Origin of the sequence: Flavobacterium ranwuense (genome assembly GCF_004349315.1) — a bacterium.
GTDB classification, from domain to species: Bacteria; Bacteroidota; Bacteroidia; order Flavobacteriales; family Flavobacteriaceae; genus Flavobacterium; species Flavobacterium ranwuense.
Genome location: NZ_SMLH01000002.1, coordinates 1 through 57,671 on the forward strand (window position 1 = coordinate 1; position 57,671 = coordinate 57,671).

53 protein-coding genes and 3 tRNA genes (1 of these 56 running past the window's edge) are annotated in these 57,671 nt (G+C 34.4%); 31 read left to right on the forward strand and 25 right to left on the reverse strand.

What is annotated here, in order from left to right:
• Positions 1–128 precede the first annotated feature (128 nt).
• The 6 genes from E0I61_RS04530 to E0I61_RS04555 all read right to left on the reverse strand — a co-directional run bounded on the left by E0I61_RS04530 (position 129) and on the right by E0I61_RS04555 (position 7,146).
• On the reverse strand, positions 129–575 hold the full coding sequence (locus E0I61_RS04530) for a hypothetical protein (protein ID WP_132069717.1): 447 nt from the start codon (positions 573–575) through the stop codon (positions 129–131).
• A 463-nt stretch (positions 576–1,038) separates the two neighbouring features.
• Positions 1,039–4,380, reverse strand: a complete 3,342-nt coding sequence (gene secA, locus E0I61_RS04535) for a preprotein translocase subunit SecA (RefSeq protein WP_132069719.1) — start codon at positions 4,378–4,380, stop codon at positions 1,039–1,041.
• A gap of 84 nt (positions 4,381–4,464) precedes the next feature.
• Positions 4,465–4,686, reverse strand: coding sequence for a DUF2795 domain-containing protein (locus tag E0I61_RS04540; protein WP_007138072.1), 222 nt, complete (start codon positions 4,684–4,686; stop codon positions 4,465–4,467).
• A 162-nt stretch (positions 4,687–4,848) separates the two neighbouring features.
• Complete coding sequence (locus tag E0I61_RS04545; protein WP_132069721.1) at positions 4,849–5,418, reverse strand: cob(I)yrinic acid a,c-diamide adenosyltransferase; 570 nt, start codon at positions 5,416–5,418, stop codon at positions 4,849–4,851.
• Positions 5,419–5,448: 30 nt separating this feature from the next.
• Positions 5,449–6,306, reverse strand: a complete 858-nt coding sequence (locus E0I61_RS04550) for an ATP-grasp domain-containing protein (protein ID WP_132069724.1) — start codon at positions 6,304–6,306, stop codon at positions 5,449–5,451.
• A gap of 153 nt (positions 6,307–6,459) precedes the next feature.
• A complete protein-coding gene (locus E0I61_RS04555) occupies positions 6,460–7,146 on the reverse strand; it encodes an ABC transporter ATP-binding protein (RefSeq protein WP_131916248.1) in 687 nt (228 codons plus the stop codon).
• Positions 7,147–7,529: 383 nt separating this feature from the next.
• On the opposite strand from E0I61_RS04555, the gene E0I61_RS04560 reads away from it, so the two are divergent.
• Positions 7,530–8,207, forward strand: a complete 678-nt coding sequence (locus tag E0I61_RS04560; RefSeq protein ID WP_132069726.1) for a hypothetical protein — start codon at positions 7,530–7,532, stop codon at positions 8,205–8,207.
• Positions 8,208–8,265: 58 nt separating this feature from the next.
• On the opposite strand, the gene E0I61_RS04565 is transcribed toward E0I61_RS04560, so the two are convergent.
• Entirely contained in the window at positions 8,266–9,045 is a 780-nt protein-coding gene (locus tag E0I61_RS04565) for an O-methyltransferase (protein WP_132069728.1), read from the reverse strand.
• Between the two features lie 185 nt (positions 9,046–9,230).
• Here E0I61_RS04565 and E0I61_RS04570 point away from each other — a divergent pair, with 185 nt between their 5' ends.
• Entirely contained in the window at positions 9,231–10,781 is a 1,551-nt protein-coding gene (locus E0I61_RS04570) for an SDR family NAD(P)-dependent oxidoreductase (protein ID WP_132069730.1), read from the forward strand.
• A gap of 111 nt (positions 10,782–10,892) precedes the next feature.
• On the opposite strand, the gene E0I61_RS04575 is transcribed toward E0I61_RS04570, so the two are convergent.
• The 3 genes from E0I61_RS04575 to E0I61_RS04585 all read right to left on the reverse strand — a co-directional run bounded on the left by E0I61_RS04575 (position 10,893) and on the right by E0I61_RS04585 (position 14,336).
• Positions 10,893–11,177: a hypothetical protein gene (locus tag E0I61_RS04575; protein WP_205728694.1), complete on the reverse strand. Its 285-nt coding sequence runs from the start codon at positions 11,175–11,177 to the stop codon at positions 10,893–10,895.
• 463 nt (positions 11,178–11,640) lie between these two features.
• Positions 11,641–12,216 carry an outer membrane beta-barrel protein gene (locus E0I61_RS04580; RefSeq protein WP_132069732.1) on the reverse strand — a complete coding sequence of 192 codons (576 nt, stop codon included), beginning with the start codon at positions 12,214–12,216 and terminating at the stop codon, positions 11,641–11,643.
• Between the two features lie 257 nt (positions 12,217–12,473).
• A complete protein-coding gene (locus tag E0I61_RS04585) occupies positions 12,474–14,336 on the reverse strand; it encodes an ABC-F family ATP-binding cassette domain-containing protein (protein WP_132069734.1) in 1,863 nt (620 codons plus the stop codon).
• Positions 14,337–14,654: 318 nt separating this feature from the next.
• Here E0I61_RS04585 and E0I61_RS04590 point away from each other — a divergent pair, with 318 nt between their 5' ends.
• From E0I61_RS04590 to ftsY, 13 genes are all read left to right on the forward strand, one after another.
• Positions 14,655–14,894 (forward strand): hypothetical protein, encoded by a 240-nt coding sequence (locus E0I61_RS04590; RefSeq protein WP_131996198.1) that lies wholly within the window; start codon positions 14,655–14,657, stop codon positions 14,892–14,894.
• Entirely contained in the window at positions 14,894–15,202 is a 309-nt protein-coding gene (locus E0I61_RS04595; protein WP_132069736.1) for a type II toxin-antitoxin system RelE/ParE family toxin, read from the forward strand. The genes E0I61_RS04590 and E0I61_RS04595 overlap by 1 nt, the downstream gene beginning before the upstream one ends.
• A 21-nt stretch (positions 15,203–15,223) precedes the next feature.
• A complete protein-coding gene (locus tag E0I61_RS04600) occupies positions 15,224–16,399 on the forward strand; it encodes a glycosyltransferase family 2 protein (protein ID WP_132069738.1) in 1,176 nt (391 codons plus the stop codon).
• Between the two features lie 84 nt (positions 16,400–16,483).
• On the forward strand, positions 16,484–17,785 hold the full coding sequence (locus E0I61_RS04605) for a dihydrolipoamide acetyltransferase family protein (RefSeq protein WP_132069740.1): 1,302 nt from the start codon (positions 16,484–16,486) through the stop codon (positions 17,783–17,785).
• Between the two features lie 145 nt (positions 17,786–17,930).
• Entirely contained in the window at positions 17,931–18,701 is a 771-nt protein-coding gene (locus E0I61_RS04610; protein WP_131996210.1) for a 3'-5' exonuclease, read from the forward strand.
• 67 nt (positions 18,702–18,768) lie between these two features.
• Positions 18,769–19,380, forward strand: coding sequence for a fumarylacetoacetate hydrolase family protein (locus E0I61_RS04615; protein WP_132069742.1), 612 nt, complete (start codon positions 18,769–18,771; stop codon positions 19,378–19,380).
• Positions 19,380–19,724, forward strand: a complete 345-nt coding sequence (locus tag E0I61_RS04620; protein WP_131916262.1) for an Hpt domain-containing protein — start codon at positions 19,380–19,382, stop codon at positions 19,722–19,724. Before E0I61_RS04615 ends, E0I61_RS04620 begins: the two co-directional genes overlap by 1 nt.
• A 175-nt stretch (positions 19,725–19,899) precedes the next feature.
• A complete protein-coding gene (locus E0I61_RS04625) occupies positions 19,900–20,610 on the forward strand; it encodes a hypothetical protein (RefSeq protein WP_132069744.1) in 711 nt (236 codons plus the stop codon).
• A gap of 59 nt (positions 20,611–20,669) precedes the next feature.
• The gene (locus E0I61_RS04630; protein WP_132069746.1) at positions 20,670–21,920 is read left to right on the forward strand and encodes a CinA family nicotinamide mononucleotide deamidase-related protein; all 1,251 of its coding nucleotides are present in this window, start codon (positions 20,670–20,672) and stop codon (positions 21,918–21,920) included.
• A gap of 75 nt (positions 21,921–21,995) precedes the next feature.
• A complete protein-coding gene (rpmB, locus tag E0I61_RS04635; RefSeq protein WP_024980263.1) occupies positions 21,996–22,232 on the forward strand; it encodes a 50S ribosomal protein L28 in 237 nt (78 codons plus the stop codon).
• A gap of 27 nt (positions 22,233–22,259) precedes the next feature.
• The gene (rpmG, locus tag E0I61_RS04640) at positions 22,260–22,442 is read left to right on the forward strand and encodes a 50S ribosomal protein L33 (RefSeq protein ID WP_017495179.1); all 183 of its coding nucleotides are present in this window, start codon (positions 22,260–22,262) and stop codon (positions 22,440–22,442) included.
• A gap of 76 nt (positions 22,443–22,518) precedes the next feature.
• Positions 22,519–22,671: a DUF4295 domain-containing protein gene (locus tag E0I61_RS04645; protein WP_073370281.1), complete on the forward strand. Its 153-nt coding sequence runs from the start codon at positions 22,519–22,521 to the stop codon at positions 22,669–22,671.
• A 128-nt stretch (positions 22,672–22,799) separates the two neighbouring features.
• Complete coding sequence (gene ftsY, locus E0I61_RS04650; RefSeq protein WP_131996225.1) at positions 22,800–23,780, forward strand: signal recognition particle-docking protein FtsY; 981 nt, start codon at positions 22,800–22,802, stop codon at positions 23,778–23,780.
• A 187-nt stretch (positions 23,781–23,967) separates the two neighbouring features.
• Here ftsY and E0I61_RS04655 read toward each other — a convergent pair whose 3' ends face one another.
• Entirely contained in the window at positions 23,968–25,044 is a 1,077-nt protein-coding gene (locus E0I61_RS04655; RefSeq protein WP_132069748.1) for a serine hydrolase domain-containing protein, read from the reverse strand.
• A gap of 224 nt (positions 25,045–25,268) precedes the next feature.
• Here E0I61_RS04655 and E0I61_RS04660 point away from each other — a divergent pair, with 224 nt between their 5' ends.
• Both E0I61_RS04660 and E0I61_RS04665 read left to right on the forward strand, forming a co-directional pair.
• Positions 25,269–25,709 carry a lipocalin family protein gene (locus E0I61_RS04660; protein WP_132069750.1) on the forward strand — a complete coding sequence of 147 codons (441 nt, stop codon included), beginning with the start codon at positions 25,269–25,271 and terminating at the stop codon, positions 25,707–25,709.
• Positions 25,690–25,986, forward strand: a complete 297-nt coding sequence (locus tag E0I61_RS04665) for a DUF721 domain-containing protein (protein WP_099715934.1) — start codon at positions 25,690–25,692, stop codon at positions 25,984–25,986. Before E0I61_RS04660 ends, E0I61_RS04665 begins: the two co-directional genes overlap by 20 nt.
• 139 nt (positions 25,987–26,125) lie before the next feature.
• Here the strand turns inward: E0I61_RS04665 and E0I61_RS04670 are convergent, their stop codons facing one another.
• The 3 genes from E0I61_RS04670 to E0I61_RS04680 all read right to left on the reverse strand — a co-directional run bounded on the left by E0I61_RS04670 (position 26,126) and on the right by E0I61_RS04680 (position 31,684).
• The gene (locus E0I61_RS04670; protein WP_132069752.1) at positions 26,126–26,545 is read right to left on the reverse strand and encodes a nucleoside-diphosphate kinase; all 420 of its coding nucleotides are present in this window, start codon (positions 26,543–26,545) and stop codon (positions 26,126–26,128) included.
• Positions 26,546–26,634: 89 nt separating this feature from the next.
• A complete protein-coding gene (bshC, locus tag E0I61_RS04675; RefSeq protein ID WP_132069754.1) occupies positions 26,635–28,224 on the reverse strand; it encodes a bacillithiol biosynthesis cysteine-adding enzyme BshC in 1,590 nt (529 codons plus the stop codon).
• A gap of 85 nt (positions 28,225–28,309) precedes the next feature.
• A complete protein-coding gene (locus E0I61_RS04680; RefSeq protein ID WP_132069756.1) occupies positions 28,310–31,684 on the reverse strand; it encodes a T9SS type B sorting domain-containing protein in 3,375 nt (1,124 codons plus the stop codon).
• 145 nt (positions 31,685–31,829) lie between these two features.
• Between E0I61_RS04680 and E0I61_RS04685 the strand changes: the two genes are divergently transcribed.
• The 4 genes from E0I61_RS04685 to E0I61_RS04700 all read left to right on the forward strand — a co-directional run bounded on the left by E0I61_RS04685 (position 31,830) and on the right by E0I61_RS04700 (position 37,914).
• On the forward strand, positions 31,830–34,028 hold the full coding sequence (locus E0I61_RS04685) for a B12-binding domain-containing radical SAM protein (protein WP_132069758.1): 2,199 nt from the start codon (positions 31,830–31,832) through the stop codon (positions 34,026–34,028).
• A 99-nt stretch (positions 34,029–34,127) separates the two neighbouring features.
• Positions 34,128–34,613: an acetyl-CoA carboxylase biotin carboxyl carrier protein subunit gene (locus E0I61_RS04690; protein WP_132069760.1), complete on the forward strand. Its 486-nt coding sequence runs from the start codon at positions 34,128–34,130 to the stop codon at positions 34,611–34,613.
• 200 nt (positions 34,614–34,813) lie between these two features.
• Positions 34,814–36,253 carry an acetyl-CoA carboxylase biotin carboxylase subunit gene (gene accC / locus E0I61_RS04695; RefSeq protein ID WP_132069762.1) on the forward strand — a complete coding sequence of 480 codons (1,440 nt, stop codon included), beginning with the start codon at positions 34,814–34,816 and terminating at the stop codon, positions 36,251–36,253.
• A gap of 119 nt (positions 36,254–36,372) precedes the next feature.
• Positions 36,373–37,914, forward strand: coding sequence for an acyl-CoA carboxylase subunit beta (locus E0I61_RS04700; RefSeq protein ID WP_132069764.1), 1,542 nt, complete (start codon positions 36,373–36,375; stop codon positions 37,912–37,914).
• Between the two features lie 63 nt (positions 37,915–37,977).
• Here E0I61_RS04700 and E0I61_RS04705 read toward each other — a convergent pair whose 3' ends face one another.
• Positions 37,978–38,667, reverse strand: coding sequence for a response regulator transcription factor (locus E0I61_RS04705; RefSeq protein WP_132069766.1), 690 nt, complete (start codon positions 38,665–38,667; stop codon positions 37,978–37,980).
• The gene (locus tag E0I61_RS04710) at positions 38,664–39,926 is read right to left on the reverse strand and encodes a sensor histidine kinase (RefSeq protein WP_131996254.1); all 1,263 of its coding nucleotides are present in this window, start codon (positions 39,924–39,926) and stop codon (positions 38,664–38,666) included. Before E0I61_RS04710 ends, E0I61_RS04705 begins: the two co-directional genes overlap by 4 nt.
• 265 nt (positions 39,927–40,191) lie before the next feature.
• Between E0I61_RS04710 and E0I61_RS04715 the strand changes: the two genes are divergently transcribed.
• The 4 genes from E0I61_RS04715 (at position 40,192) to E0I61_RS04730 (ending at position 45,665) form a co-directional block, all read left to right on the forward strand.
• Positions 40,192–40,599 (forward strand): DUF1573 domain-containing protein, encoded by a 408-nt coding sequence (locus tag E0I61_RS04715; protein WP_131996257.1) that lies wholly within the window; start codon positions 40,192–40,194, stop codon positions 40,597–40,599.
• 158 nt (positions 40,600–40,757) lie between these two features.
• Positions 40,758–41,714: an aldo/keto reductase gene (locus E0I61_RS04720; protein ID WP_131996260.1), complete on the forward strand. Its 957-nt coding sequence runs from the start codon at positions 40,758–40,760 to the stop codon at positions 41,712–41,714.
• Between the two features lie 244 nt (positions 41,715–41,958).
• Positions 41,959–44,082 (forward strand): ATP-binding protein, encoded by a 2,124-nt coding sequence (locus E0I61_RS04725; protein ID WP_165930178.1) that lies wholly within the window; start codon positions 41,959–41,961, stop codon positions 44,080–44,082.
• Between the two features lie 230 nt (positions 44,083–44,312).
• Positions 44,313–45,665: an NAD-dependent succinate-semialdehyde dehydrogenase gene (locus tag E0I61_RS04730; protein ID WP_132069768.1), complete on the forward strand. Its 1,353-nt coding sequence runs from the start codon at positions 44,313–44,315 to the stop codon at positions 45,663–45,665.
• Between the two features lie 142 nt (positions 45,666–45,807).
• Here E0I61_RS04730 and E0I61_RS04735 read toward each other — a convergent pair whose 3' ends face one another.
• Complete coding sequence (locus tag E0I61_RS04735) at positions 45,808–46,287, reverse strand: hypothetical protein (protein ID WP_132069770.1); 480 nt, start codon at positions 46,285–46,287, stop codon at positions 45,808–45,810.
• A gap of 82 nt (positions 46,288–46,369) precedes the next feature.
• A complete protein-coding gene (locus E0I61_RS04740; RefSeq protein WP_132069772.1) occupies positions 46,370–46,675 on the reverse strand; it encodes a hypothetical protein in 306 nt (101 codons plus the stop codon).
• 622 nt (positions 46,676–47,297) lie between these two features.
• On the opposite strand from E0I61_RS04740, the gene E0I61_RS04745 reads away from it, so the two are divergent.
• Positions 47,298–48,347, forward strand: a complete 1,050-nt coding sequence (locus tag E0I61_RS04745) for an outer membrane beta-barrel protein (protein ID WP_132069774.1) — start codon at positions 47,298–47,300, stop codon at positions 48,345–48,347.
• A gap of 173 nt (positions 48,348–48,520) precedes the next feature.
• Here the strand turns inward: E0I61_RS04745 and E0I61_RS04750 are convergent, their stop codons facing one another.
• The 5 genes from E0I61_RS04750 to E0I61_RS04770 all read right to left on the reverse strand — a co-directional run bounded on the left by E0I61_RS04750 (position 48,521) and on the right by E0I61_RS04770 (position 54,136).
• Entirely contained in the window at positions 48,521–49,423 is a 903-nt protein-coding gene (locus E0I61_RS04750) for an N-acetylmuramoyl-L-alanine amidase (RefSeq protein WP_132069776.1), read from the reverse strand.
• A 34-nt stretch (positions 49,424–49,457) separates the two neighbouring features.
• Positions 49,458–49,931, reverse strand: coding sequence for a hypothetical protein (locus tag E0I61_RS04755; protein ID WP_131996280.1), 474 nt, complete (start codon positions 49,929–49,931; stop codon positions 49,458–49,460).
• 39 nt (positions 49,932–49,970) lie between these two features.
• Complete coding sequence (rimO, locus tag E0I61_RS04760) at positions 49,971–51,284, reverse strand: 30S ribosomal protein S12 methylthiotransferase RimO (RefSeq protein WP_132069778.1); 1,314 nt, start codon at positions 51,282–51,284, stop codon at positions 49,971–49,973.
• A gap of 205 nt (positions 51,285–51,489) precedes the next feature.
• Positions 51,490–53,070, reverse strand: coding sequence for an OmpP1/FadL family transporter (locus tag E0I61_RS04765; RefSeq protein ID WP_132069780.1), 1,581 nt, complete (start codon positions 53,068–53,070; stop codon positions 51,490–51,492).
• A 55-nt stretch (positions 53,071–53,125) separates the two neighbouring features.
• Entirely contained in the window at positions 53,126–54,136 is a 1,011-nt protein-coding gene (locus E0I61_RS04770; RefSeq protein ID WP_132069782.1) for a hypothetical protein, read from the reverse strand.
• Between the two features lie 101 nt (positions 54,137–54,237).
• On the opposite strand from E0I61_RS04770, the gene proS reads away from it, so the two are divergent.
• The 5 genes from proS to rpsT all read left to right on the forward strand — a co-directional run bounded on the left by proS (position 54,238) and on the right by rpsT (position 56,382).
• On the forward strand, positions 54,238–55,716 hold the full coding sequence (gene proS / locus E0I61_RS04775) for a proline--tRNA ligase (protein ID WP_131996292.1): 1,479 nt from the start codon (positions 54,238–54,240) through the stop codon (positions 55,714–55,716).
• A 78-nt stretch (positions 55,717–55,794) separates the two neighbouring features.
• A tRNA-Glu gene (locus E0I61_RS04780) sits at positions 55,795–55,866 on the forward strand.
• A gap of 47 nt (positions 55,867–55,913) precedes the next feature.
• Positions 55,914–55,985, forward strand: a tRNA-Glu gene (locus E0I61_RS04785).
• A 41-nt stretch (positions 55,986–56,026) separates the two neighbouring features.
• Positions 56,027–56,098, forward strand: a tRNA-Glu gene (locus tag E0I61_RS04790).
• Positions 56,099–56,130: 32 nt separating this feature from the next.
• On the forward strand, positions 56,131–56,382 hold the full coding sequence (gene rpsT, locus E0I61_RS04795) for a 30S ribosomal protein S20 (RefSeq protein WP_035673520.1): 252 nt from the start codon (positions 56,131–56,133) through the stop codon (positions 56,380–56,382).
• A gap of 70 nt (positions 56,383–56,452) precedes the next feature.
• On the opposite strand, the gene E0I61_RS04800 is transcribed toward rpsT, so the two are convergent.
• Both E0I61_RS04800 and E0I61_RS04805 read right to left on the reverse strand, forming a co-directional pair.
• Positions 56,453–56,857, reverse strand: coding sequence for a response regulator (locus E0I61_RS04800; RefSeq protein WP_131996295.1), 405 nt, complete (start codon positions 56,855–56,857; stop codon positions 56,453–56,455).
• Positions 56,857–57,671, reverse strand: partial view of a PAS domain-containing sensor histidine kinase gene (locus tag E0I61_RS04805; protein ID WP_132069784.1) — the 3' end only. Its footprint extends 904 nt past the window's final position; the window shows 815 of its 1,719 coding nt (coding positions 905–1,719); the start codon falls outside the window, past its right edge; its stop codon occupies positions 56,857–56,859. The genes E0I61_RS04800 and E0I61_RS04805 overlap by 1 nt, the downstream gene beginning before the upstream one ends.

The window sequence follows — 57,671 nt, forward strand, 5'->3', positions numbered from 1 at the left end:
GGTACTACAGCGGGTTTGGGACTAAATTAAGCCCATTCTTCGGATTTGCAAAATCATCCCAAATACAAGACCATCTTTCCATTAAGCCCAATGCCCAAATCCGTTTTAGTGGCTGTTAGTAGCTGGCTCTATTTTATCGAAATTATTATTTTGGAATGTAATTCTTTTAATTTTTTATGCGCTTGTGGTATTTCTAAAAAGACACCTAGAGCTTTACTTTCTTGTTCATTATGTGTTTTTCTAGTCATTTGAGCTCGGTCATCTATTATTATACGTCCTAATCTGTCTTTACTACTTTCTTCAACAGTAACGAAAGAGTGGCAAATTGTATCTCTTAAATTTCTCAAATTAACTCCATTTATAAATTCCTCTGACAAATCAAGCTTTGGCATTTGTGAAGGCATTCCTGAGTCAAGTTGGTCGTTAGTTGTATACGGAATTAATAAGTAAAGTGCAATTATTTCACGTACACCTGGAATTAAAAGAAATCTATCATTTCCGTCTAAAATATTTTGGGCAATTTCTGAAAGAAAAATAGAATGTTCTCTAAAATTAGTATCTCTGTCTTTAATCATTTTTATTGTTTGATAAAATTATAGAATAGTTATATGATGTTGAGTTTTTCCTATTTGCTCGGCGCTTGCTACTAACTAGTATATAGGTCTGACGATATCAGACTTATCACACCAAAACGTGGAAAATAGACCTAGTAAACATCAGATTTTATTTATTTTCAAATATATAAATAAATCGCTGAAAAATCTTATAAATTGGAATTAGTAATTAATTCATCACAAAATCCCTAGCCCCGACAGTAGTGGAAAGCCTATGCAGGTTGAAAACCACTTTTTTCTGGTGGTAGCAGAGCGACCTAAGGAAGCTCCTGACAGCGGCTAGAAAAAGGGTTTGAAACCAAATAGCTTGTAGCGTAGGGCGGGAATGGCTCCTGGAAAAGATCCTGAAATAAATTCAGGATAAAAAAAATTCCCCAACTACTTTCGTAATTGGGGAATTTAATTTTAAGGATTGAAACGGTTATTAGTTAACAATAACCCATTGTCCTGAAGCGATTAAGCTTTCGGCTTTTTTGTATTTCATCTCTTGAATTTGTCCGTTAGCCACGTTTTGAATCGTTACGTTATCATTGCGATTGATTTTTGGCATATCTCTCACGATAGTTTCGGTTACTTGTCGTTGTTGCGTTTCTCCCGCTTCACGATTAGCACTTTCACTATTTGGAATTTCGTCTTTGCTTAATTTATAATCTTCTTGTTGACGAACTTCTTTCGCTTCTTGAATTTGTTGATTCTCTTGAGCCGGTAAATCACCTTTGAACAAGAATGAAATCACTTCCTTATTTACATTGTCAATCATTGCTCTAAACAAATTGAAAGCTTCCAGTTTGTAAATAAGTAATGGATCTTTTTGTTCGTGAACTGCAAGTTGAACCGATTGTTTCAACTCATCCATTTTACGTAAGTGTTTCTTCCAAGCTTCATCTACAATAGACAAAGTGATGTTTTTTTCGAAATCAGCAACAAGTTGAGCTCCCTCAGTTTCGTAGGCGCGTTTCAAATCAGTAACCACATTCAAAGATTTTATTCCATCCGTAAAAGGAACTACAATGCGTTCAAATTGGTTGTGTTTGTCTTCGTAAACACTTTTTATGATTGGGAATGCTTCTCTGGCACTTCTCTCGGTTTTCTCTGTATAATATTCCAGCGTAGCTTTGTATATTTTACCGGTTAATTCCATTTCACTCAATTTACTGAATTCACTTTCAGTAACTGGCGATGTAATTGAGAAATAACGAATCAATTCGAATTCAAAATTTTTGAAATTATTTGTTGCTTTGTTTTCATCAACAATCAATTCACAAGTATCGTAAAGCATGTTCGCAATGTCTAATTTCAAACGCTCTCCAAACAAAGCATGACGACGACGTTTGTATACTACTTCACGCTGTGCATTCATTACGTCATCATATTCCAATAAACGTTTACGAACACCAAAGTTGTTTTCTTCTACTTTTTTCTGAGCACGTTCGATAGATTTAGTCATCATAGAATGCTGAATTACTTCACCTTCCTGTAATCCCATTCTGTCCATCACTTTAGCCACTCTTTCAGAACCAAACAAACGCATCAGGTTGTCTTCAAGGGAAACGTAAAACTGTGAGCTTCCCGGATCTCCTTGACGTCCTGCACGACCACGTAACTGACGGTCAACACGACGTGAATCATGACGTTCTGTTCCTACAATTGCTAATCCACCAGCGGCTTTTACTTCGGCAGATAATTTAATATCGGTACCACGACCAGCCATGTTCGTTGCAATAGTTACCACACCAGGTTTTCCGGCTTCTTCAACAATTTGCGCTTCTTGTTTGTGCATTTTTGCATTCAAGACATTGTGTGCAACGCCTCTCATTTTCAACATTCGGCTTAATAATTCTGAAATCTCTACCGAAGTTGTACCAATAAGAACCGGTCTTCCTGCTTTAGATAATTCAGTTACGTCTTCGATAACGGCATTGAATTTTTCACGAGTCGTTTTATAAATAAAATCCTCTTTGTCTTTTCTGGCCATTCCTCTGTTCGTAGGAATTTCTACAACGTCAAGTTTATATATTTGCCATAACTCTCCTGCTTCAGTCGAGGCTGTTCCAGTCATTCCTCCCAGTTTGTTGTACATCCTGAAATAATTCTGTAACGTAACTGTTGCAAATGTTTGAGTTGCAGCTTCGATTTTTACATTTTCTTTTGCTTCAATCGCTTGGTGCAATCCATCAGAATAGCGACGACCATCCATGATACGACCTGTTTGCTCATCAACAATCATGATTTTGTTATCCATGATTACATATTCTACATCTTTTTCGAATAAAGCGTAGGCTTTTAAAAGTTGTGTCAAAGTATGAATACGTTCGCTTTTTATTCCAAAATCTTGGAACAATTTTTCTTTTTCCTCTGCTTCAGTGTCTTTATCTAATTTTTTCTTTTCGATAGCGGCAATTTCAGTTCCAATGTCCGGAAGTACAAAAAAGTCAGAGTCCGTATCTCCAGAAAGGTATTTAATTCCGTTGTCAGACAATTCTACCTGATTGTTTTTTTCTTCAATAACAAAATACAATGCCTCATCAATCTTGTGCATTTCTCTTTTGTTATCCTGCATGTATTGATTTTCGGTTTTTTGAAGCAATTGTTTGATTCCTTCTTCGCTCAAAAATTTAATCAATGCTTTGTTTTTTGGTAACGCTCTGTAAGCTCTTAATAATTGGAATCCACCTTCTTTAGTATTTCCTTCTTTAATTAATTTTTTTGCTTCAGATAAAAAACCGTTAGCCAATTGTCTTTGTAAACTAACTAAGTTTTCAATTTTTGGTTTCATTTCCATGAATTCATGACGATCTCCTTGCGGAACCGGACCTGAAATAATCAGTGGTGTTCTGGCATCATCAATCAAAACAGAATCGACCTCATCGACAATGGCGTAATTGTGTTTTCGTTGCACTAAATCTTCTGGCGAATGCGCCATATTATCTCTTAAGTAGTCAAAACCAAATTCATTATTGGTTCCGTAAGTGATATCAGCATCGTAGGCTTTTTTTCTTCCTTCTGAACTTGGTTGGTAATTGTCAATACATTCAACAGTCATACCATGAAATTCGAATAATGGCGCTTTCCAAGTACTATCTCTTTTTGCCAAATAATCATTCACAGTTACTAAGTGCACACCGTTTCCAGTCAATGCATTTAAATAAAGCGGTAAGGTTGCCACCAATGTTTTTCCTTCACCTGTTTGCATTTCGGCAATTTTACCTTCATGCAAAACCATTCCACCAATTAATTGTACGTCATAGTGAATCATGTCCCAAGTAATTTCTTTACCTGCAGCATTCCAAGAATTTGCCCAAATTGAATTGTCACCATCTAAGGTAATGTAGCTTTTAGTAGCTGAAAGTTCACGGTCTTTTGCAGTTGCGGTTACAACTACTGCTGTGTTGTCTTTAAAACGTCTTGCAGTCTCTTTAACAACGGCAAAGGCTTCCGGAAGAATTTCCATCAACGTTTTCTCCGAAATATCGTAAGCTTCTTTTTCTAATGCGTCAATAGCGATATAAATATCTTCTCTTTTATCAATGTCTTCAATGCTTTCCACTTCTAGTTTCAGCGCAGCAATTTTAGCATCTTTTTCAGCGCGTGCCTGTTTGATTCTATCCTTAAAAAAAGCAGTGCGTCCTCTAAGATCGTCATTAGATAATGCCATCAGAGGAGTTTCAAAAGTTTTAATTTTGTTAAGATACGGCTGTAAAGCTTTCACATCTTTTTGGGATTTATCCCCAACAAAGACTTTAATAATACTATTTATAAAACTCATAATATGTTTTTATTTCTGGTTGTGTAATTCTGTAAATTTAAACAAAAAAAAAGCCTCTTTTGAGACTTTTTCTTGGTTTACTTTTTAATATTCATCCTCATTCCAAAGATAATCTTCGTCCGTAGGATAATCTGGCCAAATTTCTTCCATTGATTCATATATCTCGCCTTCATCCTCTATAGATTGAAGGTTTTCTACTACTTCTAATGGAGCTCCTGCTCTAATAGCGTAGTCAATAAGTTCGTCTTTGTTAGCAGGCCACGGTGCATCGCTTAAATAAGATGCTAATTCTAATGTCCAATACATGTGTTGTCGATTTAGTTTTGTGCAAAAATAAATTTTTTACTGAAAAAGACAAGTAAAAAATCATTTATTTTTAGTTAAAGTTAAGAACGTTTTATTTAGTGTTCAGTGTTCGGTATTTAGTGTTCAGCTTTTCACTGCAAACTTACAACTGTAAACTGCCAACTATTTCCTTGGAATCCATTGAACTTCGGCAGCGTTCAAATCATGAGACAACTTCCGTGCCAACACAAAAAGGTAGTCAGAAAGTCGGTTTAAGTACTTGATTGCGATTTCAACAACGGGTTCATTGTGGCTTAAATGGACGGCTAAGCGCTCTGCTCTGCGACAAACACAACGTGCAATATGACAATATGACACAGTGGTATGTCCGCCAGGAAGCACAAAATGAGTCATTGGCGGCAATGCTTCTTCCATGGCATCAATTTCATTTTCCAATAATTCAATATCAGATTCGATAATTCCCAGATTTTTCAAACGAAGTTCTCCGTTTTTCATCACTTCTTTTTCAGGTGGCGTTGCTAATATAGCGCCAACAGTAAATAGGCGATCTTGAATTTCTATAAGGATTTCTTTGTAATGTGCATTCATTTCCTGATCCCGAATCAGACCAATATAAGAGTTCAATTCGTCAACGGTTCCATAGCTTTCTATTCGGGCATGGTCTTTTGGGACTCTGGTTCCGCCAAAAAGTGCTGTTGTTCCTTTATCTCCAGTCTTTGTATATACTTTCATCTACCGTTTATTTGATTAAAAAAAACAAATTTAGCGTATTAATTCCACTATTGCTGCAACAAATCGTTCCAGCGAATTTTCACTGAGATTGAAATATAAATCAGGTTCAATGCATTCAATTTCCATTAAATAGAGTTCGTTCTCAATAAGGATTCCGTCTACTCGCGCATACAGTAAATTCTCTGGAAATGTATTGACAATTTTTTGCGCTTTTTCAATTAGTTCCTGACTGGGTTGAACCAAATTGTATTTTCCTCCAAAAAGGGATTGTACTCTAAAATCGCCATCCACGGGTTTTTTATTTACCGCATGTGAGAATTTTTTATTGAAAAAGATAAAAGAGGTTTCGCCCAATGTTTGAATTTCGGGCATGAATTCCTGTAAAAGCAACTCTTTCTCCGCTGCAATACCTTTATATTTTGTGCTTATTTCCTGAATTTCGGATACTTCAAAAACTTCGGTGAGATAGGAACCAGCAGAAAATGCCGGTTTTATAACCGCTTTTTTCCAATGTGTAGGTATCAATTCAGCAAGATTAAGATGATCTGTTTTATCAATGAAAACGGTTGGCAAAATGGTGATTCCTTGCTGTTCCATTTCACGCAAGTAAAACTTATGGATGTTTTGCTTGATTACTTCAATGGGATTTAGTGTTTTGATTCCCAGTTTTTCTATTTGGTCGAGCCAAATTTTAAACTCGGTTTCTTTCTCGAAATAATCCCAAGTATTGCGAAAGATCAGATAATCAAAATCAATCCAATTGATGCTTTTGTCGCTCCAAATAGCGGCGCGGGCTTCTATAGTATGTTTGGCTAATGCCGGAATTATTTTTTGATCTTCGGGATTTAAATCTGGAAGTTTTTCGCAGGTTAGGATGGCGATTTTCATTTTTTGATAGGTATTATTTGGAATTTTAAACGCAATTGTAATTTGGATTTCCTAGCCCGGATAAAAGCGGTATCCTCTTTCTTGTGATTCAGACGAAGGAAGAATGGCAAGAAAGAGATACAAGCGGATAGCCGGAAAAAGCTACTGAAAAAACTATTTGGTAGTGTCGCTTTCGATAAGTCCGTCACGCAAACGAATGATTCGGTGTGCATAAGCGGCGATTTCTTCCTCGTGCGTTACCAGAATTACCGTGTTTCCATTATTATGAATGTCTCCAAAAAGTTTCATGATTTCTAATGACGTTTTACTGTCCAGATTTCCGGTAGGCTCATCGGCAAGAATGATGGACGGTTTGTTGACCAAAGCACGGGCAATTGCCACACGCTGGCGTTGTCCTCCCGAAAGTTGGTTGGGTTGGTGGTCCATTCTGTCGGCAAGATTTACTTGTTCCAATACTTCGGTAGCTCGTGCTTTTCTTTCCGATTTTGAAAACCCGGCATAAATCATGGGTAAAGCCACGTTATCTAATGCCGTTGTTCTGGGTAAAAGGTTGAAAGTCTGGAAAACAAATCCTATTTCTTTATTCCGAATTTCGGCTAATTCATCATCTTTCATCTGGCTGACATCTTTTCCGTTCAGAATGTAACTCCCGGAAGTTGGTGTGTCTAAACACCCCAATAAATTCATTAAAGTTGATTTTCCAGATCCTGAAGGGCCCATTAATGCTACATATTCCCCTTTATTTATTTCTAAATCAATGCCTTTAAGAACATAAACGATTTCATTTCCAAGTACAAAATCTCGTTTGATATTGGTTATTTTGATTAGCGGGTTTGCCATTAGAGTATATGATTTTTGACCTTCGACTGCGCGTAGGGTGCTATTAAATTAGATTTTAAAAGTACAAAAGACTTTTGAATTATTAATAAGTAGTTGTTTTTTAAAATTTGTTACATTTTGAGCTTCAATTTTATATAGGAACTAACTTTTTCAAAATCAAATAATTGCAATTTTCACCTATTTCTTTTAAAATGCAATTTTTAATACATAAAATCACCCCGTAATTATTTATAGTATTTCAGGGTTAATTTATATAATTTACACTTTATTTATTTTTATTTCATAATTACATGTATTATTTATAAAATTTTTGGATTATAATTATGAATTGAATAATGTTTCTTAAATTTACATAAATAATATTTAATCAAAATCAAGAAATTATGGAAAGTAAAAAGTTATTGTTAGGTGTAGCGGTAATCGCTTTGGGATTTACCTCTTGTAAAGATGAAAAAGCGGAACAAGCAGAGAAATCAGTTGATAGCTATGTTATGTACGTAGATTCAGTTGGTAACGTTGCCGCAGAAGACGCTAGAGGGAATTGGCAAGGAATTGAAGCTACTTATGAATTGAAAAGCGGAGAAGCGGAAGCAGCTATTGCAAACATGAAAGATAATGCAGCAGCGCAAGAGCGTCTTGATGCAAGTAGAGCCAAATATGAAGCTTTAAAAGCTAAATATGAAGCTGAAAAAGTAGCTGAGCAACCAACTACTGATGTAACAATAAGCTCAAAACAACAATTAAGAAATGCTTTATTTGGTCAAGGAAAAATTGGGGATGATATGAATTTTAGCTGGGTAAACAAAGACAATATACATAGCGTTTACCAACAATTCATTCATACTGCCGAAAATAATAAAGACAGTTATACACGTGAAGACTGGGATGAAATTAAATTGATGTATGAAGCGCTTGACAGCAGAAAAAACACTGTTGAAAAAGAAGGACTTTCGTCTGAAGATAACAGAAAAATTGCTGCTTTAAAATTCAAATTTGCTCCAATGTTGAAAGTGAATAGAATGGGAGCAAAATCAGGAGAAATGAAAAGAGCTAAAGAATAAGGAATAATTAATTCAAAGTGAGAAATGACAGTCAGCAATGGCTGTCATTTTTTTTGCGTTAAATTCTAATCACAAAATGCTCTTTTGGTTGCTCTTTTCTAAAAAACACCAATCCCCATTGAAACGTATCAATGGTTACGGTCACTTTTGGATGTTTTTTTATGATTTTCCAAGCTTCTTCCATTTCTGGAGACCAATGAATGTCATCGAATATCCAAACGGTTTCGTTAGTAATTGTAGGAAGTAATAATTCAAAATAGTCCACCGTTGCTTTCTTGGAGTGATTCCCGTCGAAGTAAATGAGTCGAAAGTCGAAAGTCGAAAGTCGAAGGTCTTCCAAATAATTACTGAATTCGGTTACGATTGGATTTACATTATTAAAATTGAATAATTGAAATTGACTTTTTGTAATTGCCATTGTGTTAGGACAACCTTCTAAAGTGATTATTTTTGCTTTTAAATTCCCTAAAGAAAGTGCGGAAGTCGCCAATCCTAACGATGTTCCAATTTCTAAAATACTTTCTGGCTGCAAATAATTGGTGATTCTAAATAATAATTCGGCTCGCTTTGAAGTAATTCCCGCTGTTTTGGCAATCTCGGCAATCGCTCTTGTATTCGATTTGAAAACTTTCGAACCTGCACCAAAATCAGTAACTTCAATAGTATTGTTGTTTTCTAAAAGCGAGTTTCTGTATTTTTTTAAAATAGAATATTCCGGTTTTGGTTTTTTGTCATAGAAACATTTCGTAAGTAAATTAAACACAAACGGAGAATGTACAGCATGCTCGTTTTTTGAGTGCCAAAGGAATTGTAGATACGATTTTATTTGAAATAGCATAGAGACATATACAAAGTAGACGCGAAGATACTAAGATAATAGTCGAAAGTCAAAAGTCTTAAAGCCGAAAGGCACAAATTCAAAAGCAAAGACTTTACGACTTTTGACTTTGAAACTTTACGACTTTAAAAAGTATATCTTTGCGCCCTTGGAATTTACACCAAGAATAATACCCATTTTTTACGATGATGATTGAACAAATAGAACATATAAGTGCCATAAGTTCGGAAGAAATTGACCGATGTATCGCTATTTTGGCACAATTAAATACCGATACTGACCAAATATTTGATATCCCAAAAGAACAACGAACAGCTTTAATCAAAGCGGCAGGGATGTTTTCCAGACCCGACCGAGATGAGCTTACCCGTAGAAAAAAAGACGGAAAAGTGGCTGCCAAACGCAAAATGGAAAAACGCGACCGTACCGCCCGAAAGGAAACCGGGATTCGGCATGCCCGTGAAGCGAGTATTTTTGTGGCACCCAAATTATTGGCTTTTAATGATCTTGCCCACAAAGAACAATTAGAACTGGAAACTCCACGAAATTGTTACGTTTGCAAAACGGAATTTACTAAAATGCACCACTTTTATGATACGATGTGTACCGATTGTGGTGATTTTAATTATGCCAAACGTTTTCAAACTGCAGATGTAAAAGGGCAAGTGGCCGTAATTACAGGTTCTCGTCTGAAAATTGGGTATCACATTACGTTAATGCTGTTGCGTGGTGGAGCAACTGTTATTGCAACGACCCGTTTTCCAGTGGATTCGGCTTTGCGTTTTTCTAAGGAAGCCGATTTTATGGATTGGGGACATCGTTTGAAAATTCACGGATTGGATTTGCGACATATTCCGAGTGTGGAGATTTTTTGCAACTTTATTGAGCAAAAATACGAGCGATTGGATATTCTAATCAATAATGCAGCGCAAACCGTGAGACGTCCTGCCGGATTCTATACGCATCTAATGGAAAACGAAGAGCGTTCCATTGCTTCTTTACCACAACAAGCACAGGAATTATTACTGGATCATACCAATTGTCTGGATGAATTAAAAGTATTGACATCAGGAGTTTCTCCAAATCAGAATATGCCGGTGACTTGGCACGGACCAGAACCTGGAATTGGGTTGCGGGCTTCCGCCAAATTATCTCAGATTCCGTATTCGTTTGATAATGCGCTCGTGGCGAATGAAGTTTTTCCGGAAGGAGAACTCGATGCCGATTTGCAGCAAGTGGATTTGCGAAAAACCAACAGCTGGCGTTTGCGATTGGGACAAATAGAAACGACTGAAATGATTGAAGTACAGTTGGTCAATTCGGTGGCGCCTTTTGTATTGTGTAACCGCCTTTCGGAAGTCATGAAGAAAGATAATACCGGAAAAAAGCACATCATCAATGTTTCAGCAATGGAAGGAAAGTTTCATCGCTTTTTCAAGGAAGACCGCCATCCGCATACCAATATGGCCAAAGCAGCTTTGAATATGCTCACGCACACTTCCTCTGGAACTTTGGCAAAGGATGGAATTTTTATGAATGCGGTAGATACCGGTTGGGTAACCGACGAAGATCCGGCGGAATTAGCTAAAAGAAAACAGGAAGAAGAAGATTTTCAGCCGCCATTAGACATTGTGGATGGTGCAGCGCGGGTTATGGATCCGTTGTTTGACGGTATTAATACAGGAAAACATTGGTGCGGGAAATTCTTGAAAGATTACAATCCGATTCCTTGGTAATAGCGTCTGACTTACAAAATAAAAAACCACTACAGAATTTGATTTTGTTGTGGTTTTTAGTTGCTTAATTTTATGGGAACGGTTTACAAATATGCAATCAAAATTTGCTGTTTACGATCCGGCGAACGGTGTCCCGAAAAGGCCGACTGCAAGTTCTATCCAAATGAGGAGAAGCGCTGCCAGAATAGCTGCACAGAGAATGATTCGATGATTGGTATTTTTTACCTTTCTCATTACAAGCTCACAGATAAGACCAGTACCGAGCAATAGGACACCAGCGACCACAAAATCGGCCAAGTTCCAGTTTACTTCTTTTGTAAATTGCATCGCTATTAATGGGATGAGCAGTAAAAAAACTACCGTGAGCACAATGCCAATACCTCTTTTGTTTTCCATAATCATAATTTTCAGTTTTATATATTAATTTGGTCGTACATAATCCGAAAGTGTAGCCTTCAATATTGAATAGATTCACTTTCAGGGTTTTGTTTTACAAATGTACGTAACTTTGAAACACAAAGTACTTTCTATTTGAAAAATATTTTGATCGTATATAATATTTTATTAAAAAAAATGATTGTTAGAAAAATCTGGGGTTGTAATCCTATTTCCTTGGTAATTCTGCTAAGCTTATAAATAAAAAACCACAACAGAATTAAAGTTTGTTGTGGTTTTTTTGTTATTACTTATTGTTATGGGCGCAAAGTCAGAGACATTTGAGCAGCTTAACCTAGAACTATTGTATACTTCGAAGAGCGGGGTGTGCCTAAAAGCTAATTGCTGCTAATTTTATTTTTTTTGATAAAACAACAACCCCAACATTTTCGGCTTTACCGCTAAAAGAGTTGGGGTTGATTTTTTACAGTCGGAAACCTAATCCAATTTTTAACAGATTTACGTTTGTGTTAAATGTAGTATTTGGGGTTTCGTTGTCAACTTTCAGTTTTACATAGTCATACTGAATTTCTGCGAATATTCTATTAGTTATATCATAAGCAATTCCAAAATTAGCATTAATTCCACTATGTGTTGAATCTGAAACATCAAATCCGTTATTTGTCCCTGAAGCGTCAAAAATCATAAAAGTATAGCCAAATCCTACGAATGGATGGAATTTAGAAATTGATTCTATTTTAAGTTCAGCAAAAACTTTTGGTTGAATAAGATACGATGTAACTTTAAAGTCTTGAATTCCGTTATTTTTGTTTGTGTTATTTACTAAAATCCCACCATTGATTGATGTTCCGATATTAAAATTAGTTATTTCAGCAAATCTGTATTTAGCTCCAACATCAATAATTCCATTGTAACTTTTTCCGATGAAATTTTGGTCAATAGGTATTGGAAAATTCATTTCAATACTAAGTTTTGAATCTTGTGATAAAGATTTTATTGAGAAAATCAATAATAATGCTAATAATAGTTTTTGTTTCATATTTCAATTTTTTAATTACTCATAACTCGTTTACAGGTCTGACGAACGTCTGGCTTTTCTTTTCTTTTCAAAAATATATAAAAAAGTGGCAAACCATCAAAGGGACTTTTGTTTCTTATAATTTTTCGTACTAATTTAAAATTAGTTTTTTACTAAAAAAACAAACCCACAACAAAATCAAAATTCTGTTGTGGGTGTAGCCGAAATAATAATAATGTTCGGTATTGCAAACTGCTACTGAACACTGAATACTAATTTTATCCTTCTATCTTCGCAGAAAGCTCAAACCATCTTTCCTCTTTATCTTCAATTTTATTATTGATGTTTTCTAATTCTTTTGCTTTGGTCAAAACATTGTTTTCTTCCACTTTTCCATCCGAAAACAATTGTTCGATAGCTACTTTTTGAATCTCTAAATCCTTGATTTCTCGCTCGATTTTCTGAAATTCTTTTTGCTCATTGAAAGTCAAATTTCCGGTTGGATTGTTTTGTTTCCAGTCTTTCTTTTCGGCTTTGTTTTCTTCTTTTTGCGCCACGTCAGTGCTGTCTTCGTAAGCTCTAAAATCAGAATAGTTTCCAGGAAAATCTTCGACCACACCATCACCTCTAAAAATGAACAAGTGATCCACAATTTTATCCATGAAATACCTGTCGTGAGAAACCACTAAAAGACAACCCGGATAATCCAAAAGAAAGCTTTCCAAAACATTTAATGTTACGATATCCAGATCATTGGTAGGCTCATCCAGAATCAAGAAGTTTGGATTCTGAATTAAAACCGTACACAAGTACAAACGTTTCAATTCTCCACCGCTCAATCGATCCACGAAATCGTATTGTTTTTTAGCATCAAACAAGAAACGCTCTAACAATTGCGAAGCCGAAATCAATTTTCCTTTCATCAACGGAATGAATTCTCCGTATTCCTTAATCACATCAATCACACGCTGACCCGGTTTTGGGTTGATTCCACTTTGCGTATAATACCCTATTTTTATAGTATCGCCAACAATCACTTTTCCTCCATCAAGAGGAATCGATCCTGTCAATAAATTCAGGAAAGTCGATTTTCCGGTTCCATTTTTTCCAATAATTCCAATGCGTTCGCCACGCTGAAAATCAAAACTGAAATTATCCATGATGACGTGATCCTTGAATTTTTTGGAGATTTTGTGAAGCTCAATAATCTTGCTTCCCATACGTTCCATGTTAATTTCAAGCTCTACTTTATTTTCACGACGGCGACTTTGTGCTTTTTCCTTAATTTCATAAAAATCATCCTGACGCGATTTCGATTTTGTCGTTCTCGCTTTGGGCTGACGGCGCATCCATTCCAGTTCTTTCACAAAAAGATTCTGTGCTTTATCCACACTCGAATTTTCGGATGCGATGCGTTCCTCTTTTTTCTCTAAATAATAGGAGTAATTTCCTTTGTATTGGTATAATTTTCCGTTGTCTAATTCGATGATTTCATTACAAACGCGCTCCAAAAAGAAACGGTCGTGCGTCACCATAAACAACGTAATATTTTCTTTGGCAAAATAACTTTCCAGCCATTCGATCATCTCTAAATCCAAGTGATTCGTAGGCTCATCCAGAATCAATAAATCAGGACGATTAATTAAAATGATAGCCAATGACAAACGTTTTTTCTGTCCACCTGAAAGATTTTTTACTTTCAATTTGAAGTTTTCCAACTTCAGTTTGAACAAAATTTGCTTGTACTGCGTTTCAAAATCCCACGCATTGTGCTGATCCATTCCGTCAAAAGCTTTTTGGTAGGCTTCTTCATCTTCCGGATTTTCTAATGCTTTTTCATACGCTTCAATCACTTTCAAAGTCTCGTTATCCGATGCGAAAATACTTTCCTCAATCGTCAATTCGTCCTGCAAATTATTGTTTTGCGAAAGAAACGTCATTTTTATGCCTTTTCTCAATACGACTTGTCCGGTATCAGATTCTTCAAGACCATTAATGATACTCATAATAGTCGTTTTTCCAGAACCGTTTTTGGCTATGAAAGCAATTTTTTGATCTTTGTTAATTCCGAACGAGATGTCTTTAAACAGCGTACGTTCACCAAAAGATTTCGAGATATTTTCAACAGAAAGGTAATTCACTTTGTAAGATATGAGTTATAAATTGAAAGCTATGCATGCGTTGCGAAACATAACTTTTTTGCAAAAGTAATTCATTTACATCAAGTTTCAAGTTTTTGTGGTTTAAGTAATGTTAAAACTAAAAACGGCAGCCTATTTTTTAGGAGCGAAAGATTTGGTTTTATTTGCAGGTAACGTTCCCGCTTTCCGTTGCAATCTTTTTCTTTTTAAAGAAAAAAGAAAAAGGATTTTCACTTCAATCGGGGCTAAGGAGAAATATGTTTTGGTGTTTTTAATCTTCTAAAAAAAGCGTATATTTGATATTCAAAAATAAGTGTAATGGATTCTAATTCAAAAAAATATAAAACAAACGAAAAACCCCAATCAGTGGAGGAAGAAGCTGTTTTATATCAATCAAAATCGGATTTAGAAATTGAAAATCAGGATGACTTTTGGGATGAACTTCCAGAACATGTAAAGCAACTAATTGAAATTGGATTAAAACAAAGCGAGCAAGGACTTGGCAAGCCACATTCTCAAATAATGGCTGAAGTTAAAAAGAAATATAATCTCACTTAATGAAGTATTATATTCATTGGTTAACTTTAGCGGAATTAACCTTTTTAGATGAAATTGATTTTATTTTAAGAAAATGGAATACTAATGGAGTTGAGAAATTTACAATATTAGTTTACAGTTTTATTGATGCTTTGAGTCAAAATCCAACCATTGGAAAATATAGTCCAAAACGTAAAATTTATTCTTTAGTTATTTCAAAACAAACAACGTTATACTACAATGTTTTAAAGGACAAAAAACAAATTAATTTGGTGTTATTTTGGAACAACAAACAAAATCCAAGTCTTCTCAATAAATTATTAAGATAATTTTCTAATTATATTTGCTCAATGCAACTATCCGTCATCATTCTCAATTACAACGTTTGTTATTTTCTCGAGCAATGTGTTTTAAGCGTTCAAAGTGCTTTAGAAACCATTGACGGCGAAATTATTGTAATCGATAATAATTCCCCAGATGACAGTTGTGCAATGATGCAAAAGCGTTTTCCAAACGTAAAACTCATTCAAAATAATGAAAATGTAGGTTTTCCAAAAGGCAATAACATAGGAGTTGCTCAAGCTCAAGGCGAATACATTTGTATTTTGAATCCAGATACAGTGGTTGCCGAAGATACGTTTACCAAAGTATTGGCTTTTGTCCAAAAACGATCTGATTTAGGAATATTGGGTTGCAAACTTATCGATGGAGCCGGGAAATTTCTGCCGGAAAGCAAACGTGGCGTTCCAATACCTTGTGTCGCTTTTACCAAAATCACGGGTTTGTACAAATTATTTTCCAAGTCGGGAACATTCGGGAAGTATTACGCACTACATTTAAACGAAAACCAAACTGGAAAAGTGGATATTCTTGTGGGTGCTTTTATGGTTATGAAAAGAAGTTTATACCTTGAAGTGGGCGGTTTTGATGAAGATTGTTTCATGTATTCGGATGATATTGATTTGTCTTATAGGATTTTGCAAAAAGGAAAGTCGAACTATTATTTTCATGATACCACCGTAATCCATTATAAAGGAGAAAGTACCATTAAGGACGAAATCTATATGAAGCGCTTTCAGGAAGCCATGCATTTCTTTTATAAAAAGCATTTTAACGTTTCTTTATTCTTCTCGGTTTTTATGGGACTGGGTATTGTCTTTTTTTCTTTTGTAAAAATGATTCAAGGAAAACCTTCCAGAAATTTAGGGATAAAAATGACTCCAAAATCATATCTGCTGTATTCATCAAATGAAAAATTAGTGGAAAAATTGACTTTGGTTTTGCAAAAAAAAGTCTCATTTCACGATTTAAAAACAGAAAAAATGGTAATTTCGTCTTCGTTAAGAACTGTAACGGGAACTGAAATTATTCTGGATAACGAATTCATTTCTTTTAAAGAATGCATATCAATTCTCGAATCTTCAAGAAATAGAGGATTTACCTTTAAAATAATACCAAAAAACGCTAATTTTTTAATTGGAAGTAATAATAGTAACGAAAGAGGTGAGATTATGAAAATAGAGTAAAAAATTACATTTAATGTAATTTATATTTGAAATATTTAGTAATTTCGCAAACTGAAAATCAAAATCACCTTTTAGGTTAACAATATGGCAAGATTTGAATTAAAGCTTCCAAAAATGGGAGAAAGCGTTGCAGAAGCAACCATTACAAACTGGTTAAAAGAAGTTGGAGATAAAATTGAAGCTGACGAAGCGGTACTTGAAATTGCTACTGACAAAGTAGACAGCGAAGTGCCAAGTGAAGTTTCGGGTATCTTGATTGAGCAATTGTTTGGTAAAGATGATCTGGTTCAAGTAGGTCAGACTATCGCAATAATTGAAACCGAAGGTGGAGAGCTTGTGCCAATTGTTAAAGAAGCTGTAGCCGCTGAGGTTGTTGCTGAAGTAACAAAAACGGTGGATGCCGCCAAAGAAAGTGTTGCGGCTCCAGTAGATTTCTCTGATTCTGAAAAATTCTTATCGCCTTTGGTGAAAAATATTGCCAAAGAAGAAGGGGTTTCTGTTGCAGAATTAGCAGCGATTTCCGGAACAGGAAAAGAAGGAAGAGTAACTAAAAATGATATTTTAGACTACGTAAAAAATAGAACAAGCCAACCAGCAGTTTCGGCTCCGGTTGTAGCAGTTCAAAAACCAGTTGCAGCTCCAGTTGCTCAAAAGGCGGCTCCGGTATCTGTAAGCGGTGGCGATGAAATTATAGAAATGGACAGAATGCGCAAGCTAATTGCGGGTTACATGGTTGCTTCTGTGCAAACTTCGGCTCACGTACAATCGTTTATCGAAGTCGATGTGACAAATATTGTAAAATGGAGAGAGAAAAATAAAAATGCTTTCGAAAAGAGAGAAGGAGAAAAATTGACGTATACGCCAATTTTCATGGAAGCAGTTGCAAAAGCATTGAAAGATTTCCCTGGAATGAATATTTCTGTAGATGGTGATTATATCATCAAAAAGAAAAATATCAACCTTGGGATGGCGGCTTCATTGCCAAACGGAAACTTAATTGTTCCTGTTATTAAAAATGCGGATCAACTGAATTTAGTTGGAATGGCAAAAGCGGTCAACGATTTAGGAGGTCGTGCAAAAGCTGGAAAGTTAAAACCGGACGACACACAAGGCGGAACCTATACGGTTACGAATGTGGGGACTTTTGGAAGTGTTTTTGGTACGCCAATTATCAATCAGCCGCAAGTGGGAATTTTAGCCCTTGGAGCAATCCGTAAAATGCCAGCGGTAATCGAAACTCCAGAAGGAGATTTCATTGGAATTCGTCAAAAAATGTTCTTATCCCATAGCTATGATCATAGAGTGGTTGATGGAGCATTAGGAGGAAGTTTTGTAAAAAGAGTCGCTGAATATCTAGAAGCTTTTGATGTAAACAGAGATGTTTAAAGGTATATAATTACAATTTAGACCCGACCGATTTTTAAAAATCAGTCGGGTTTTCTTTTTTTAAGGTTTTCAGGAACTTTATACTTTAAACTTTTAACGAAATTAAACCCAAATTTCTATATTTGTATCCACACAAAATTTAAAAATGGAACTTAAACTCAATAAACCAATTTGCTTTTTCGATCTTGAAACCACAGGAATTGACATAGGAAAAGATAGAATTGTAGAAATCTCAATATTTAAAGTTTTCCCAAACGGAAACAAAGAAAGCAAAACTTGGTTGGTTAATCCAACGATTCCAATTCCACCGCAAACAACGGCTGTTCATGGAATTACCGATGAAAAAGTAGCGAATGAGCCTACTTTTAATGAACTGGCAGCGCAAGTTTATAATATGATTAAAGACAGTGATTTAGCTGGATTTAATTCAGATCGATTTGATATTCCATTGTTGGCAGAAGAAATGCTTCGTGCCGGAGTAGATTTTGACATGAAAAATAGAGTTTCGGTTGATGTACAAACGGTTTTTCATAAAATGGAAGAACGTACCTTGAGCGCGGCACATAAGTTTTATTGCGGAAAAACGCTTGAAAACGCACATTCTGCAGAAGCGGACACCATGGCGACTTACGAAATATTGAAAGCGCAACTGGATCGTTATCCGGAACTGGAAAACGATATGAAATCATTATCGGAGTTTACGACAAGAAAGAAAATCGCTGATTTTGCAGGAATGATTGCCTTTGATAAGGATGATGAGGAAATTTTTGCCTTTGGAAAACACAAAGGAGTGAAAGTGGGTAAAATTCTGGAAACAGAGCCCGGTTATTTCAGTTGGATTCAAAATGCGGATTTTCCATTGTATACCAAGAAAGTTTTAACGGCAATCAAACTTAGAAAACTAAATACGAAATAGTGCTCAGTAATCAGTGTTCAGTTTACATTCTGAACACTAAATGCTGAACACTGAATACTTAAAAAGCATGAAGATCATCTGCATCGGTAGAAATTACACCAAACATATAGCGGAATTACGTAACGAAAGACCAACGGAACCTGTGGTTTTTATGAAGCCGGATTCGGCCGTTTTGTTGAAGCAGCATCCATTTGTAATCCCGGAATTTTCGGAAGATATTCACCACGAAATTGAAATTATTGTCAAAATAAACAAAGTAGGGAAATACATCGAACCTAAGTTTGCCCATAAATATTATGACGAAATCAGTGTTGGAATTGATTTTACGGCACGCGATTTACAGGATAAATTAAAAGCAAAAGGGTTGCCTTGGGAAAAAGCAAAAGCATTTGACGGTTCGGCAGTTATAGGAGAATTTTTACCAAAAAATCAATTTAGTTCATTAGAAAATATTACTTTTGAATTAACCAATAACAATAAAACGGTACAAATCGGTAATTCCAGTCATATGTTGTGGAAAATTGATGAACTTATTTCGTACGTTTCTCAGTTTTTCACGTTAAAAATTGGAGATATTATTTTTACAGGAACTCCGGAAGGAGTTGCTGCAGTAAAGCCGGATGACGTTTTGGAAGGATTTTTAGAGGGACAACAACTATTTAGAATACAGGTAAAATAATGGCTATAAATTACAACCTTTCAAAAGTGTACGCACTTTCAGACAACGATCCAGAATTTGTGAATGAAATTTTGACTTTGTTTGTTACTGAAGTTCCAGACGATTTACTTCAAATTAAAGAAGGAATAAAAAAGAAAGACCACAAGCATGCTTATGCTTATGCACACAAGATAAAACCTACGCTTGATTTAATGGGTTTAAACATGGCTTTTGAAGAGATTCTTCAAGTCGAAGCCTGGACCAAAGCCGAAGGTAAAAAGAAAGACATCAAAGAAACTTTTAAGAGCGTAAAAAACCAAGTTAACGACGCTATCAAAGAAATCAAAAAAGATTTCGATTTGTAATATTGGGGCGTGACCCGCCGAAAAAGCGGGTCGGGCTATCCGTTGTAATCTCCCGAAAAAACGGGAGGATTTTCACTTTTATCCCTCACGCAAACTACAATTAATACTGTCATTTTAACGACAGCGTATTTTTAAAAACTACTCCATAGAACTGTTTTTGGTCTAAAAGATAAATATGAAATATAAAATAATACTCCTGCTGTTTTTATTGTCTTCTCTTACTATGTCTTCTCAGAAAAAATATTTTTTTGACTATATTATTGAGTATAAGTTTCAGGCAAATCAAACTTCAAAAGTAGAGAAACGATATCTTTTAACTAATTCTAAAGACGATACTTATGAATGTAGGGTTTATGAAGAGGATAGTTTGAATTTTAGAATAGACTTTATAGACGAAATAGGTATTCGTAGTAATTCCATAATTGATAAAAGTGAGTTTTTTAAAGCAGAAACCATATCATTATTGTGTGAGAGTATTAATTATCAAAAAGAAAAGTATAAGTATGATTCTGGTAGGTTTGATTTCATGAATAAAAAGGATACGCTAATTAATGGTGTTTACTATAAAAATTATGCAATGAAGTATCGTAAAATTACAAATGCGAGAAAGTATAAGCATGGGATTTCATATTACATTGTAGAAAATAATACAGAATTCCATCTACCTTTAATGATGTTTTCGGGCGTATTTGATGTTCGAGAAACAAGTAAAAATATTCCAAATGGGATTGCAAAAGAAATTTTCTCATTGAGCTATGATAAAAAGCAATATGAGTTTGTTTATAAATTATTACAGTATGTGAAAATTAAAAAATATTTTATTATTCCTGAAAACTGTGATCCTAATGCGTCAATACCACTTAAGTTTGAATTTAAATTTAAATAATTTTTTTAATAGTAATATTTTTAAATTTTTAGAAACTTCTAAATTCTTAAACTAGAAAAATGAAAGCAACTATAGTTACCATTGGTGACGAAATTTTAATAGGTCAAATTGTCGATACTAATTCTGGCTTTATAGCTAAGTCGTTAGATAAGATTGGTGTTGAAATCAACGAAATGATTTCGATAAGTGATGATAAAAAACACATTTTAGATACGTTTGTGGCGCTTCAAAACAAAGTCGATTTGGTGATTATAACTGGTGGTTTAGGACCGACAAAAGATGATATCACAAAAAAAACATTTTGTGATTATTTTGAAGATGAATTAGTTGTTGATCAAAAAGTGCTTACTCATGTTACGCAACTTATAGAAGGTTTTTATAAGCGAACAATTACACAAATCAATAAAGATCAAGCGTTGGTTCCGTCAAAATGTACGGTGCTTCACAATCAGGTGGGTACTGCGCCAGGAATGTGGATGAAAAAGGAAAACACCGTTTTTATTTCGCTACCCGGAGTTCCTTACGAAATGAAGTATTTAGTGGAGCATGAAATCATCCCAAAAGTAGTTCGGGAATACAAACGTCCTTATATCATCCATAAAACAATTCTCACGTACGGACAAGGCGAAAGTATGGTGGCGGAACGAATTGAGGATTGGGAAAATAACCTTCCTGAATTTATTAAGTTGGCTTATTTGCCTGCACCGGGAAGAGTTCGTTTGCGTCTTTCTGCTCGTGGCACGGATAAAGAAAAATTAGAAGCTGCTCTTGCCGAAAATGTAAACTCACTGGATGCAATAATTCATGATATTATCGTAGGTTTTGATGATGATGAAACCTTAGAAGTTGTAGTGGGGAAAATGCTGACAAAACAAAACAAAACGATTTCTACTGCCGAGAGTTGTACCGGAGGTAAGATTGCTGCGGTATTGACATCGGTTTCGGGCTCTTCAAAGTATTTTAAAGGAAGTGTTGTATCGTACGCAACAGCGGTTAAAATTGATGTTTTGGGCATTCCGGAAAGCCTCATAAAAGAAAATTCAGTAGTGAGTAGAGAGGTTGTTTCGGCTATGGCTTTGAGTATAAAAAAGATGATGAAAACGGATTATGCAATTGCGACAACTGGCAACGCAGGACCGTCAAAAGGAGACTCAAATGCGGAAGTTGGAGCTGTTTTTATCGCATTGGCAACACCAAGCGAAGTAATTGTTGAGGAATTTAATTTTGGCCAACCCCGTGAAAAAGTGATAGATAGAGCTGTAATTAAAAGTTTAGAACTATTGCAGAAAGAAATTTTAAAAAATGTGTAGTAAATTTGTTGCTTAATAGGTTTATTTTTCTTTTCTTTGCACCCTGATTTTGAATAACGATAAAAGATAAGTATAATGTCAAGAGTTTGTGACCTTACAGGTAAAAGAGCGATGGTAGGAAATAACGTTTCTCACGCTATGAACAAAACTAAGAGAAAATTTTCTGTAAACTTAGTTAAAAAGCGTTTTTATCTTCCAGAAGAAGATAGATGGATTACTCTTAGAGTAGCAGCATCTACGATAAAAACAATTAATAAAAATGGAATCGCTGCAGTTTTGAAAAAAGCGCAGTCAGAAGGATTTATTAAATAATCCATTCCAAAATAAAAAAATAGCAAGATGGCAAAGAAAGGTAATAGAATCCAGGTAATTTTAGAATGTACTGAGCACAAGACTTCAGGTGTTGCAGGAACTTCAAGATACATAACAACAAAGAACAAAAAAAATACACCAGACAGATTAGAGATTAAAAAATTTAATCCAATCTTGAAGCGTGTAACTGTTCACAAAGAAATTAAATAATAATTAGAGATTTTAATAAAAATCTCAAATGGTCAACATTTGAGGATTTTATTTAAATTTAAATAACATTTGAATCATGGCAAAGAAAACCGTAGCATCGTTACAAACATCTTCTAAGAGATTATCAAAAGCCATCAAAATGGTGAAATCTCCAAAAACAGGTGCATATACATTCGTAGAATCTATTATGGCTCCTGAAGCTGTTGATGAGTTCTTGAAAAAGAAATAATTAACAATCACATTATATAGAAAAGCTACTTTCATTCGGAAGTAGCTTTTTTATTTTCTATATTTACCGTTAGAAAAACGTATTGGTTCTTTGGACTTAAATACTTCATTCTTAATACTATTTATACAATGAGTTTTTTCAAAAGAATATTTTCATCAGAGAAAAATGACCCGAGCCTAAGCGAACAGGCGAAGCAAACATTAGACAAGAGTCTTGAAAAATCAAAAACAAATTTCTTTTCGAAGTTAACCAAAGCTGTTGCCGGAAAGTCAAAAGTTGATGAGGAGGTTTTAGATAATTTAGAGGAAATCCTTGTTGCCTCAGATGTTGGTGTGAATACTACATTAAAAATAATTACCAGAATCGAAAATCGTGTTGCTTCAGATAAATATCTTGGTATAGAAGAACTCAATCAAATTCTGAGAGAAGAAATTGCTGCCTTATTATCAGAGACAAATACTGGAGAAGCCACTGAATTTGTAATTCCAATTCAGACGAAACCTTATGTTTTAATGGTGGTTGGGGTAAATGGTGTCGGAAAAACGACTACCATTGGTAAATTAGCTTATCAGTTTAAAAAAGCAGGTTATAATGTGGTTCTTGGTGCAGCCGATACTTTTCGTGCCGCTGCCATCGATCAGTTGCAAATATGGGCGGATAGAGTAGGCGTTCCTATTGTTCGTCAAGATATGGGAAGTGATCCTGCTTCGGTAGCTTTTGATACCTTACAATCAGCAGTGGCACAAAATGCCGATATCGTTATTATTGATACTGCAGGTCGTTTGCATAATAAAATTAATTTAATGAACGAATTGACCAAAGTAAAACGAGTGATGCAAAAAGTCGTTGGTGATGCACCACATGATGTATTATTGGTTTTGGACGGCTCAACCGGTCAGAATGCTTTTGAACAAGCGAAACAATTTACAGCCGCTACTGAGGTTACTTGTTTAGCCGTTACGAAACTAGACGGAACTGCAAAAGGCGGTGTCGTAATTGGTATCTCAGATCAATTTCAAATTCCTGTAAAATATATTGGTGTGGGAGAAGGAATTGAGGATCTTCAGGTTTTTAATAAGTATGAGTTTGTAGATAGTTTTTTTAAATAATAATTAGAATGGATTTTTCTTATTTAAAAAATACACCTCCGATGTATCTCTATTTAGTGAGTATCATTTCTTTTATATTGGCAAATCTTATTCGAGATAAAAGTCTTGGTTTTTATTATTTTTTGTTGATAATAGGTTTGGTTTTCTTTGTTTTAGGTTTCATGAGACGTTTGAAAACCAAGTAGGCTTATTGGTACAAAGCACTAATTTTTTGCCACAAAGTTTCATCAAAATCGGATAACGCAAAAGTTGGATTGTCAGGATTTGCAACATCTCCCATTCTTATAACGACCATTTTCTTGCTTGGAATAACATAGATTTTTTGATCGTTTTTCCCCAGTGCCATAAACATATCGACTGGAGCTGTTGGTATCAAACTGCCATTGAATTGCAGTTGGCTTTGTGGCAACTGATAACTTGATTTTCCATTCAGCCACCATAAATACCCGTATCCCAGATTTATAGTTTGTGAAGTGTTTGTAGCTTCATTAAGATAATTTTCACTTACTATGGTATTGTTTTCCCATTTTCCTTTGTTGAATAATAACAAACCGAAACGTGCCATGGAACGAGTATTACTTCCATAAACAGAATTATTGCCTAACTGAAACCAGGCACCATCCATTCCTATTTTATCTTTCAATTTAGTGTTGAAATAGGCATTCCAGGTTTGACCGCTTGCTTGAGCAATCACATCCTGTAATTTTACATATACGTTATGATACGCCCAACGTGTTCCTGCATCCGCTTTATATTTTAGGCTCGCTGGATCAATATCATCCGTACTGTCATCTAATCCAGAAGTCATATTGAGTAAATGTTTGTTTGTAATCAAGTTTTCTTTTGCTAAAGGCAAACTGGTCCAACCGGTTCCGATGTATTGTGAAACTTTAGTATTGATGTTGATTAAGTCTTCTTGTTGAGCAATTCCTGTTACAGTTGATGTCAGTGTTTTTCCAGCGCTTGCCCAATACCAATTACTCGTTGCGGAATGACCGTTGAAATAATGTTCCATTACGATTCTTCCGTTGACAAGAATGATGAAAGATTTTGAATTTTTGAGTTCCAAATAATCTAATAACGGTTGCACATCAGATAGTTTCCAACCTAAACTCGCAATAGATTTTGTTTCCCAAGTTGTACCGGTTAGAGGAGGGAAATAGAGTGTTTCTGCAGGTGTTGGAGTAGGAGTTGGTTCAACAGTATCGGAACTGCAGCTACTACAAAAGAATACGATGATGAGACTGTAGATTATTTTTGACATCTTGCTACTGATTTATTTCTAATTCCTTTAAGACCAAAAATATAGAAAATAGTTTAATGTGTTTCTACTATTTTTGTTTTCTTTGAATTTAATAAGAGTAACTTTGTATTTAGAATAAACGGGATTTAACCCGAATACCCTAGCCCTGATGGAAGCGGCATCCCACGCTTTTTTTGCGTGGATATAGCGTACAGCAGGAAGCAGCTCCTAAAAATAATAATTATATGAAAAACACATTTAGCATTCTTTTTATAGCATTCCTTTTTGTGGGGTGTCACCATAAGATTAAGCCTGCAGATATTTCTAAAATAAACGGATATTGGGAAATCGAAAAAGTTGTTTTTGATGCTGGGAAAGACAAGGATTATGGCATGAATGAAAGTTATGATTTTTTTAAAATAGATGATAATAAAGGGTTTCGGAAGAAAGTGATGCCGCAATTGGACGGGACTTTTTTAGTGAATGATGTTTATGAAAACGTAACGGTGCGATTTGCCGATGACAAAGTATTTTTAGATTATTCGACGCCGTACATGAAATGGAGTGAGGAGTTAATTGCTCTATCAGCGGAGGAATTAGTATTGCTGAATACAGAAAAAACGGAATATCATTACAAGAAAGCAACATCAATAAATTTACTGGGCGATGGCAAAACGACTAAATAATCAAAGTACGATAGGGGATGTTTTGAAACAAATTATCCAAGTGAATAAACTTCAACCCGGAATGGATCAAATTGACGTTAAAGACGCATGGAAAAATCTTATGGGAAATGGTGTGAATAATTACACTAAAAATGTGGTTTTGAAAGGAAGTACTTTGTATGTGGAATTGAGCTCTTCAGTATTAAGGGAGGAATTAAGCCACGGCAGATCAAAAATTGTGGCTATGATTAACGAGGAATTGAGACGTGATGTGGTGAAAGATGTTGTTTTGAGATAGTGATTTTAGATTATTGATTAACGATTTCAGATTTCAGATTTCTTTGTCATAAAAAATCCCGTTTCAATTTGAAACGGGATTTTTTTTATTTAAAGATTTCTAAACCTTAATTCAAAAATCGTTAATCTTCAATCATAAATTAAAATTGCTCTCTTCCAGCAAAATGGAAAGCACCTTCGATAGCTGCATTTTCATCGCTATCAGAACCGTGAACTGCATTTTCTCCGATAGAAGTTGCGTAAGCTTTACGGATAGTTCCTTCAGCAGCTTCAGCTGGGTTTGTAGCACCAATTAAAGTTCTGAAATCTTCAACAGCGTTATCTTTTTCTAAAATGGCGGCAACAATTGGTCCTCTTGACATGAATTCAACTAATTCACCGTAGAAAGGTCTTGCAGCGTGAACTGCATAAAAAGCTTGAGCATCAGCAACAGTTAATTGTGTTAATTTCAAAGAAACGATTTTGAAACCTGCAGTAGTAATCATTGCAAGTATGTTTCCGATGTGTCCGTTAGCAACAGCATCAGGCTTGATCATTGTAAATGTTCTATTTGTAGCCATTTTTTTTGTGTTTTTTAAATTTTGTGCAAAAATAGTATTTTTTTATTGATTATTTTTACAAATATGGCATTCAAATAACTGTAATCTGATTAAAGTTGAATAATGTCAAATTTTTTATCTAAAGGTTTCAGTTGATTTATTAATGTCGGAATCAGACTATCACCATTTTCCAAATAAAATTCCGAAAAATTAGCCTGGCGTTCCTGTAAACTTTGGTTTGGGAATAATTCATTTTGCAAGTCGGTAATGCGTTGTAATTGCTCTGTGTGTTTGCGTTTTTGGGCTTTTAACAACCTTCTTTCCAGATTTTCCAATCCTTTTATTTGTTTCGCTTCCTGCGCTTTTACAGCTCCGGTAAAGGATTTGTCGGTTTGATGCACTAATGAGTGTAAATAATGAAATTGATTTTTTAAATGTTCTTTTTGGATGGTTAAATCAATAGGGAATTCTGAGAATACTTTTACTTTCTCATTGATTAAATCCGTTTGTTTTGAAAATAAATCTGCCCAATTCAAGTCTAATTTGTCTGCTTTTTTAGCTTGTTTTTCAGTAGCTAATAGTACAGAGTTTCTAAGTAAAAGCATTGGAAAAGTTACTTTTGCAGCAGCAAAAAAGGATTTTAGTTCTAACCAATAGGCAATTTCTCCACCTCCGCCAATGTAGCATAAATTAGGGAGTATTACTTCCTGATACAGCGGACGCATGATCACGTTAGGGCTAAATTTTTCTGGATGATTCTCTAAAAGTGTTAGAATTTTATTTTCTGAAAACTCAATTTTGGTATGGTTTACTTTGTAGGTATTGTTTTCAAATAGGATGCGTTCTCGTAAATCATCTTCGATGTAAAACAAATTGATTTCACGGGGATTCACTTGAACTGTATAGTCGTTTAATTTTTCAGCGGTTTCTAATACCAATTTATGGGATGACTGGTGTAGTAATTCTTCTTTTACAAAAGGAATGAAGTTGCGTTTTAAATCTGCATTATCCGCGTCCAAAATAACTAAACCATATGCTCCAAATAGCGCATTTGCCAAAAATCTCGTGGCATCGGCTAAATTATCGTGATTGAGATAGGAATCCTCAAACAGTTTTTTGAGTGTATTTGCATTGGTGCTGGAACCTAATTCTAGTGCGTATACTTTAAGGAAATCAGCTAAGCCTTCAGTAGACAATCGTCCAACAGGACCTGTGCTTTCTTTGTTCCAACGGAATTTTTTGCCTTTAAAATTAAAATAATTGATTTCTTCAAAATCATGATCTTCCGTTGCCATCCAGTAAATTGGAACAAAATTATAAGCAGGATATTTCGCTTTTAATTCATGGGTTAAATTAATAGTGGAAATAATTTTGTACAAAAAATACAATGGTCCGCTGAATAAATTCAGTTGATGACCAGTGGTAACGGTAAATGTATTGGAATTGGCTAAAGCGGCAATATTTTGCTTTGTTAAAGCCGAAGTTTGAACCGTAGCGTATTGTTTTTGTAAAACAGAAACCAAAGTAGCTCTGGAAGTATCATTAAAATTAGCTTGCTTTTCTTGAATTTGTGCTTCAAAGTTTTCAAGATTTGGAAAACGATGGTATAAAGAGTGAAGAGTACTTTTTTCCTCTAAATAATCATTCATTAAAGTAGAAAAATATCCGGAATTATGATAGCTGATACAGTCGGTTGGCATGTTTTGAGTTTCTAAATTTGTCGCTAAAGTAAGAAAAAGTAAAGTTATGTTTTTTTGGTTTAAGATATGTTTAGGAAAATAATACTTATCGCTTTAAACTAAAATGTCCTTTGTATTCTTTTCCATCAGCTCTGGTCGCTACAAACCAATAATCATCTGGTGCAAGTTCGTGTTCATTCATAGTTCCGTTCCAAGCTCCATTTTGGATTAATTCTTTGATTAATTTTCCATAACGGTCAAATATTTTTACAGTCAAGTTGGTTTCCAAGTCTGAAAATTTAATATTCCAAGTATCATTAAAACCATCACCATTTGGCGTAAAGTATTTTGGGTACATCAATAAAAAGACTTCATCTGTGGCTGTTCCACAACCATTTTTATCCCTGACATGTAGGGTATATTCACCACTATACAATGCCGAAAATTGATTGTTATCCTGAAAATGAATACCGTCAATTGAATATTCGAAATCACCTGCGCCGGATGCAAAAATGGTGATTATATTCTCCTTGTCAGTCCAGTCTTTCGTCTCTACAGAAGTAATAGTGGCAATATTTGATTTTCGTACTTCAAAATTCTTTATGCTCGAACAAGAAATGGTGCTGTAATTATTGGTAACTGTTACTGAAAAATTGCCGGGAGTAGATACCATTATCGAAGATGTCGTTGCACCGGTTGACCATAAATAGATATCAGAACCTGAACCGGCATCAATAGTAATGGTATTGTTTTCACAAATGGGTACTATGTCCTGAATTGAAATAATTGGTTTTGAGAGGAGAGTTAATTTCAATTCAACAATGGCATAACAAGGATTATTTGAATTGATGCGAACGTAGATTTTGTTGTCGCCCACGACTAAGTTGTAATTTGAAAAATTAGTGATTTGATTGGCTGCCAATTGATTTTCTGCACCTAAAATAGTTGAATAATAATAAAAGGTATATCCTGAAGTACTTGAAATTAGCTTCGAATTATAGTCTGATAAATTTACTTTTTCAGAACCGTCATTCAAATCATCACAAAATAATTCTGCATAATTATTTGCCGGTAAGGTGTTTATTAGTGAAACGGTAATGGCTAGTTTATTAGGGCTTTCGCAGCTGTTTTCTGTTTGCGAAGCATAATATGTTGCGCCATCTTGCAGAGGAGTTGAATTTGGCAAAAGCGTTCCCGAAGCATTATACCATTTTATTACAGTTCCCGAAACTACAATAGTATCTAAAGTTGGATTTTGACTGGAACAAAAAGTTTGACTTGCATTTCCTGTTGGAGCAGAAGTATTTTGGATATTTATTAGGACAGGAATTCTATCACTTTGGCAACCATTAATTGTCTGCGAGGCATAATAAGTTGTTCCGTTTTGTAATGAAGTTGTGTTCAACAAAAGAGTTCCATTTGTTAAAGCATCATACCATTTTATGTTTTGACCAGAAATTGCAATATCATTTAAAGTTACGTTTTGTTGGATGCAAAAATTTTGGGTGGAGGTTGTAGTTGGAGCTAAAGGTTTTGCAATAGTGTAAAGTTTTAAATTTGTCTCAACAAAACAGTAAGGGTTACCTTGAAAAGAACTTCTAATTATAATAGTCTCTTCATTTTTATTTTTATTTGTATATGGGTTAGGTAATGGGCTAGGTAATGTATTTCCATTTGAATCAAAATATTCGACCACTAAATTAGATTGATTTCCAATTATCTCAGAATTTATATTTGAAGTGTCGAAAGAATTAGATATTCCAGATCCGGAAATACTTTCGCAAGCATAAATAGGATTTACAGAATTGATAGAAGGGGCATTGGTGATTGTGATGTCTTTTTCTAGAGTTTGCGAATCAGTGCCGCAGTTTATAATTACTTTGATATGATAAGTACCTGATGATGAAAACTGGTGTGTTGGATTATTAATTGTTGCACTATTTGATGATGAATTAGGGTCGTTAAAATCCCAAGTAATTGAATCAAATGTTCCGTTTACATTAAAGTTTGTGAGTGTATTAAAACAGGTGTTTTCAGCGATTATTTCACCAGTGGCAGTTGATGCATCAAGTTTATATTTATAAAACATAACATCGCTGGCATTGTTACCGCTATTATTATTGATAACAGAACCGTTGATAGTCAATGGTGAACTTTGAAAACTTGCGGTTAAATACAGGTCATTTCCATTAAATAAAATCGGGTTAGCAGCATCAGTAGACATGCCTTGCGAATAATAATTTGTTCCAGATGATTTTAGGATAAATTCAGATTCAAAGTTGTTTAAGTTTACTTTAAAAAGTACTAAATCCTCATTATTGTACACAGACGCACCACTAGTATAAGTTCTACTTTTGATGGTTGCATTAGGAAATGTCATTGTGCCGGTAAAACTGGAAAAAATATACAATTCATTTCCTTTTTCAGTTAAATAAGCTGTATTTCCGGAAGAGTTGCCATCCATTCCGGGAATGTCCAAACTAGATGAGTTGTTAATTTGTTTAATTCTTTCTAAGTTTCCTGTAGTAATATTGAATTCTGACAGAATACTTTGGGTTAAATAAAATCCCGTATTAGGATCTGTATAAATAGTTCCAAGTATATCTACTAGTTTGTAAAAAGCACCCCACAAATATAATTTGTCATTAGTAGGATTATAATATAAAAGAGTTGGTCTATAAAAAGATTCATTCTTAGTTTTATTGTTAGAAATTTCTTTACTCCAAAGAACATTGAGATTGGTATCGATTTTATCAATGTCTGAATGAGTATAATTACTATTAGAACTTGAATATCTTGAGAAATATAAATCTCCATTTTTATCCATTTCCGAGCTAGTATAATCATCATTGCTGGTTCCAAATTTTTTAGCTTCTTTTAGATTTCCATTAAGATCAAATTTGGCAATGAATAATAATGGATGATACACATAATATCCAGTATAAGCGGTATTTGTGAGTGTTATTTGATTGTTGATTGTTATTCCAGTATAAAATGTTCCAGTTATATAAATAATATCATTGTGGATATAGATATCTCTCATTCCGTAATCCGCACCATTACCTATTGATCGGTTCCAAACAAAATTTCCATTTTTATCAAATTTAAGTAGATTTAATCCAGGATACATAGGCAAACCGCTAAATAATTGCGGAAAAGGTCCTACAGCATTATGAGCATTATACCAAGTAAATAAAACATATATATTGTCTTGGCTGTCAATTACTAACTTGCTTATGTAGAGACTCCTTTCGTCAATTTCTTTTTTCCAAACCAAATTGCAATTAAAATCATATTTGTAGATAGACATCCAATCTCCAAAATTCCCTCCATTCTTTGCTAAGTATATACCATCGCTTGTTTTCTTTAAATCGGCAGTAGCATCACCATTCCAACCACCTAAGTTTTTGGCACAATCAAAACATTGACTTTGCATTGTAAATGAAAAAGTAAAAAATAAAAAAAGTAAAATTCGCTTCATAAGTAAGATTTATAGCAAGGTAAATGTAATTAAAGATCTACAAAATAAATCCAAAGATCAAACATTAAAAATAGAAATAGAACTTCAAAAATCTTTTACTGAAAAGATTATAAAATCCCTTATTTTTGCACCAAACTTATTTCTTTTGAAAACCAAATTATTCTTAATTACGCCTCCTTTTACCCAACTGAATACCCCGTATCCGGCAACTGCTTATATCAAAGGGTTTCTGAATACCAAAAACATTGAGTCTGTTCAGGCGGATTTGGGTATCGAAGTGATTTTGAAATTGTTCTCGAAAGAAGGACTTGAAAATTTGTTTAAAGTTTCAGGTTTAAAGATTAGCGTTGGAGAAATCTCAGACAACTCAAAACGTATTTACGCTTTACAAGATGAATATCTAAAAACGATCAATCCTGTTATTGCTTTCCTTCAAGGAAAAAATCCAACATTGGCGCTTCAAATTTGTCAGGAAGATTTCTTGCCGGAAGCGTCCCGTTTTGCGCAATTGGAAGAGCTCGATTGGGCTTTTGGAACCATGGGAACACAGGATAAAGCGAAACATTTAGCAACTTTATACCTTGAAGATATCTCTGATTTTATAGTCGAATGTGTCGATGATAATTTTGGTTTCAGCCGCTATGCTGAACGTTTAGGACGAAGTGCCAATTCTTTTGATGAGTTGTATGACGTCTTGCAACAGGAACCAACCTATATTGATAATTTACTTCTTTCAATTCTAAAAGAGAGAATAGAAACTATTCAACCTACATTATTCTTGATTTCAGTTCCGTTTCCAGGAAATTTATATTCGGCTTTTCGTTCGGCACAATGGGTGAAAAACCATTATCCGAACATCAAGATTTCGATGGGTGGCGGTTTTCCGAATACCGAATTGCGTTCGCTTTCTGATGCCCGAGTTTTTGAGTTTTTCGATTTTATTACGTTGGATGATGGCGAAATGCCAATCGAAGAATTAATTTCCAATATTGAAAATCCAGATTACAATTCGTATAAAAGAACATTTCTGTTGGAAGACGGAATAGTAGTTTATAAAAATAATTCTCTAAAACACGATTACAAACAATCGCAAGTGGGAACACCTGATTACTCGGATTTGCTTTTGGATAAATACATTTCGGTTATCGAAATTGTGAATCCCATGCACCGCATGTGGAGCGACGGACGCTGGAATAAACTCACCATGGCGCACGGTTGCTATTGGGGGAAATGTACATTTTGCGATATTTCTTTGGATTATATCAAAATTTACGAACCCGTTGCTGCCAATTTATTGTGCGACCGAATGGAAGAGATGATTGCCCAAACAGGTGAAAATGGATTCCATTTTGTTGATGAAGCCGCACCACCGGCTTTGATGCGCGCTCTAGCTCTCGAAATCCTCCGAAGAAAATTAGCAGTGACATGGTGGACAAACATTCGATTCGAAAAAAGTTTTACCAAAGATTTATGTTTGTTGCTCAAAGCTTCCGGTTGTATTGCAGTTTCCGGTGGTCTCGAAGTCGCTTCCGATCGATTATTAAAACTGATTGACAAAGGCGTAACGGTCGAACAAGTCGCCAAAGTCACCCGAAATTTCACCGAAGCAGGTGTCATGGTTCATGCCTATTTGATGTACGGTTATCCAACACAAACCATTCAGGAAACCGTAGACAGTCTCGAAATGGTGCGACAATTATTTGAAGTGGGCGTGTTACAATCCGGATTTTGGCATCAATTTGCCATGACCGCGCACAGTCCCGTGGGCTTGTATCCAGAGAAATTTGGTGTGGTCAAAGAAACCGAAATCATTGGAACTTTCGCAAATAACGATATTAATTATACCGATTCAACAGGAATCGATCATGATAAATTCAGTTTTGGACTCAAGAAATCCTTGTTCAATTTCATGCACGGAATCTGTTTTGATTATGAGTTGCAGGACTGGTTTGAGTTTAAAATTCCAAAGACTAAAATTTCACCTGATTTTATTTTGGATGCGTTGCACGAAGAAGAGGATTTCAATAGTAAACCCACAGCTAAAATTGTTTGGTTAGGCGGGAAACCATTTGTAGAACATTTTGCCAAATCTAAAAAAGGGAATTCTTGGGAAATGATGACGCTGACTTTTCATGATAAAAAAGAGAGTTTCAGCATTCAAACGAATAAAAATGAAGGGGAATGGCTGGTAGAAATACTGCAAAAGATCTCTGTTTCGAATGCTAAAATTTATACATTTCAAGAAATAAAAAAAGATTTTGAAATGAAATTGGAAGACTTTGAATTGTTTTGGTACTCAAAGCCTATTAAAACTCTCAGAGAGTTTGGGTTATTAGTCTTATAAGTTTTTCCACCTAACTATATCTATTTAGCATAAAACTTAATTTTTGGTTTACGAAAACGTTTTCTTTTACTTATTTTTACGATTCTAAAATAGAAACAAATGAGTATTGGTTATAAAGTTAATGTAAACGACACTTTTCATTTTGATTTGGAAAAGGAAAGTGTTTCACAACTGGATGCAGTGAGTGTGGAAACGAATAAATTCCATATTTTACACGAAAACACACCTTATCAAGCGGAAATCATCACTTCTGATTTTCTTCAAAAAAACTACACAGTCAAGGTAAACAACAACACGTATACTGTTGCCATTTCAAACCCTTTGGATATTTTGATTAAGGAAATGGGATTCGAAACGGGACTTACGAAACAAGTCAATTTTATCAAAGCACCTATGCCCGGATTGATTCTCGAAATCAGTGTAGTAGTAGGACAAACTGTAAAAGAGAACGACAACCTAATTATTTTGGGTGCTATGAAAATGGAAAACAGTTTTCTTTCCCCGCGAGATGGCGTTATCAAAACCATATCGGTACTGATGGGAGATGCCGTAGATAAAGGACAGTTGTTAATTGAATTCGAATAATGTTATACCGGTAATTCGCTAATTAAAAAGTGAATTTATCTATAGATAATCATACCATTTATCAATTCAAAATAGTCCAACTTAAATGTACTTATATCCCTTATATGGTTTAAAAAATGTCTAAGTGGTTGGACTTATTTATACCCATAATTGGTATAGGAGAATGAAAATTAGTGAATCTGCGGTTTAAAAAATAAAAAATGAAAAAAATATTAGTTGCCAATAGAGGGGAAATCGCCATCAGGGTGATGAAAACCGCACAAAAAATGGGTATTAAAACTGTAGCAGTATATTCTACTGCCGACAGAAATGCACCGCACGTAAAATTTGCCGATGAAGCCGTTTGGATTGGAGAAGCACCTTCGAGTCAATCGTATTTGTTAGGAAGTAAAATTATAGAGGTTGCAAAATCTTTAAACGTAGATGCCATTCATCCAGGTTATGGATTTTTGAGTGAAAATGCTGATTTTGCTGAAGAAGCGGAGAAAAATAACATCATTTTTATTGGTCCAAAGTCGAAAGCGATAAAAATAATGGGGAGTAAACTGGCAGCCAAAGACGCCGTTAAGCAATACAATATTCCAATGGTTCCCGGTTTTGACCAAGCCATTACTGATGTCGAAAAAGCAAAAGTCGTTGCCAAGGAAATTGGTTTTCCAATTTTAATTAAAGCATCTGCCGGAGGTGGTGGAAAAGGAATGCGGGTGGTAGAAAGTGAAACTGATTTCGAATCCCAGATGGATCGTGCTATAAGTGAAGCAATTGCTGCGTTTGGAGACGGTTCGGTTTTTATTGAAAAATATGTGGGCTCGCCGAGACATATCGAAATTCAGGTTATGGCGGACAGTCATGGCAATGTGTTGTATTTATTTGAAAGAGAATGCAGCATCCAGCGTCGTCATCAAAAAGTAATTGAAGAAGCGCCTTCTTCGGTTTTAACACCGGAATTGCGTAAAAAAATGGGTGAAGCGGCTGTTTTGGTAGCCAAATCCTGTGATTATTTAGGAGCTGGAACTGTCGAGTTTTTATTGGATGAGAACAATAATTTCTACTTTCTTGAAATGAATACCCGCTTGCAGGTGGAACATCCCGTTACGGAATGGATTACCGGAACCGACTTGGTGGAACTGCAAATCAGAGTCGCCAGGGGAGAAGCATTGGCAATCAAACAAGAAGATTTAAAAATAAAAGGACATGCGATGGAATTGCGTGTGTATGCCGAAGATCCGATGAACGATTTTCTGCCTAGCGTAGGTCATTTGGATGTGTATGAATTGCCTGTTGGTGAAGGAATTCGAGTGGATAACGGTTTTGAACAAGGGATGGATATCCCCATTTATTACGATCCTATGTTGGCCAAATTAATCACTTATGGAGAGACCCGTGAAGAAGCGATTCAATTGATGATTAATGCGATTGATAACTATCATGTGGAAGGCGTGCAGACGACGTTGCCTTTCGGGAAATTTGTTTTTGAGCATGAGGCATTTCGTTCCGGAAAATTCGATACGCATTTCGTAAAGAACTACTATAATGCTGATGTATTGAAAAGTCAAATGGAACAAGAAGCCGAAATCGCTGCTTTGGTGGCGTTGAAACAGTATTTTGAAGATCAAAAAATAGTACGCTTACTAAATTAAACTAATTGTTTTAAACCATTAAGAGGTTAAGGAAAATTAAGGACTGCTTTTCTAAATGAAACTTAATTTCTTAATGGCTTTAAATAAAATTGGCGAATTGGCGGTTAAAAAAGAACAATATGAAAGACAAAATAAATACATTAAACGATAAAATTGCCGAAGCTCATTTGGGTGGCGGTAAAAACAGAATTGCAAAACAACATTCCAATAAAAAGCTAACGGCGAGAGAACGTGTCAATTATTTGATGGACGAAGGGTCTTTTGAAGAAATCGGGATGTTGGTCACACACCGAACGTCTGATTTTGGAATGGAAAAAGAACTGTATTACGGAGATGGTGTCATTACGGGATATGGAACCATAAACGGACGACTGGTTTACATTTTTGCCCAAGATTTCACGGTTTTTGGTGGTTCGTTATCCGAAACGCATGCCGAGAAAATCTGTAAAATCATGGATATGGCAGTCAAAATGGGAGCGCCAATGATTGGACTGAATGATTCTGGAGGAGCGCGTATTCAGGAAGGCGTACGTTCTTTGGGCGGGTATGCCGATATTTTTTATAGAAACGTACAAGCTTCAGGAGTAATTCCACAGATATCTGCAATTATGGGTCCCTGCGCCGGTGGAGCCGTGTATTCTCCTGCGATGACTGATTTTACGATGATGGTTGAAGATACCAGTTATATGTTCGTAACAGGGCCGAATGTGGTAAAAACCGTAACCAATGAAACCGTAACTTCGGAGGAATTGGGTGGTGCGAGCACTCATTCGACCAAGTCAGGAGTGGCACATTGCACTTCGACCAATGATGTGGAATGTCTGGAAGATTTGAAACGCTTGTTGAGTTATTTGCCACAGAGCAACAAAGAAAAAGCACATAATTTGCCTTACGAACTGAATGATGAGGTGCGTACCAAATTAGCAACTATTATTCCGGATAATCCCAATAAACCGTACGACATGCATGAGGTGATTGGTGGTATTATTGATGAAGATTCGTTTTTTGAAATTCATAAAAATTATGCTGAAAATATTCTTGTGGGTTTTGCTCGATTGGGAGGAAAAAGCATTGGAATTATAGCAAACCAACCGATGATTTTAGCTGGTTGTCTTGATGTGAACAGTTCGAAAAAAGCAGCTCGATTTACCCGTTTTTGCGATTGTTTTAATATTCCTTTATTGGTTTTGGTGGATGTTCCGGGATTTTTGCCGGGAACGGATCAAGAGTGGAACGGGATTATTGTTCACGGTGCGAAATTGTTGTATGCCTTAAGCGAAGCAACCGTGCCAAGAGTGACCGTAATTACGCGTAAAGCCTATGGTGGTGCTTATGATGTAATGAACTCGAAACACATTGGTGCCGACATGAATTTTGCTTGGCCAACTGCCGAAATTGCCGTGATGGGAGCCAAAGGTGCGAGTGAAATTATCTTCAAGAAAGAAATTAACGAAGCCGAAGACCATGAAGCAAAACTTTTGGAAAAAGAAGCAGAATATGCCGATTTGTTTGCGAACCCATATACTGCAGCGCAACGTGGTTTTCTAGACGAGGTAATCTTACCGCAAGACACAAGGCGTAAATTGATAAAAGCCTTTAGTATGCTCGAAAATAAAGTGAGTGTTACTCCTAATAGAAAACACGGGAATATTCCTTTGTAATTGTTGGATAGAATTGAAGAAACCACCTGATAAAGGTGGTTTTTTTGCTTTATGTTTTCTGAATTATTTTTCTAATACGAACCGAAACCCAATCCCGTGTAAATTTTCTATTGCAATTCCTTTTTCGTTGGCAAGTATTTTGCGCAAGCGGGAAATAAAAACATCCAGACTGCGTCCCATAAAATAATCGTCGTCGCCCCAAAGTGAAGTAAGGATTTGTTCTCGTTTTAGAACTGCATTTTTATTGTCTAGAAATAATTTCAAGAGTTCGGATTCGCGTTGCGTGAGGGGTATTTTTTCGGACGTATTGAATAAAATAAAATTTTTGGTGTCGAATTGGTATTTACCGATTTCATAAATCAATTTCTCAGCAGTATTATTTTTATGGGAACGTTTCAGGAAAACCTCTATTTTTAGGATTAATTCTTCAATACTGAAAGGCTTTACGAGATAATCATCGGCGCCCAAACGGAGTCCTTTGATGCGGTCTTCCTTCAAGGTTTTTGCCGAAAGGAATATAATAGGAATATCAATATTGACCTTTCTAATTTCAGTGGCTAATTCGAATCCGTCCATTTTTGGCATCATAATATCGAGAATGCAAATGTCGAAATCGCCTTTTTTGAAGGTTTCTAAACTCGTTTTTCCATTACAACAATGCGTCACTTCATAGTGGTTTTGCTCCAAATTATCTTTGGTCAGGAATGCTAATGTCGCATCGTCTTCGGCATAAAGAATTTTAGAAGTGCTCATTGTTTATTAGGAATTAAAATGGTTAGGGTAATGCCTTTTTCGAGATTATTGGTGGCGTTGATTTTCCACTGATGCAAATTGCAAATCTTTTTTACATAATACAAACCTAATCCAAACCCATTGACTTCATTGCTTTTCTCACTCGGAATTCGATAGAACTTGTCGAATATGAAAGAGAGGTTTTTGTTTGAAATTCCGATTCCATTATCAATAAATTCGAGTTTCAGCACTTGATTTTCTTTCGATAATCGGATAACAATTTCGGGTTTTGCATTGCAATATTTTGCGGCATTGTCAAGGAGATTGTAAACTAGATTATTGAAATGAAAGGAGTCTGCAATTATTGTGTAATCAGACGAATCCGATTTGATTGTTGTTGTAATTTCAGGATATTTTAATTTGATGTTTTCGATAGCATTTTCAATTATTGGAACTATCGCAATATTTTCTGTATTCAATTCTATAGGAGAATAATCGGATTTGGCGATTGTCAAAATTTGTTCTATATGCTGGTTTAGTTTATTACTTTGATTGATAATAATTTCGGCATAGGTGTAAAGTTTTTTATCCTCTTTGATGGGTTTTTGCTGGATTAAATAATTGGAAGCAATCAAAATTGATGATAACGGCGTCTTGAATTCATGCGTCATATTATTAATGAAATCCCGTTGTAATTCGGAATATTTTTTTTGCTGTAAAAGCGTAAAAATAGAATAGACATAAATCAGTAAAATAAGAATTAACACCATCGAAAGTACAAACCAAAACCGCAGCGAACTAAACAAATAAGTGGTTTCATTGGGGAAACGAATGGCAAAATAATATACTAAATTTTTATGTTTTGGGAAATAGATAGATTGTTTTCCTTTTGATTTGTCCGATAAAGAAATATAGTTTCCATACACCATTTCATCGCTTTGACAATTGTACATGGCATATTCAAAATCGGTCGTGAGATTCATTTTTTTGAATTCGGATTTTAGATAAAACTCTAAAATTTCGGGTTCAAAATCATTATCAATATTCACTACATAATAATCATTTGATATTTTTTTTATGGGATTTTCTGTGGGCAAATCGTGGTTAGTACCATGATATAATTTTTTGGCAACCTCAAGTAAGGCGATATGTGTTTTTTGGCTGAACTTTTTTTCCTCAATTGTAAAAGCTTCTTTGGTCCAAAGGAGTTGTGCCACCAGAATACCAACGATGGCAATGATTCCAAGAATAATGATACTGTTGAGTTTGTTTAGTTTCATATGTAGAAATTCATTGTTTTTTTATCGGTCATATGTAATTCGCATATTTTAATGGGTATTTACGAATAATTTTCAGGTATGCTAATGTCAAGTAAAAAATGGGTTTAGAAAGTGTAATATTAATCAAAATTACTTTCAAATATAACCATTAACAAGTCGTTAACAAACATTTGAAACCGCTTAACAGGAAGTGAAAATTTTCTAATCTACTTTTGGTATGTTCAAATGAAATAATCTATTATATAACCATTATAAAAATCAAATTATGAAAATCATCAAAATTTCAATGTTGGCATTAACTCTAGGATTAATGTCATTTTCTGCCATCGCCCCAGCAAATGCTTTGGTGTCAAAAGTTTCGTCTGTTGCTTCATCCATTTTATGGAAAAGTGAGAGTATAGATGTGGGTCAAATTCCTCAAAACACACCAAAAGCCATTAATTATGAATTTAAAAACACAGGAAAAACAACGGTAATAATCACTAACGTACAAGGGTCATGCGGTTGTACAGCAACCGATTATACCAAAACACCAATTCTTCCTGGGAAATCTGGAAAAGTTACTGCAACCTACAATGCGGCCAATAAAGGTGCATTTACAAAAACGGTTACAGTTACAACAAATGCCGAAGGAACGCCAAAAGTATTGACACTTAAAGGAATTGTTATTTAGGCTTTAAAGGTTGTTTAAAATGTTAAAAACTCGATTTGTCTTTGATAAATCGAGTTTATTTATGACTGAATCTGAGCTTGTTTCGACTACAATTTGATGTTTTTAAATCCATGATTTTTAAATAAAATGTTTATCTTTCCTTTTTTTAAATTTAAAAAATGAAATACAACAGATGTGGGAAAAGCGGTTTATTACTGCCACAAATATCTTTAGGATTATGGCATAACTTCGGTTCGGTGGATAATTTTGAAAATGGGGAGAACATTGTCAAAGCAGCTTTTGATAAAGGAATTACCCATTTTGATTTGGCTAATAATTATGGTCCGGTTCCGGGTTCGGCAGAGACTAATTTTGGTAAAATACTGAAAAATAATTTTCAGGGAAATCTGCGGGATCAAATTGTAATTACGACCAAAGCCGGTTACACCATGTGGAACGGTCCTTATGGCGACTGGGGTTCCCGAAAATATTTGTTGTCGAGTTTAGACCAGAGTTTGAAGCGCATGAATCTGGAATATGTAGATGTTTTTTATTCACATCGTTTTGATCCGGAAACGCCTTTGGAAGAGACTATGATGGCTTTGGACTATGCCGTGCGAAGCGGAAAAGCGTTATATGCAGGGATTTCCAACTACAATACAGAACAAACCAGAGAAGCTGCCGAAATCTTGAAACGATTGGGAACACCTTGCTTGATTCATCAAGTAAAATATTCTATGTTTGTTCGACAACCTGAGGCGGGATTACTAGATGTTCTCGAAGAAAAAGGAGTAGGCTGTATTGCTTTTTCACCTTTGGCACAAGGACTTTTAACGGATAAATACCTGAAAGGGATTCCTGAAAATTCAAGAGCTTCAAATCCAAACGGACATTTGCAATTAGAAGAAGTTTCTGAGGCAAAAGTTGAAAAGATTGTAGCGTTGAATGAAATAGCGAAAAGACGAAGCCAGTCTTTGGCTCAAATGGCATTGGTTTGGCTATTAAAAGACAACCGAATTACTTCGGTTTTGATTGGTGCCAGTTCCGTTGGTCAATTAAATAATAATATTGACAGTTTACAAAATCTGAATTTTTCCGCAGCTGAATTATTAGATATTGAGAAGATTTTGGGATAATTAAAAAAGTTTGATCAAAATGCGAAAAATAAAGATTTAGAAGAGTGAGGAATCAAGGTTTAATCACTTTTGCAAAAAGTATACCGTTGATAAATAAACCTTTATTAAAATGGACTCCGTTGGTTTAAATCGATGGAGTTTTTTTGTATAATAAAAAAGGTTAACTTGCGCTATAGAAAAAAAGTGATATATCTTACAAAAATGGAAGCTGTATTTTAGTTTTTTTTTAGATTCTATGTGTTCCATGAAGAGATTGATTAATTTAAATACGTATTCTAAACTACTGTTGTTGATAATTTCAACAAGTATTTTCTTTTTTCTAATTTACATCTCGCTTTACCTTTATACCGTTCAAGAAGAACGTCATTTTTACAAAACTACATACAATCAATACGATAAAGAAGTAAAGTCTTTGTTTAGACTCAATTCTAAAACGGCTACAGCTACTATTATTGATGTTACCTATTGGGATGAGTTGGTTAATTTTACAAAAACAAAAGATAAAAAGTGGTTTGATAAATATATTTTAAGTCAATTCGAATCGTATGAAGCTGATTACATTTGTATTTATGGTTTAGATCAAAAAATAATCAATAAAACAGCTTCTTCTAAGATTAAAAGTCTTGATTTTATTCCAAAAGAGATGATGTCAGCGCTTTATAAATCGAAACTTGAAAGATTTTATATAAAAATTCCAGAGGGTGTTGTCGAGGTTTTTGGGGCAACAATTCATCCTTCAAATGATCCTAAAAAGAATAAAACAAAGCCTTCCGGTTATTTTTTTATAGCAAGACTTTTAGACGAATCATTTTTTAATGCTTTAGGGAATATAAGCAGCTCGAAAGTTAATTTAGTTTCAAGTGATTATGCAATTGCAAATGAAGATGATTTTGTTATTGTAGGCATAGATTTAAAAGATTGGAAAAATGGAGCTGTAGCCAAATTACTTTTTAAAAGACCTTTCAATTTAAATTACACGAACACAAAAGAGATTCTTTTTATTGTTGTTCTAGTTTCCTTGATTAACATTTTTGTCTACGTTTATTACACGAAAAGATGGGTTTATAATCCATTAAAGTTAATCAAGAGTATTCTTGAAACGGGTAATATGAGTTCCATTAATAGTTTGAAAAGATCCCAAGGAGAGTTTGGATACATTGGAAACCTATTTGAAGAAAACAGCAATCAACGGAAACAATTAGAAATTTCCAAGCAAAAAGCGGAAGAAAGTGATACATTAAAATCTTCTTTTTTGGCTAATTTATCGCATGAAATCAGAACGCCTATGAATGCCATAATGGGATTCAGTGATTTACTTCATGATACAAATTTAGAGGAGAAGGAGAGATTAGAATATTTAAAAATCATAAAAAATAGTGGCGGTAATTTGGTTTCAATTATTGAAGACCTTATCGAAATGTCTAAGATTGATGCAAATCAAATTATGCCTAATTATAAAGGATTAGATATAGAAAAGTGTATTATTGAATTGTATGATTCCATCAAGGTTACGATTCCTAAAGACAAAGAAATTCAATTTTATATTCTTGAAAATCCGGAAAAACTTCAGGAAAATATTCTAACGGATGAAACGAAACTGAAACAGATTATAGTTAATTTGATTACTAATGCGTTAAAATTTACGGATAGAGGTTTTGTCGCTTTTGGATATTCAATAAACAAAGAAAAAGAAGTTTTAGAATTTAAGATTGAAGACTCTGGTATGGGAATCAGCGAAAATTATTTAAAAATGATTTTTGATAGATTTAGAAGAATTGAAGGCGATGGATCTAGCGAATTATCAGGATTAGGTCTGGGGTTGTCAATTACAAAAGCGTATGTTGAAATGTTAGGCGGAGAAATAAAGGTTAGTTCTACAATTGGATTGGGTTCCGTTTTTTCATTTACAATACCATTAAAATTAGATCAAACATTTAAAGCAATAAAACCCAAAAAAGTAAAATCTTTTTTCAGGAATTATGAGAATGAAATTATTTTAGTAGCAGAAGATGATACCATTAATTTCTTGTTGTTGAAAAAAATTATAGAATTAAAAAACCATACTGTTCTAAGAGCTAAAAACGGACAAGAAGCAATAGCTATTTGTACTGAAAACCCAAACATTAGTTTGGTATTCATGGATATAAAAATGCCTGTGTTAGATGGTTATCAAGCTTACGAAAAAATAAAAATAATAAGACCGGAACTTCCCGTTATTGCCCAAACAGCTTATTCCTCATTTGAAGAGAAAGAAAAAATGATGCAATTTGGTTTTATGGACTGTATTACAAAACCACTGGATAAGGAAAAAGTATTTGAAATGCTGGATACTGTTTTTAAGGAACTAAATAAAACTCAGGACGCTTAAGCTTGAAATACTACTTTTGATTGTCTTGTTTTTACTTATTTCTAAAATTTTTCAAAATTTTCAAAGACAGGTTTGTCTCATTCTTGCGGTTTTTTAAACTTTTCCTCCCGTTAATAGCTGTAATTTTACTAGATTTAAATTTTGGTCTGGACACATTGATATTAGAAATAATTTCAAATTGCGGATTAATTTTCTAAAACTTATATTTCAAGAATTTAAATAACAAACGCATGGTTTTTAAATCGATAAATCCGTTTTCGCAACTAATTATAGCTGAACATGAAGTATTGACAAATGTACAATTGAATCAAAAACTGCAATTGTCAGAGTGTGCATTCAAAAATTGGAAACAAACCACATTTGGGCAAAGAGCTGATCTGATAAAAAAGCTAGCCAATATTCTTAGAGTAAAGAAAGAGGAACTGGGTTTGTTGATAACCAATGAGATGGGTAAGGTGTTATCTGAAAGTATTTCTGAAGTGGAAAAATCAGCTGGAAACTGTGATTTCTATGCAGAGAATGCCGAGAGAATGCTGAAGGATGAACATTATGATACGCCTTTCAAAAGCATGTCTGTTTACGATCCGATGGGCGCTGTTTTTGCAATTATGCCTTGGAATTATCCTTTTTGGCAAGTATTGCGTTATGCCGCACCGGCAATTATGGCGGGCAATGTAACCCTTTTAAAACACGCTCCAAATGTTATTGGTTGTGCAAAAGCTATTGAAAATGCGTTTTTGGAAGCCGGTTTTCCTGAAGGTGTTTTTCAGCAAATTACTATTGATATTCCTCAGGTCGAAAGTGTAATTGCATCAGATATTGTGCATGGAATTACTTTGACCGGAAGCGAAATGGCTGGTTCTTCTGTAGCTTCACTAGCTGGAAAGCACATTAAAAAATCAGTGATGGAATTGGGTGGTTCAGATGCTTTTATAGTTTTGAATGACGCAAATCTTGAAAAAGCAGCTACGGTTGCAACACAATCCAGAATGTTAAATGCAGGTCAAGCTTGCATTTGTGCCAAACGATTTATCGTTACTGAGAAAGTAGCGGATGAATTTACAGCTCTTTTTACCCAAAAAATAAAATCCCTACAGCAAGGAAATCCATTGCAGCAAGGAATTAATATGGGACCTCTGGCTCGGTTAGATTTAGCCGAAAAATTAGCAAATCAGTTGAAAAAATCATTACAACAAGGTGCTAAATTAGTACTAGGGGGTGAGCGGGAAGATTGTAATTTCCAACCGACATTAATTGATTTTGTAGATTCAAATAATATTGCTTTTCAGGAAGAAACTTTTGGTCCATTGGCTACAATTATAAGGGCAAAAGATGAAAATGATGCTATAACTATTGCCAACAATCATAGATATGGATTGGCTGCTGCAATTTGGACTGAAGATCGCGAAAATGCGTATAGACTGGCAAGGAGAATAGAAGCGGGAAATGTGTTTGTAAATTCATTAGTACGGTCTGATTCCAGGGTTCCTTTTGGAGGAATAAAAAAATCAGGTTACGGAAGAGAATTAGGTGCAATAGGAATTAAAGAATTTATGAATATGAAATCATTGATTATTGAATAATAGTATTTAGTACGTATTATATTGAAAGAATCGAGAACAGGAATTGTATTTAAAACAAATCTGTTCTCGATTTTTTATTCAATCTATTCCTCAATTTATATAAGTACCAAGTCATAAAATAGATTGTTTGATTTGCGCCTTATTAATAGGTATAGATAGCCGCTTTTAAATCTTTTGGTTTATTGGAAAGTATCACAATAAATGGAGATCCTTTAAGTGCTGCATTTTGTTTTAACCGTATTTTCCCGTTATCTGAAAACGATAAGGGAGATTCTCCTTTCGTCCCTCCGTAAAAACTAGTTATCATCCCAGATTCTTTCAATCCGATAGTTTGATGTTTTTTTAGCACGATAACTTTTTTATAATCGGATTTTCCATCGAGTTGAATTTTTTCAGATATGATTTTAGAATCATTTTTTGATTTTTCATTTAATTGTGCTACTGCATATTGACTGATTGTATTTTCTTCAGTGCTTTTGGGTAAAGTATAGTAAACTAAATTATTTTCTGTTTTAATAAAGTTTACTTCAATTGTTTCGCCATCATGTTTAATAATTTGATGTGTTTGCGCAATTAATGACGCTGTAAATAAAAGAGTGAACGCTGTAAATAAATTTTTCATGTGTTTGTATAATAGGATATGTATAAGAACCCATTTTTAATTTGGGACATATGTTTGTAGTTTTTTTGTAAAGAAATATGGATTAAACTATTTCTGGCGGAGGAGTGAAATTTTTTAAAGCAAACTCTTTAATATTAAATAAATCAAAAGAATTGATTTCCTTACTTTCAAAAGAGTAGTATTCGAAACAATTGACACTTTCAATTGTATCTATAAAAAGTGTTTTTGATTTGCTTTCCAAATTATTTTCTTCAGAATTTTTTTCGGATTGCTCGTACAAATCATATTTATTTTCATTAGAAAACATTGAAAATTCGTCACTTATCCAAACAAAGGAAAAAGCGACAAATAATAGTAAAACGGAGATTTTAAGTGCTAAACGAAACATGCTCGAAATTTACTAAAAAAGGAATTTATATACCATTAAAATTTTCATAAAATAAGCATTAATGATAATGCGATTGGGTTTTTATAATTGTTAATATAGATGCTTTAATAGTTGGTGTAAATTGTGTTTCTAAAGATAAAAATATTGGATGTAGGTATCTTAGTTTAAAAAAAATAAATGCATCAGCAGTTTGTTTTAAAAATATACTATTTATTGTTTAGTGTATTTTTATAGGGGTGTGTTTTTATTTTTTGTGTAAATGTCTTTAAAAAAATGATTTTTAAATTTTACTTTTCAATTTTAAGTAAAATAATTATGGGTATGTGTCTAAAAATTAATTGTTGAATTTTTAAAATTGATGCTTTAAAATACGAAATGCTTATTATTTTTTGATGATTTTTCGGTATTGATAATTCTTCTGAAAACGAGATAGAAAAGTACTAAATAGTAATTCAAGTGAAATAAAAGTTAATAAATTCGCTTCAGAAACAAGAATATTTAACATTAAAAAAAGCCAATATAAAAGCTGTTTTCTTGATTATAAGTATTAGAATTTTTTAAAATGTATTAACTAAGATCAAAATAATTACCAAACTAGATTACTAATTAAAACCAATTAAAGATGAAAAAAAGCCTAGCTATTCTAGCATTAATGCTAACAACAAGTTTAACTTTCGCGCAAGACGCTCCAACGCCACCTTCAACTACTTTTGCAGGATCTGCTGATGCCTATTATAAATATGATTTTTCTGGTGTAGACAACAGTTTAACCAGTTTTACAAATTCTCACAATTCATTCGAATTAGGGATGGCCTCTATCGAAGCATCTCATAAAATGGGTAAAGCATCTGTTTTTGTTGATTTAGGGTTTGGAAACAGAGCGGCTCAATTTACTTATAATGATGCTGAATCAACTTTCATGATTAAACAATTGAATTTCACTTACGAGTTTTCGGATAAATTTAAAGTTACTGCGGGTAGTTTTGGAACTCATATTGGATATGAACTATTGGATGCGGTAGATAATAAAAATTACAGTATGTCTTACGCATTTACTTACGGTCCATTCTTTAATACTGGAGTAAAAGCACAATATACGTCAGGGAAATTCAGTTTCATGGCTGGAGTTTCAAATCCAACGGATTTCAAGACGACAATTGAAGCGGGTTCAAGCCAAAAAACTTTCATAGGTCAATTAGGATATGTTGGTGATACTGGAAGTGCGTATTTCAATGTTACTTCTGGAAGTAGTAATCCTGCATCTGATGAGAATAAAACACAATTTGATTTTGTAGGTTCGAAAAAAGTGAGTGATACATTCTCTTTAGGATTCAACGGTACTTATGCTATGACAAATAATGACGTTGATAGTTCATTGGATGGAGAATGGTTTGCTTTAGTAGGATATGCAAATTTAGCATTGAAAGAAACATTAAGTTTAGCGTACAGACTTGAGTACTTAGATGCTAAAGAGGCTACTGCTGGGCTTGGTTTACTTGCTGGAACTAGTGTTATAGGTAATACTTTATCACTAAATTATAAGGTAGGAAACTTGACTATTATTCCTGAATTTCGTGTTGATAAGGCTTCAGAAGATATCTTCACAAACAGTGATGCAGCTCCAAAAGGTTTAACAGCTTATGCGTTACTTGCAACAACTTATTCGTTCTAGAATTAAGATAATATTTTTTTTTTTGCTGTCAAGATGCTTTCGAGTATTTTGGCAGCTTTTTTTGTTTAGATTTCTGAGGTGCTTCAAAAGGTAACTATAAGAAAAACTTGAAATAGAAAACGGTTCTTTGAGAGATTCAAAAAACCGTTTTTATTGTAGAATGTATAAACTACTTATTGTTTTTTATAAATAGAATAAATGGTATTTATTGTTTTTTCATCTAATAGGTCATTGACTTCTGTTTGAATATAATGTAGTTTAAAAGCGGTTATTGCGGCGGGTAGATTTTTAGTGTCATATCCTATAATTCGCAATCCTTGTTCTACATTAAAATCAGTTGGAGCCGTTTCTAAAAACTCATCAGACCAAATACCAAAACCTTTCTCCGCTAATATTTTCCAAGGAAACAATTGGCTGGGATCTTTTTTTCTTGTTGGTGCAATATCTGCGTGACCAATAATGTTTTGAGCAGGAATATTGTAATCTTTTTTTAGTTTGGTTAAAAGCGCCAATAAGCTATTGATTTGTAATTCAGAAAAAACTTCAGATCCATTGTTGTCCAATTCAATTCCTATTGATGTAGAATTAATATCGGTATTTTTCCCCCAAGTACCAAAGCCTGCATGCCAGGCTCTTAAGTAATCATTCAACATTTGGACTACTTTACCATCATCCGAAATTAGATAATGGGAACTCACTTGGGATTCAATTTTTGTGAACGTTTTTAGTGTTTGTTGTAATGAATCCTGTGCCGTATGATGAATGATAATAAAATTAGGCTTTCGTAAATTAAAATTAACGGTTCCTATCCATTCTGTATTAATACCGTTTTGCAAAGGCGTTGACCCCATTTTGAAAATAGTATCTTTATAGGTGTGCAGCTGTTTAGTGTATAATGTATCAATGTTTATTTCTACATGAGTAATAACGGGTAATGGCTGTGACTCTTTATTAGAAATGGTTTTTTTTAATGTTTTGAGCTTGTTGTCATAAATTTTTTCACTCTTTTTATAAGGATTTGTTGAGCAAGAAGCAGTGATAATGACTAAAATAAGGTAATAAAAAATTTTGTTCATGTAGGTTTATATTTAGCAACAGACAAAAAATCGATTAATTAGATTTTTTCTTAGATTTCGATTTTTTAGGATTTTTAGCTTCTTCATTTAGAACGATATATTTCTCCTTTTGGTCTTTGTTTAATAATTCCATGACTTTTCTATCAGTAGATTCTGAAAGAGCTTGAATGTTTTTTATTTTTTCATCTTGGCTAACTTCTGCTTTTATAAGCATGCCTTGTGTTCTTATACTTTCGTTAAAGATATTAGAGATTGCAATTACCTGAAGTTCATCAAGAATGAGTTCCGGTTTTAGTCGCTCCATTATTTTTCCAACCGTTACTTCAACGGGAATTTCTTTTGGTTTGTCCTGAGCTCTGGATTGATCCATTCCACTATTCATTCTACGATTACTTCCATAACCATTGCCATAACCGTTTCCATATCCGCCATTACCGTATTGTGCAGAAATTATATTTGTAGATAATAATACAAATGCGATGATTAATAGTGATTGAAATGGTTTCATATTTAGTTTTTAAAATGGATTAAAATCGTCTTAGGAAAATTATACTGGTTCTCCGTACAAATCAAATTCTGTTGCTTCAATAATTTTGATCATTACAAACTCACCCGTTTTTACGTAATGTTTCGATGCGTCTATCAAGACTTCATTATCTACATCTGGACTGTCAAATTCAGTTCTTCCCACAAAATGACCACCTTCTTTTCTGTCAATGATACATTTGAATGTTTGTCCCACTTTCTCTTGGTTTAAATCCCAAGAAATTTGCGACTGTAATTCCATAATTTCGTTTGCACGCTCTTGTTTTACGGTATCAGGAACATCGTCTTCCAGTAAGTACGCATGTGTATTTTCTTCATGAGAATAAGCAAAACAACCCATTCTGTCAAACTTCATTTCTTGAACAAAATCTTTCAATATGTTGAAATCCTCTTGCGTTTCTCCTGGATATCCTACAATCAAAGTCGTACGAATAGCCATTCCGGGAACTGCTTCACGGAAATCTTTCAATAATTTTGTTGTTTTTGCTTGAGTAGTTCCACGACGCATTGATTTCAAAATAGAATCTGAAATGTGTTGCAACGGAATATCAATATAATTGCAAATCTTAGGCTCACGCTTCATGATTTCCAGAACATCCATCGGGAAACCGGTAGGGAAGGCATAATGTAGACGAATCCATTCGATTCCTTCTACTTTTACCAATGCTTCCAATAATTCGCCAAGAGCTCTTTTTTTGTAAAGATCTAAACCGTAATAAGTTAAATCCTGAGCAATTAAGATCAATTCTTTTACACCGTTTTTAGCTAATCCTTCCGATTCTTTTACTAATTTTTCAATAGTTTGTGAAACGTTTTTTCCTCGCATTAATGGAATCGCACAAAAGCTGCAAGGTCTGTCGCAACCTTCTGAAATTTTTAAATAAGCATAATTTTTTGGGGTCGTAGTCAATCTTTCTCCTAATAATTCATGCTTATAATCAGCTCCCAAAGCTTTCAATAATTGTGGTAACTCTGTAGTTCCAAAAAACTGATCTACATTTGGTATCTCTTTTTCTAAATCAGGTCTGTAACGTTCCGATAAACACCCTGTAACGAATACTTTATCGACCAATCCTCTTTCTTTCTTGTCAGCATATTCCAGAATCATATTTACTGATTCTGCTTTAGCATTATCAATAAATCCACAAGTATTTATTACAATAATATTTCCTTCTTCAGCTTCCGGAGCTTCGTGAGTAACGTCTTTTCCGCTTGCGCGAAGCTGTCCCATTAGCACTTCACTGTCATACACATTTTTCGAACACCCAAGAGTGATTACGTTGATTTTATTCTTTTTTAAAGACTTAGTTCTCATAACATTAGAATCCCGATAATTTGGGAATTTTGCAAAATTACAATTTTTATTTTTAGGACCATAAATCTTTGTGTTTTTTATGGAGCTATTCCTGCTGTACGTTGCAATCTCCCGAAAAAACGGGAGGATTTCCACTGCCATCAGGGCTAAAAAAAATCCGTTCCATGATAACGAAACGGATTTTAAATTTTATTTGTTGGATTGATTACAATTCAAATGATAATGTTACTGAAACATTGTTGTTTATGGCATCAATACTGGCACCATCTGTAAAGCCGTGATTAAAAAAACCTTGTTGTGAGTTTCTTTTGGCGTAAGAATACGCTAAATCTACTTTTGTAGAACCAAAACTGTATCCTAAACCTGCTGAATAACCGGTCAAATCACCTATAGTAACTCCGTTTTTATAAGGACTTTGTTCGTAACGATATCCTGCTCTTAAGCTCAAAGCCTCAATTTTATATTCAGCACCTATTCTTAGTTCGCCAGTAGTATCTAATGTTGAATTCATATCGCTATTTAGATCATTAAAATAAGGATCGTTTTCAGGTTTGAATTTAGTGTTGCTATAATCCTTAATTGCATAATCAACACTTAGCAAGCCAGATTTTCCAAAAATATAAGCGAAACTTCCAGTTAGTTTACTTGGAGTTTGTAGCTTATAAGGCTCGTAAATATTAACAATCTGAGGATTTACTACATCATTGGTGTCATCTTCATTAGTAGCGCTGCTTACTGCGACCAGACTTTGAGATAGTTCATCATTTAATTTATACCATGTAGATGATTCGTAAGCCAAACCTAAACGAATTTCATCAGAAACCTTTGCAATTGCTCCCAGTTGAAAGGAGAATCCAGTTCCGTAAGTGTATAAGTCATTTTCAAAACGTAAATTGGTTACAGTGTAATCAGCTGTTAATGGAGCGTTGTTCTCTTCGTAAAAAGTAGATGATTTGTGAAAGTCAGTGAAATGGGAGTTCAAATTCAGTCCAATGAATAATTTGTCTTTATATGATGTTGCAGCATTAAAAGATAATTTTCCGTTATATCCTGTACTGTAAACGGAATTTTCTTGGTAATAATTACCTCCTGCTGGAACATTCGAGGAATAAGGAGAATTATTATTGGTTTCATCATCGGGATCAATAATAAAGCCTTGGTAACCTAAAAATGCTTGTTGCGCTGCAAATCCATTTAAATTAGGGTATTGATTGTTTGGTAAATTACTTCCTAAAAATGAATATAAATCTGAAATGGATTCTCCAGGTTCCAGATTTACAAATTCTTGAGGTACCGGAGCTCCATTATTGGAATTGTTAGCGTAACTTAAAAAATAATCACCTATAGAATTGTTCGGATTGGTTCCGGCAGAAAAAACTCCGTTATCAAAATTAGTTGTGTTTTCGTAATTAACACCCAGTGAAATCTTTTTCCAATTGCTATTTGAGTTTCTGTTGTTAAAAACAAAAACTGCACCCGCCTGATTCAAATCAAAGGAATTGTTTTTCTCGCTTGTTGTGTTGCCAAAGTAATTAGAGTTGTTTTTTGTATCAAAATTACTTAAGGTAAGAGCCATTTGGTTATTTGTAAATACTGCAGAACCCGCAGGATTTACATTCAGAGAGGATAAATCACCACCAAGAGCTCCAAAAGCACCACTCATTGCTCTAAAACGAGCTGTTCCGTTCAGGTTGTCCTGTGCATAACGCATAGCATCTGATATTTCTTGTGATTGAGCAATGCTTGCAGAGAAGCCTAAAGCTAATAAGAATATATATTTTTTCATTTTTAATTCGTAAAGTTTAATTTAATATTAAAATAGGAATGGATATAAATAATTATTATCCTCTGCCGCCTCTTCCGCCACCGGATGATCTACCGCCTCCAGAATTTCCAGAATTATTTGATCCGGAACTATTTGAGCTAGGAGTATATGATCTGGAATTGTTGTCGTTTCTTGAACTTGGAGTATAAGATCTGTTGGGAGAGTTATTTTGGCTACGGGGACTATTCGTGTTGGATCTTCTGCTTGGGTTGTTATAAGAATTGTTTCGCGATTGTCCTTGATTTCTTGAAAATGTTGGACTTGTTCTATTGAATCCGTTTGTAGTACTTCTTCTGAGATTAGTATTGGTATTTCCTCTGTAATTTGAATTATTGGATCTTCCGCTAACGGTATTACTTTGATTTCTGGAGTAATTTGCTGCATTTCGAGTAGTGTAATTTCGATTACTGTTTGCGTTGTTGGTGTAAGAAGAACCTCTTCTGCTTGCGTTATAGGAATAGTTTCTATTATTATAGTAATTGGAATGTCCCCAGTTATTTCCATACCAGTTATTCCAACCCCAATTATTTCCATACCAGTTATTCCAGCCCCAATTATTACCGTACCAGTTGTTGCCGTACCAATTATTCCAGCCAAAACCAACGTTCATGCCCCAACCGTAACTGCCATTCCATCCCCAGTTATTTCCGTACCAGTTATTCATTCCCCATCCATTGTCGTAAACGTTTATACTTACAGTTTGAGGATTACTGCCCCATCCGGGATAGTTGGTATAGTCTTGTAGGCTATCGTTTTCTATGTTGTAATCATTGTAATTATCTACATCTGTAAAAATTTCAACAGGCTGATTAGTGTTCTGTAAAGACCCAAAATAGTCTTTATATTGATTATTTGGAGCATTTTGCGTCTCTACTTCAACAGTTTTTCTTGGAGCGTTACCATATATTCCGTCAGAATCATAGTAAGAACTGTTTTGGTAGGAGCCACAAGATGTCAACAGGACGCTCAAAAATCCAACAATGTAATATATCGTCGGGTTTCGGAAGGAAAGAGTACTAGTTTTCATATATATGGAGTTTTTATTGTTGGACATTACAAAAATAGTTAGTTTTGCTGAACTATTTATTTAAAAAACATTAATGCAAAATTTGTGCCAAACTATTCAACATGAGTAAGAACTTAACTACAAGATCAGAAGATTATTCAAAATGGTATAACGAGTTGGTTGTTAAAGCCGATTTAGCCGAAAATTCAGGAGTTAGAGGTTGTATGGTTATCAAACCTTACGGATATGCGATATGGGAAAAAATGCAAGCTGAATTAGATCGAATGTTTAAAGAAACAGGACATCAAAACGCCTACTTTCCGTTATTTGTTCCAAAAAGTATGTTTGAGGCTGAAGAGAAAAATGCGGAAGGATTTGCAAAAGAATGTGCAATTGTAACTCACTATAGATTAAAAAATGATCCGGACAGGCCAGGGAAACTTATGGTTGATCCTAATGCAAAATTAGAGGAGGAATTGATCGTTCGTCCTACAAGTGAGGCTATTATTTGGTCTACTTATAAAGGATGGGTTCAGTCTTACAGAGATTTACCTTTGTTAATTAATCAATGGGCGAATGTGGTGCGTTGGGAAATGAGAACTAGATTGTTTTTGCGAACAGCAGAATTTTTATGGCAAGAAGGGCATACTGCCCATGCAACAAAAGCGGAAGCTGTTGAGGAATCCGAAAAAATGATGAATGTATATGCTGACTTTGCCGAGAATTTCATGGCAATGCCAGTTATAAAAGGAATGAAAACCGAAACGGAGCGTTTTGCAGGAGCAGAAGAAACCTATTGTATCGAAGCTTTAATGCAAGATGGAAAAGCGTTGCAAGCTGGGACTTCGCATTTTTTGGGTCAAAATTTTGCGAAAGCTTTTGACGTTAAATTTGCAAATGCCGAAGGGAAGCAAGAATATGTTTGGGGGACTTCTTGGGGTGTTTCGACTCGTTTGATGGGTGCATTAGTAATGACGCATTCAGATGATCAAGGATTGGTACTGCCTCCTAGTTTAGCTCCTATTCAGGTAGTGATTGTTCCTATTTACAAAACAGACGAGCAATTGGCAGCAATAACAGCTGAAGTAAATGTTTTGACAGCAGCTTTGCGAAAATTACAGATCTCCGTGAAATTTGATGACAGAACCACTCAGAAACCAGGTTTTAAATTTGCGGAATGGGAATTAAAAGGAGTACCTGTTAGAATTGCTGTAGGTCCAAAAGATTTAGAAAATGGAACTTTCGAGGTAGCAAGAAGAGATACATTGACTAAAGAAGTAGTTTCTAAAGATGGAATTACGACTTACATCAGCGATTTATTGGAACAAATTCAAAAAGAATTGTTCGAAAAAGCATTAAATTATAGAAATACACATATTACCGAAGTAAATAGCTTTGAAGAGTTTAAAGAGGTTTTAGACACTAAAGGAGGTTTTGTATCAGCACATTGGGATGGAACTGCAGCAACTGAGGAGAAGATTAAAGACTTAACTAAAGCGACTATCAGATGTATTCCTTTAGACAGGGTTTCAGCAGCGGGAAGCTGTGTTTTTACTGGTGAAAGCTCATTAGGGAGAGTGTTATTTGCAAAGGCATATTAAAAAAAAATAATTTTTTTTGCATGTACTATTGTACGTTTCAAAAATAGTTGTATTTTTGCATCCGCATTAGAGAAGCAGGGCCCGTTCGTCTATCGGTTAGGACGCATGGTTTTCATCCATGTAAGAGCGGTTCGATTCCGCTACGGGCTACTATTTTTATTGCATGTTAAAGTTTTCCTGAACTTAGAGGGAAGTATGGCCCGTTCGTCTATCGGTTAGGACGCATGGTTTTCATCCATGTAAGAGCGGTTCGATTCCGCTACGGGCTACAATTTCAATATTTTAGATTGATAAAAACTTAGGGGATAATGGTCCGTTCGTCTAGGGGTTAGGACGCCAAGATTTCGTCTTGGTAACAGGGGTTCGATTCCCTTACGGACTACAAAAATTAGTAAAAGATAAAAAAATAATAAAATGGCAAATCATAAATCAGCTTTAAAGAGAATTAGAAGTAACGAAAAGAGAAGAGTATTAAACAGATACCAACATAAAACTACTCGTAACGCTATCAAAGCTTTGAGAATAGCTACTGATAAAACAGATGCTACTTCTAAATTATCAAGCGTGATATCTATGATTGATAAATTAGCTAAGAAGAATATCATTCATGATAACAAAGCATCTAATTTAAAATCTAAATTAACGAAGCACGTTGCTAAATTGTAATTAACACAATTTATTTAAGATATAAAAAAAGCTCTCATAAATGAGAGCTTTTTTTATATCTTATATTCTTTTATTCTATCTTGTTCTTTAAGTATTCAAGCATTGAATGGGTAATTGGTTTAGATAGGAAGTCAATTACCATTGGGTATTGTTTTGCTTTTTCTAAGTCTTCAGGGTCTATGGTTGAGGAAAGGACAACGACTTTTATAGTATTGAATTCTGAAAATTCCGGACTATTGAAATGATCCAGAAATTCCCATCCCCCCATTACGGGCATATTCAAATCTAAAAAAATTAATTGCGGCTGTTGGTTTGGTTTATTCTTGACATATCTGATAGTGTTGAAATAGCTGAGGGCTTCTTCGCCATTTTGAGCGGTTATTATTTCATTAGAAAACGATGATTTGATTATTACTTTTTTGCATAACATAAGTGTTATCGGGTCGTCATCAATGCATAAAATTTGATCTAGCATTATTGTTGTTTGTTTTTAAATGTTAATGTAAACGTAGTTCCTTTATTGACTTCGCTTTCAATTTCAATTGTTCCTCCCATTGTTTCAACTTGAGATTTTACTAAATAAAGACCTAGTCCTTTGCTGTCAGGGTAATTATGGAAACGCTGATAAAGTCCAAATACTTTATCTCTGTTTCTTTCTAAATCGATACCTATCCCGTTATCTTTAAAAATTAATACAACGGTATCATCGATTTCATGAGTGGTAATGGTTATTTTGAGTTTTCTGTTTTCGGATTTGTATTTTATGGCATTTGTCAAAAGATTCAATAATATGCTTTCTATGTAAGCTTTATTGATATTTAGAATGGAAACTTTTTCGAAATTGAGTTTTATGATTGGTTTGTATAATTCAATTTGAAAATTAAGTTGACTAAAAACATTTTCAAAAATTTCTTTTATTAAGACAGCTTCCTTCTGAATAGAAGGATTATCTTTTATGATAATAACTTTTACTAAATCATTGATAGTGTCATTTAATAAATGAGTAGATTTATTAAAGCCATCTAAGATTTCTTTTAATTCTTGGTTTTCAATAGGAATGTCTTCCAATAGATTCAGCAACCCAGTTAAGTTAGATAATGGAGCTCTAAGGTTGTGAGAGGTTATATAAGAAAACTGCTTTAAGTCTTTGTTGTTTTGAGTTAATTCTCTAATAAGCTGCTCTTTTTCTTTTTCTTGATTTTTTTCATCGGTTATGTCTCTTTGAATGGAAATCCAGTGAGAAAGTTCATTCTCTGAATTGTAAATAGGTATCATTGAGAAACGAACCC

Excerpts from the sequence above, each read along its gene's own strand:
- E0I61_RS04530 (WP_132069717.1), bottom strand. The coding sequence starts at position 575 with ATGATTAAAGACAGAGATACTAATTTTAGAGAACATTCTATTTTTCTT.
- secA (WP_132069719.1), bottom strand. The coding sequence starts at position 4,380 with ATGAGTTTTATAAATAGTATTATTAAAGTCTTTGTTGGGGATAAATCC.
- E0I61_RS04540 (WP_007138072.1), bottom strand. The coding sequence starts at position 4,686 with ATGTATTGGACATTAGAATTAGCATCTTATTTAAGCGATGCACCGTGG.
- E0I61_RS04545 (WP_132069721.1), bottom strand. The coding sequence starts at position 5,418 with ATGAAAGTATATACAAAGACTGGAGATAAAGGAACAACAGCACTTTTT.
- E0I61_RS04550 (WP_132069724.1), bottom strand. The coding sequence starts at position 6,306 with ATGAAAATCGCCATCCTAACCTGCGAAAAACTTCCAGATTTAAATCCC.
- E0I61_RS04555 (WP_131916248.1), bottom strand. The coding sequence starts at position 7,146 with ATGGCAAACCCGCTAATCAAAATAACCAATATCAAACGAGATTTTGTA.
- E0I61_RS04560 (WP_132069726.1), top strand. The coding sequence starts at position 7,530 with ATGGAAAGTAAAAAGTTATTGTTAGGTGTAGCGGTAATCGCTTTGGGA.
- E0I61_RS04565 (WP_132069728.1), bottom strand. The coding sequence starts at position 9,045 with ATGCTATTTCAAATAAAATCGTATCTACAATTCCTTTGGCACTCAAAA.
- E0I61_RS04570 (WP_132069730.1), top strand. The coding sequence starts at position 9,231 with ATGATGATTGAACAAATAGAACATATAAGTGCCATAAGTTCGGAAGAA.
- E0I61_RS04575 (WP_205728694.1), bottom strand. The coding sequence starts at position 11,177 with ATGGAAAACAAAAGAGGTATTGGCATTGTGCTCACGGTAGTTTTTTTA.
- E0I61_RS04580 (WP_132069732.1), bottom strand. The coding sequence starts at position 12,216 with ATGAAACAAAAACTATTATTAGCATTATTATTGATTTTCTCAATAAAA.
- E0I61_RS04590 (WP_131996198.1), top strand. The coding sequence starts at position 14,655 with ATGGATTCTAATTCAAAAAAATATAAAACAAACGAAAAACCCCAATCA.
- E0I61_RS04595 (WP_132069736.1), top strand. The coding sequence starts at position 14,894 with ATGAAGTATTATATTCATTGGTTAACTTTAGCGGAATTAACCTTTTTA.
- E0I61_RS04600 (WP_132069738.1), top strand. The coding sequence starts at position 15,224 with ATGCAACTATCCGTCATCATTCTCAATTACAACGTTTGTTATTTTCTC.
- E0I61_RS04605 (WP_132069740.1), top strand. The coding sequence starts at position 16,484 with ATGGCAAGATTTGAATTAAAGCTTCCAAAAATGGGAGAAAGCGTTGCA.
- E0I61_RS04610 (WP_131996210.1), top strand. The coding sequence starts at position 17,931 with ATGGAACTTAAACTCAATAAACCAATTTGCTTTTTCGATCTTGAAACC.
- E0I61_RS04615 (WP_132069742.1), top strand. The coding sequence starts at position 18,769 with ATGAAGATCATCTGCATCGGTAGAAATTACACCAAACATATAGCGGAA.
- E0I61_RS04620 (WP_131916262.1), top strand. The coding sequence starts at position 19,380 with ATGGCTATAAATTACAACCTTTCAAAAGTGTACGCACTTTCAGACAAC.
- E0I61_RS04625 (WP_132069744.1), top strand. The coding sequence starts at position 19,900 with ATGAAATATAAAATAATACTCCTGCTGTTTTTATTGTCTTCTCTTACT.
- E0I61_RS04630 (WP_132069746.1), top strand. The coding sequence starts at position 20,670 with ATGAAAGCAACTATAGTTACCATTGGTGACGAAATTTTAATAGGTCAA.
- rpmB (WP_024980263.1), top strand. The coding sequence starts at position 21,996 with ATGTCAAGAGTTTGTGACCTTACAGGTAAAAGAGCGATGGTAGGAAAT.
- rpmG (WP_017495179.1), top strand. The coding sequence starts at position 22,260 with ATGGCAAAGAAAGGTAATAGAATCCAGGTAATTTTAGAATGTACTGAG.
- E0I61_RS04645 (WP_073370281.1), top strand. The coding sequence starts at position 22,519 with ATGGCAAAGAAAACCGTAGCATCGTTACAAACATCTTCTAAGAGATTA.
- ftsY (WP_131996225.1), top strand. The coding sequence starts at position 22,800 with ATGAGTTTTTTCAAAAGAATATTTTCATCAGAGAAAAATGACCCGAGC.
- E0I61_RS04655 (WP_132069748.1), bottom strand. The coding sequence starts at position 25,044 with ATGTCAAAAATAATCTACAGTCTCATCATCGTATTCTTTTGTAGTAGC.
- E0I61_RS04660 (WP_132069750.1), top strand. The coding sequence starts at position 25,269 with ATGAAAAACACATTTAGCATTCTTTTTATAGCATTCCTTTTTGTGGGG.
- E0I61_RS04665 (WP_099715934.1), top strand. The coding sequence starts at position 25,690 with ATGGCAAAACGACTAAATAATCAAAGTACGATAGGGGATGTTTTGAAA.
- E0I61_RS04670 (WP_132069752.1), bottom strand. The coding sequence starts at position 26,545 with ATGGCTACAAATAGAACATTTACAATGATCAAGCCTGATGCTGTTGCT.
- bshC (WP_132069754.1), bottom strand. The coding sequence starts at position 28,224 with ATGCCAACCGACTGTATCAGCTATCATAATTCCGGATATTTTTCTACT.
- E0I61_RS04680 (WP_132069756.1), bottom strand. The coding sequence starts at position 31,684 with ATGAAGCGAATTTTACTTTTTTTATTTTTTACTTTTTCATTTACAATG.
- E0I61_RS04690 (WP_132069760.1), top strand. The coding sequence starts at position 34,128 with ATGAGTATTGGTTATAAAGTTAATGTAAACGACACTTTTCATTTTGAT.
- accC (WP_132069762.1), top strand. The coding sequence starts at position 34,814 with ATGAAAAAAATATTAGTTGCCAATAGAGGGGAAATCGCCATCAGGGTG.
- E0I61_RS04700 (WP_132069764.1), top strand. The coding sequence starts at position 36,373 with ATGAAAGACAAAATAAATACATTAAACGATAAAATTGCCGAAGCTCAT.
- E0I61_RS04705 (WP_132069766.1), bottom strand. The coding sequence starts at position 38,667 with ATGAGCACTTCTAAAATTCTTTATGCCGAAGACGATGCGACATTAGCA.
- E0I61_RS04710 (WP_131996254.1), bottom strand. The coding sequence starts at position 39,926 with ATGAAACTAAACAAACTCAACAGTATCATTATTCTTGGAATCATTGCC.
- E0I61_RS04715 (WP_131996257.1), top strand. The coding sequence starts at position 40,192 with ATGAAAATCATCAAAATTTCAATGTTGGCATTAACTCTAGGATTAATG.
- E0I61_RS04720 (WP_131996260.1), top strand. The coding sequence starts at position 40,758 with ATGAAATACAACAGATGTGGGAAAAGCGGTTTATTACTGCCACAAATA.
- E0I61_RS04725 (WP_165930178.1), top strand. The coding sequence starts at position 41,959 with ATGAAGAGATTGATTAATTTAAATACGTATTCTAAACTACTGTTGTTG.
- E0I61_RS04730 (WP_132069768.1), top strand. The coding sequence starts at position 44,313 with ATGGTTTTTAAATCGATAAATCCGTTTTCGCAACTAATTATAGCTGAA.
- E0I61_RS04735 (WP_132069770.1), bottom strand. The coding sequence starts at position 46,287 with ATGAAAAATTTATTTACAGCGTTCACTCTTTTATTTACAGCGTCATTA.
- E0I61_RS04740 (WP_132069772.1), bottom strand. The coding sequence starts at position 46,675 with ATGTTTCGTTTAGCACTTAAAATCTCCGTTTTACTATTATTTGTCGCT.
- E0I61_RS04745 (WP_132069774.1), top strand. The coding sequence starts at position 47,298 with ATGAAAAAAAGCCTAGCTATTCTAGCATTAATGCTAACAACAAGTTTA.
- E0I61_RS04750 (WP_132069776.1), bottom strand. The coding sequence starts at position 49,423 with ATGAACAAAATTTTTTATTACCTTATTTTAGTCATTATCACTGCTTCT.
- E0I61_RS04755 (WP_131996280.1), bottom strand. The coding sequence starts at position 49,931 with ATGAAACCATTTCAATCACTATTAATCATCGCATTTGTATTATTATCT.
- rimO (WP_132069778.1), bottom strand. The coding sequence starts at position 51,284 with ATGAGAACTAAGTCTTTAAAAAAGAATAAAATCAACGTAATCACTCTT.
- E0I61_RS04765 (WP_132069780.1), bottom strand. The coding sequence starts at position 53,070 with ATGAAAAAATATATATTCTTATTAGCTTTAGGCTTCTCTGCAAGCATT.
- E0I61_RS04770 (WP_132069782.1), bottom strand. The coding sequence starts at position 54,136 with ATGAAAACTAGTACTCTTTCCTTCCGAAACCCGACGATATATTACATT.
- proS (WP_131996292.1), top strand. The coding sequence starts at position 54,238 with ATGAGTAAGAACTTAACTACAAGATCAGAAGATTATTCAAAATGGTAT.
- rpsT (WP_035673520.1), top strand. The coding sequence starts at position 56,131 with ATGGCAAATCATAAATCAGCTTTAAAGAGAATTAGAAGTAACGAAAAG.
- E0I61_RS04800 (WP_131996295.1), bottom strand. The coding sequence starts at position 56,857 with ATGCTAGATCAAATTTTATGCATTGATGACGACCCGATAACACTTATG.